Annotated in this window: 50 protein-coding genes, 7 tRNA genes and 1 riboswitch (1 of these 58 running past the window's edge); of the genes, 27 read left to right on the forward strand and 30 right to left on the reverse strand. The window is 62.4% G+C overall.

Annotation, left to right across the window (positions count from 1 at the left end):
* Positions 1-115: 115 nt before the first annotated feature.
* From napA to moaA, 4 genes are all read right to left on the reverse strand, one after another.
* A complete protein-coding gene (gene napA, locus CGX12_RS04080) occupies positions 116-2,605 on the reverse strand; it encodes a nitrate reductase catalytic subunit NapA (protein WP_094038628.1) in 2,490 nt (829 codons plus the stop codon).
* Entirely contained in the window at positions 2,602-2,874 is a 273-nt protein-coding gene (locus tag CGX12_RS04085; protein WP_094038629.1) for a chaperone NapD, read from the reverse strand. The genes napA and CGX12_RS04085 overlap by 4 nt, the downstream gene beginning before the upstream one ends.
* Complete coding sequence (gene napF / locus CGX12_RS04090) at positions 2,871-3,371, reverse strand: ferredoxin-type protein NapF (protein WP_094038630.1); 501 nt, start codon at positions 3,369-3,371, stop codon at positions 2,871-2,873. Before napF ends, CGX12_RS04085 begins: the two co-directional genes overlap by 4 nt.
* Before the next feature lie 224 nt (positions 3,372-3,595).
* The gene (gene moaA, locus CGX12_RS04095; protein ID WP_094038631.1) at positions 3,596-4,576 is read right to left on the reverse strand and encodes a GTP 3',8-cyclase MoaA; all 981 of its coding nucleotides are present in this window, start codon (positions 4,574-4,576) and stop codon (positions 3,596-3,598) included.
* A riboswitch (molybdenum cofactor riboswitch) is annotated at positions 4,564-4,704 on the reverse strand. (Overlaps the previous gene by 13 nt.)
* Positions 4,705-4,877: 173 nt before the next feature.
* Between moaA and CGX12_RS04100 the strand changes: the two genes are divergently transcribed.
* Positions 4,878-5,531, forward strand: a complete 654-nt coding sequence (locus CGX12_RS04100) for a response regulator (protein WP_094038632.1) — start codon at positions 4,878-4,880, stop codon at positions 5,529-5,531.
* 193 nt (positions 5,532-5,724) lie between these two features.
* On the opposite strand, the gene CGX12_RS04105 is transcribed toward CGX12_RS04100, so the two are convergent.
* From CGX12_RS04105 to CGX12_RS04115, 3 genes are all read right to left on the reverse strand, one after another.
* Positions 5,725-6,096 carry an Hpt domain-containing protein gene (locus CGX12_RS04105; RefSeq protein ID WP_094038633.1) on the reverse strand — a complete coding sequence of 124 codons (372 nt, stop codon included), beginning with the start codon at positions 6,094-6,096 and terminating at the stop codon, positions 5,725-5,727.
* Positions 6,093-7,469: a sigma-54-dependent transcriptional regulator gene (locus CGX12_RS04110; RefSeq protein ID WP_094038634.1), complete on the reverse strand. Its 1,377-nt coding sequence runs from the start codon at positions 7,467-7,469 to the stop codon at positions 6,093-6,095. Before CGX12_RS04110 ends, CGX12_RS04105 begins: the two co-directional genes overlap by 4 nt.
* Before the next feature lie 226 nt (positions 7,470-7,695).
* Positions 7,696-8,454 carry a Nif3-like dinuclear metal center hexameric protein gene (locus tag CGX12_RS04115; protein WP_094038635.1) on the reverse strand — a complete coding sequence of 253 codons (759 nt, stop codon included), beginning with the start codon at positions 8,452-8,454 and terminating at the stop codon, positions 7,696-7,698.
* Positions 8,455-8,505: 51 nt separating this feature from the next.
* Here CGX12_RS04115 and CGX12_RS04120 point away from each other — a divergent pair, with 51 nt between their 5' ends.
* Positions 8,506-9,309, forward strand: a complete 804-nt coding sequence (locus CGX12_RS04120; RefSeq protein ID WP_094038636.1) for a DUF1853 family protein — start codon at positions 8,506-8,508, stop codon at positions 9,307-9,309.
* A 37-nt stretch (positions 9,310-9,346) separates the two neighbouring features.
* Here CGX12_RS04120 and CGX12_RS04125 read toward each other — a convergent pair.
* A tRNA-Cys gene (locus tag CGX12_RS04125) sits at positions 9,347-9,420 on the reverse strand.
* Positions 9,421-9,431: 11 nt separating this feature from the next.
* A tRNA-Gly gene (locus CGX12_RS04130) sits at positions 9,432-9,507 on the reverse strand.
* A gap of 210 nt (positions 9,508-9,717) precedes the next feature.
* Between CGX12_RS04130 and ggt the strand changes: the two genes are divergently transcribed.
* The 3 genes from ggt (at position 9,718) to CGX12_RS04145 (ending at position 13,655) form a co-directional block, all read left to right on the forward strand.
* Positions 9,718-11,439, forward strand: coding sequence for a gamma-glutamyltransferase (ggt, locus tag CGX12_RS04135; protein ID WP_094038637.1), 1,722 nt, complete (start codon positions 9,718-9,720; stop codon positions 11,437-11,439).
* Positions 11,440-11,763: 324 nt separating this feature from the next.
* Positions 11,764-13,317: a methyl-accepting chemotaxis protein gene (locus CGX12_RS04140; protein WP_094038638.1), complete on the forward strand. Its 1,554-nt coding sequence runs from the start codon at positions 11,764-11,766 to the stop codon at positions 13,315-13,317.
* Between the two features lie 2 nt (positions 13,318-13,319).
* Positions 13,320-13,655 carry an MGMT family protein gene (locus CGX12_RS04145; RefSeq protein ID WP_094038639.1) on the forward strand — a complete coding sequence of 112 codons (336 nt, stop codon included), beginning with the start codon at positions 13,320-13,322 and terminating at the stop codon, positions 13,653-13,655.
* Positions 13,656-13,667: 12 nt separating this feature from the next.
* On the opposite strand, the gene CGX12_RS19830 is transcribed toward CGX12_RS04145, so the two are convergent.
* Both CGX12_RS19830 and topA read right to left on the reverse strand, forming a co-directional pair.
* A complete protein-coding gene (locus CGX12_RS19830; RefSeq protein WP_176441995.1) occupies positions 13,668-13,832 on the reverse strand; it encodes a hypothetical protein in 165 nt (54 codons plus the stop codon).
* A gap of 221 nt (positions 13,833-14,053) precedes the next feature.
* Positions 14,054-16,678, reverse strand: coding sequence for a type I DNA topoisomerase (gene topA, locus CGX12_RS04150; protein ID WP_094038640.1), 2,625 nt, complete (start codon positions 16,676-16,678; stop codon positions 14,054-14,056).
* A 334-nt stretch (positions 16,679-17,012) separates the two neighbouring features.
* Between topA and astB the strand changes: the two genes are divergently transcribed.
* Positions 17,013-18,350 carry an N-succinylarginine dihydrolase gene (gene astB, locus CGX12_RS04155; RefSeq protein ID WP_094038641.1) on the forward strand — a complete coding sequence of 446 codons (1,338 nt, stop codon included), beginning with the start codon at positions 17,013-17,015 and terminating at the stop codon, positions 18,348-18,350.
* A gap of 59 nt (positions 18,351-18,409) precedes the next feature.
* Here the strand turns inward: astB and sohB are convergent, their stop codons facing one another.
* Complete coding sequence (sohB, locus tag CGX12_RS04160; RefSeq protein ID WP_176441997.1) at positions 18,410-19,429, reverse strand: protease SohB; 1,020 nt, start codon at positions 19,427-19,429, stop codon at positions 18,410-18,412.
* A 151-nt stretch (positions 19,430-19,580) separates the two neighbouring features.
* Between sohB and CGX12_RS04165 the strand changes: the two genes are divergently transcribed.
* From CGX12_RS04165 to CGX12_RS04185, 5 genes are all read left to right on the forward strand, one after another.
* Positions 19,581-20,348, forward strand: a complete 768-nt coding sequence (locus CGX12_RS04165) for a YciK family oxidoreductase (protein WP_094038643.1) — start codon at positions 19,581-19,583, stop codon at positions 20,346-20,348.
* Positions 20,349-20,446: 98 nt separating this feature from the next.
* Positions 20,447-21,346: a LysR family transcriptional regulator gene (locus tag CGX12_RS04170; RefSeq protein ID WP_094038644.1), complete on the forward strand. Its 900-nt coding sequence runs from the start codon at positions 20,447-20,449 to the stop codon at positions 21,344-21,346.
* A 61-nt stretch (positions 21,347-21,407) separates the two neighbouring features.
* Positions 21,408-22,544 carry a MalY/PatB family protein gene (locus CGX12_RS04175; protein WP_094038645.1) on the forward strand — a complete coding sequence of 379 codons (1,137 nt, stop codon included), beginning with the start codon at positions 21,408-21,410 and terminating at the stop codon, positions 22,542-22,544.
* Between the two features lie 195 nt (positions 22,545-22,739).
* Complete coding sequence (locus CGX12_RS04180) at positions 22,740-23,717, forward strand: TAXI family TRAP transporter solute-binding subunit (RefSeq protein WP_094038646.1); 978 nt, start codon at positions 22,740-22,742, stop codon at positions 23,715-23,717.
* Between the two features lie 129 nt (positions 23,718-23,846).
* Positions 23,847-26,429, forward strand: coding sequence for a TRAP transporter permease (locus CGX12_RS04185; protein ID WP_094038647.1), 2,583 nt, complete (start codon positions 23,847-23,849; stop codon positions 26,427-26,429).
* Between the two features lie 53 nt (positions 26,430-26,482).
* Here the strand turns inward: CGX12_RS04185 and CGX12_RS04190 are convergent.
* A tRNA-Ser gene (locus CGX12_RS04190) sits at positions 26,483-26,573 on the reverse strand.
* A gap of 51 nt (positions 26,574-26,624) precedes the next feature.
* Positions 26,625-26,831 carry a hypothetical protein gene (locus tag CGX12_RS04195; protein WP_094038648.1) on the reverse strand — a complete coding sequence of 69 codons (207 nt, stop codon included), beginning with the start codon at positions 26,829-26,831 and terminating at the stop codon, positions 26,625-26,627.
* A gap of 139 nt (positions 26,832-26,970) precedes the next feature.
* Between CGX12_RS04195 and CGX12_RS04200 the strand changes: the two genes are divergently transcribed.
* Together CGX12_RS04200 and CGX12_RS04205 are read left to right on the forward strand one after the other, a co-directional pair.
* The gene (locus CGX12_RS04200; protein ID WP_094038649.1) at positions 26,971-27,522 is read left to right on the forward strand and encodes an HPP family protein; all 552 of its coding nucleotides are present in this window, start codon (positions 26,971-26,973) and stop codon (positions 27,520-27,522) included.
* Positions 27,523-27,685: 163 nt separating this feature from the next.
* On the forward strand, positions 27,686-28,468 hold the full coding sequence (locus tag CGX12_RS04205; protein ID WP_094038650.1) for a nucleoside-binding protein: 783 nt from the start codon (positions 27,686-27,688) through the stop codon (positions 28,466-28,468).
* Positions 28,469-28,533: 65 nt separating this feature from the next.
* Here CGX12_RS04205 and CGX12_RS04210 read toward each other — a convergent pair whose 3' ends face one another.
* From CGX12_RS04210 to CGX12_RS04225, 4 genes are all read right to left on the reverse strand, one after another.
* Entirely contained in the window at positions 28,534-29,409 is an 876-nt protein-coding gene (locus tag CGX12_RS04210; protein WP_094038651.1) for a hypothetical protein, read from the reverse strand.
* A gap of 212 nt (positions 29,410-29,621) precedes the next feature.
* Positions 29,622-30,647, reverse strand: a complete 1,026-nt coding sequence (gene astE / locus CGX12_RS04215; protein WP_254918204.1) for a succinylglutamate desuccinylase — start codon at positions 30,645-30,647, stop codon at positions 29,622-29,624.
* A gap of 274 nt (positions 30,648-30,921) precedes the next feature.
* Positions 30,922-32,565, reverse strand: coding sequence for a phosphoglucomutase (alpha-D-glucose-1,6-bisphosphate-dependent) (gene pgm, locus CGX12_RS04220; protein ID WP_094038652.1), 1,644 nt, complete (start codon positions 32,563-32,565; stop codon positions 30,922-30,924).
* Between the two features lie 22 nt (positions 32,566-32,587).
* On the reverse strand, positions 32,588-33,079 hold the full coding sequence (locus CGX12_RS04225; RefSeq protein WP_094038653.1) for a replication initiation regulator SeqA: 492 nt from the start codon (positions 33,077-33,079) through the stop codon (positions 32,588-32,590).
* A 131-nt stretch (positions 33,080-33,210) separates the two neighbouring features.
* On the opposite strand from CGX12_RS04225, the gene CGX12_RS04230 reads away from it, so the two are divergent.
* The 5 genes from CGX12_RS04230 (at position 33,211) to CGX12_RS04250 (ending at position 36,131) form a co-directional block, all read left to right on the forward strand.
* On the forward strand, positions 33,211-33,978 hold the full coding sequence (locus CGX12_RS04230; RefSeq protein WP_094038654.1) for an alpha/beta fold hydrolase: 768 nt from the start codon (positions 33,211-33,213) through the stop codon (positions 33,976-33,978).
* Positions 33,979-34,034: 56 nt separating this feature from the next.
* Positions 34,035-34,256, forward strand: coding sequence for a DUF2788 domain-containing protein (locus CGX12_RS04235; protein ID WP_094038679.1), 222 nt, complete (start codon positions 34,035-34,037; stop codon positions 34,254-34,256).
* Between the two features lie 3 nt (positions 34,257-34,259).
* Positions 34,260-34,544 (forward strand): LexA regulated protein, encoded by a 285-nt coding sequence (ybfE, locus tag CGX12_RS04240; protein ID WP_094038655.1) that lies wholly within the window; start codon positions 34,260-34,262, stop codon positions 34,542-34,544.
* A gap of 44 nt (positions 34,545-34,588) precedes the next feature.
* Positions 34,589-35,116, forward strand: a complete 528-nt coding sequence (gene fldA / locus CGX12_RS04245; RefSeq protein WP_094038656.1) for a flavodoxin FldA — start codon at positions 34,589-34,591, stop codon at positions 35,114-35,116.
* A 115-nt stretch (positions 35,117-35,231) separates the two neighbouring features.
* Positions 35,232-36,131 (forward strand): L,D-transpeptidase family protein, encoded by a 900-nt coding sequence (locus CGX12_RS04250; protein ID WP_254918205.1) that lies wholly within the window; start codon positions 35,232-35,234, stop codon positions 36,129-36,131.
* A gap of 404 nt (positions 36,132-36,535) precedes the next feature.
* On the opposite strand, the gene CGX12_RS04255 is transcribed toward CGX12_RS04250, so the two are convergent.
* The gene (locus CGX12_RS04255; RefSeq protein WP_094038658.1) at positions 36,536-36,778 is read right to left on the reverse strand and encodes an LPP leucine zipper domain-containing protein; all 243 of its coding nucleotides are present in this window, start codon (positions 36,776-36,778) and stop codon (positions 36,536-36,538) included.
* A 130-nt stretch (positions 36,779-36,908) separates the two neighbouring features.
* On the reverse strand, positions 36,909-37,379 hold the full coding sequence (locus tag CGX12_RS04260) for a DUF4442 domain-containing protein (protein WP_094038659.1): 471 nt from the start codon (positions 37,377-37,379) through the stop codon (positions 36,909-36,911).
* Positions 37,380-37,553: 174 nt separating this feature from the next.
* Between CGX12_RS04260 and fur the strand changes: the two genes are divergently transcribed.
* A complete protein-coding gene (gene fur, locus CGX12_RS04265) occupies positions 37,554-37,985 on the forward strand; it encodes a ferric iron uptake transcriptional regulator (RefSeq protein ID WP_094038680.1) in 432 nt (143 codons plus the stop codon).
* Positions 37,986-38,081: 96 nt separating this feature from the next.
* Here fur and glnS read toward each other — a convergent pair whose 3' ends face one another.
* From glnS to phbB, 5 genes are all read right to left on the reverse strand, one after another.
* On the reverse strand, positions 38,082-39,743 hold the full coding sequence (gene glnS, locus CGX12_RS04270; protein ID WP_094038660.1) for a glutamine--tRNA ligase: 1,662 nt from the start codon (positions 39,741-39,743) through the stop codon (positions 38,082-38,084).
* Between the two features lie 132 nt (positions 39,744-39,875).
* On the reverse strand, positions 39,876-41,660 hold the full coding sequence (gene phaC / locus CGX12_RS04275; protein ID WP_094038661.1) for a class I poly(R)-hydroxyalkanoic acid synthase: 1,785 nt from the start codon (positions 41,658-41,660) through the stop codon (positions 39,876-39,878).
* 127 nt (positions 41,661-41,787) lie between these two features.
* On the reverse strand, positions 41,788-42,123 hold the full coding sequence (locus tag CGX12_RS04280) for a phasin family protein (protein ID WP_094038662.1): 336 nt from the start codon (positions 42,121-42,123) through the stop codon (positions 41,788-41,790).
* Positions 42,124-42,176: 53 nt separating this feature from the next.
* The gene (locus tag CGX12_RS04285) at positions 42,177-43,385 is read right to left on the reverse strand and encodes an acetyl-CoA C-acetyltransferase (protein WP_094038663.1); all 1,209 of its coding nucleotides are present in this window, start codon (positions 43,383-43,385) and stop codon (positions 42,177-42,179) included.
* Positions 43,386-43,423: 38 nt separating this feature from the next.
* The gene (gene phbB, locus CGX12_RS04290) at positions 43,424-44,170 is read right to left on the reverse strand and encodes an acetoacetyl-CoA reductase (protein ID WP_094038664.1); all 747 of its coding nucleotides are present in this window, start codon (positions 44,168-44,170) and stop codon (positions 43,424-43,426) included.
* A 794-nt stretch (positions 44,171-44,964) separates the two neighbouring features.
* Between phbB and CGX12_RS04295 the strand changes: the two genes are divergently transcribed.
* The 5 genes from CGX12_RS04295 (at position 44,965) to CGX12_RS04315 (ending at position 47,246) form a co-directional block, all read left to right on the forward strand.
* Positions 44,965-45,040, forward strand: a tRNA-Asn gene (locus CGX12_RS04295).
* A gap of 16 nt (positions 45,041-45,056) precedes the next feature.
* Positions 45,057-45,132 (forward strand) — tRNA-Asn (locus CGX12_RS04300).
* A 16-nt stretch (positions 45,133-45,148) separates the two neighbouring features.
* Positions 45,149-45,224 (forward strand) — tRNA-Asn (locus CGX12_RS04305).
* A gap of 17 nt (positions 45,225-45,241) precedes the next feature.
* Positions 45,242-45,317 (forward strand) — tRNA-Asn (locus CGX12_RS04310).
* Positions 45,318-45,428: 111 nt separating this feature from the next.
* A complete protein-coding gene (locus CGX12_RS04315) occupies positions 45,429-47,246 on the forward strand; it encodes an EAL domain-containing protein (RefSeq protein WP_094038665.1) in 1,818 nt (605 codons plus the stop codon).
* Here the strand turns inward: CGX12_RS04315 and CGX12_RS04320 are convergent.
* On the reverse strand, positions 47,227-47,721 hold the full coding sequence (locus CGX12_RS04320; protein ID WP_094038666.1) for a radical SAM protein: 495 nt from the start codon (positions 47,719-47,721) through the stop codon (positions 47,227-47,229). The genes CGX12_RS04315 and CGX12_RS04320 overlap by 20 nt on opposite strands.
* A gap of 140 nt (positions 47,722-47,861) precedes the next feature.
* Here CGX12_RS04320 and CGX12_RS04325 point away from each other — a divergent pair, with 140 nt between their 5' ends.
* On the forward strand, positions 47,862-48,257 hold the full coding sequence (locus CGX12_RS04325; RefSeq protein ID WP_094038667.1) for a MerR family transcriptional regulator: 396 nt from the start codon (positions 47,862-47,864) through the stop codon (positions 48,255-48,257).
* 76 nt (positions 48,258-48,333) lie between these two features.
* Here the strand turns inward: CGX12_RS04325 and aroA are convergent, their stop codons facing one another.
* The 4 genes from aroA to gyrA all read right to left on the reverse strand — a co-directional run bounded on the left by aroA (position 48,334) and on the right by gyrA (position 54,881).
* Positions 48,334-49,620, reverse strand: a complete 1,287-nt coding sequence (gene aroA / locus CGX12_RS04330) for a 3-phosphoshikimate 1-carboxyvinyltransferase (protein WP_094038668.1) — start codon at positions 49,618-49,620, stop codon at positions 48,334-48,336.
* A 108-nt stretch (positions 49,621-49,728) separates the two neighbouring features.
* Positions 49,729-50,829, reverse strand: coding sequence for a histidinol-phosphate transaminase (gene hisC / locus CGX12_RS04335; protein ID WP_198401729.1), 1,101 nt, complete (start codon positions 50,827-50,829; stop codon positions 49,729-49,731).
* Between the two features lie 132 nt (positions 50,830-50,961).
* On the reverse strand, positions 50,962-52,050 hold the full coding sequence (gene serC / locus CGX12_RS04340) for a 3-phosphoserine/phosphohydroxythreonine transaminase (RefSeq protein ID WP_094038669.1): 1,089 nt from the start codon (positions 52,048-52,050) through the stop codon (positions 50,962-50,964).
* A gap of 182 nt (positions 52,051-52,232) precedes the next feature.
* Positions 52,233-54,881 (reverse strand): DNA topoisomerase (ATP-hydrolyzing) subunit A, encoded by a 2,649-nt coding sequence (gyrA, locus tag CGX12_RS04345; protein WP_094038670.1) that lies wholly within the window; start codon positions 54,879-54,881, stop codon positions 52,233-52,235.
* A 153-nt stretch (positions 54,882-55,034) separates the two neighbouring features.
* Between gyrA and ubiG the strand changes: the two genes are divergently transcribed.
* Both ubiG and CGX12_RS04355 read left to right on the forward strand, forming a co-directional pair.
* Positions 55,035-55,733, forward strand: a complete 699-nt coding sequence (gene ubiG / locus CGX12_RS04350; RefSeq protein WP_094038671.1) for a bifunctional 2-polyprenyl-6-hydroxyphenol methylase/3-demethylubiquinol 3-O-methyltransferase UbiG — start codon at positions 55,035-55,037, stop codon at positions 55,731-55,733.
* Positions 55,734-55,736: 3 nt separating this feature from the next.
* Positions 55,737-55,862 carry the beginning of an HAD-IA family hydrolase gene (locus CGX12_RS04355; protein WP_094038672.1) on the forward strand. 552 nt of this gene lie beyond the right edge of the window, so only the first 126 of its 678 coding nucleotides appear in the window; the start codon lies at positions 55,737-55,739; its stop codon lies off the right edge, out of view.

Raw genomic sequence — 55,862 nt, forward strand, 5'->3', positions numbered from 1 at the left:
GCTGTAAGCCCCCAGCCCCAGCCCGACCAGCCCCATGGCACAACCGCCACCCGCCAGTTGCAGCAGAAACTGCCGCCGTGAAGCCCCGCTCATCGCCATCTCCCCCCTTGAGCCCTTACGCCTTCATCACCTTGACCGCGCACTTCTTGAAGTCGGTCTCTTTCGAGAGCGGGCAGGTGGCGTCCAGGGTCAGGCGGTTGATCAGCTGGTTCTCGTCGAACCAGGGCACGAACACCAGCCCCTTGGGCGGACGGTTGCGGCCCCGGGTCTCGACCCGGGTCTTCATTTCGCCCCGGCGCGAGGCCACCACCACCTCGTCGCCCCGGCGCAGACCGCGCTCGCGGGCATCGTCCGGGTGCATGAACACCTGGGCGTCCGGATAGGAGCGGTGCAACTCGGGCACCCGGCGGGTCATGGAGCCCGAATGCCAGTGCTCCAGCACCCGGCCGGTGGACAGCCAGAGGTCGAATTCCTCGTCCGGCACTTCGGGGGCCGGCTCGAACGGCAGGGCGAAGATCACCGCCTTGTTGTCCTTGTGGCCGTAGAACTGCACCCCTGTCCCCTTCTCCACGTAAGGGTCGTAGCCTTCCCGGTAACGCCACAGGGTTTCCTGGCCATCCACCACCGGCCAGCGCAGGCCCCGGGCCTGGTGGTAGACATCATAAGGCGCCAGATCGTGGGCCTTGCCCCGGCCGAATTTGGCATACTCCTCGAACAGGCCCTTCTGCACGTAGAAGCCGAAGTGATCCCGCTCGTCGTTAAGCTCGTTCTTGCAGTCCTCGGCCGGATACTGGTCCACCTGGCCATTGCGGTAGAGCACCTCATACAGGGTCTTGCCCCGGTATTCGGGCGCCTTGGCCAGCAGTTCCTCGGGCCAGACCTCTTCCATGGTGAAGCGCTTGGAGAACTCCATCAACTGCCACAGATCCGATTTGGCTCCCTCGGGAGACTTCACCTGCTGGTACCACACCTGGGTGCGGCGCTCGGCATTGCCGTAGCCGCCCTCCTTCTCCACCCACATGGCGGTGGGCAGCACCAGATCCGCCGCCTGGGCGGTGACCGTGGGGTAAGGGTCGGACACCACGATGAAGTTGGCCGGGTTGCGGTAGCCGGGCAGCCCCTCCTCGTTCATGTTGGGGGCGGCCTGCATGTTGTTGTTGCACATCACCCAGTAGGCGTTGAGCTTGCCGTCCTTGAGCATGCGGTTCTGCAACACGGCGTGGTAGCCCACCTGGGGGTTGATGGTGCCGTCGGGCAGCTTCCAGATCTTCTCGGAGTAGGCGCGGTGCTCGGCGTTGGTCACCACCATGTCCGCCGGCAGCCGGTGGGCGAAGGTGCCCACTTCCCGGGCGGTGCCACAGGCCGAGGGCTGGCCGGTCAGCGAGAAGGGGCTGTTGCCCGGCTCGGAGATCTTGCCGGTCAGCAGGTGGATGTTGTAGACCATGTTGTTGGCCCAGGTACCCCGGGTATGCTGGTTGAAACCCATGGTCCAGAAGGACACCACCTTGATGTAGGGGTCGGCATAGGCCTGGGCCAGCGCTTCCAGCTTGTCGGCGGGCACGCCGGAGATCTTGGAAACGGTCTCCACGTCGTAGTCGGCCACAAAGCTGGCGAATTCCTCGAAGCTGATGGGGGTGGAGGCGCCGGAGTCCGGGTTCGCCGCCGCCTGTTGCAGCGGGTGGGTCGGCCGCAGGCCATAGCCGATGTCGGTTTCGCCCTTGACGAAATTGACGTGCTTCTCGATAAAGTCCTGGTTTACATAGCCGTTTTCGATGATGTAGTGGGCGATGTAGTTGAGGATGGCCAGATCGGTCTGGGGATGGAACACCATGCCGTTGTCCGCCAGTTCGAAGCTGCGGTGCTCGAAGGTGGACAGTACATGCACCTGCACATGGGGTGCACTCAGGCGGCGGTCGGTCAGCCGGGACCAGAGAATGGGGTGCATCTCCGCCATGTTGGAGCCCCACAGCACGAAGGCGTCGGTGGCTTCGATGTCGTCATAGCACCCCATGGGCTCGTCCATGCCGAAGGTGCGCATGAAACCGACCACGGCCGAGGCCATGCAGTGGCGAGCGTTGGGATCCAGGTTGTTGGAGCGGAAACCGGCCTTGTACAGCTTGGCGGCGGCGTAGCCTTCCATGATGGTCCACTGGCCGGAGCCGAACATGCCGATGCCGTCGGGCCCCTTCTCCTTGAGGGTGGCCTTCCACTTCTCGGCCATGATGTCGAACGCCTGATCCCAGCTGATCGGCGTAAAATCCCCGTTCTTGTCGTACTTGCCGTTCTTCATGCGCAGCAGCGGCGTGGTCAGCCGGTCCTTGCCATACATGATTTTCGACAGGAAATAACCCTTGATGCAGTTCAGGCCCTTGTTGACCGGCGCATCCGGATCCCCCTGGGTGGCCACCACACGGCCATCCTGGGAGCCCACCAGCACCGAGCAGCCGGTACCGCAGAAGCGGCAGGGGGCCTTGTCCCACTTGATGGCGGTTTGATCCCGGCTGGTGATCAGATTGGTGGCACCGGCCGGCACGGCCAGTCCGGCGGCGGCGGCGGCGGCGGCGACCGCATTGGCCTTCATAAAGGCGCGACGACTCAGCTTCATTGTTGCTCCTCACCTGCTTCCAGTTCAGCAAATTCATGATAAATAAGGGTGGTGGACAAGATGCCCTCCAACAGCGCTATCTGATCGATACGGCTGACCACCGATTTCTGGGTGGGGCCTTCGATCGCCACCACCAGTTTTCCCTGCTCTCCCGACACCGGCACTTCCACCCCGTCCATGGCGCTGATGGCTTCCTGTGCCGGTCCCATCAATTCGGGCCGGCAATAAACCACCAGGCTGGCGACGTGCCATTCACTCGCTTTGCTCATGCTTGCTCCTGACTCAAGATCTTGATGGCGCCCGCCGGGCAGCCGGCGACACAGGCGCCACAGCCGGTGCAACGCTCGGCATCCAGCTCCGGACGGGCGACGGCGCCCAATTGCGGCCGGAAACGGATGGCCTGTGGCTCGCAGCTGTCTTCGCAGCTGCGGCAGTGCACTCCCCCAATGGCCAGGCAGGCGGGACCGAACTCGGCCAACTGGTGCCAGGGCGCTTCCTGACGGGGAGCAAAGAGCGGCTCGGGGCAAGCATCGGCGCAGCGGCCGCAGAAGGTGCATTCGCCCCGGCCGAAGTCCAGCACCGGAAAGCCGCCGTCGCCCGCGATGATGATCCGCTCCGGGCAGGCCCGCTGGCAGTCGCCGCAGCGGGTGCAGCCGTCGGTAAAGCTCGGCCAGTCCTTCGCCCAGGGCAAGGTGTTTTCCGGCCTGGTCGGGGCCAGGCCGCCCTTGAGCCAGCGTCGGCGCGATAAGTCCGGTTCGGATGTCATGGTTCCCTGCTCTGCCATTGGTTTTTTGTATAGCATAGACGTTAAAAACGGGGATGATCCCAAGATTATCCCTTAATGGTTACATGGTATTGGTCGGGGCACGGGGGGAGGAATACCACCTAGTGGGTACAAAGGAGGGTACGTTGATCCAGATCAAGCGGGCACGGGGCTTTACGCCCCGGATCACTCCGGACGCGTAAAGCCGGGAACAAAAAAGAGGCGTCTCAGCCGCCGATGGAGGCCAGATGAGGGGTCATGCCGGTCTGCCCCTGATGCAGGAAATGGGTGGCCTTCTTGTCGGCCAGGGCCTGGCGCAGACGCAGTTGCAGCGCCGCCTGGTGGCCGTCCTCGGCCAGCAGATCCCTAAGCTCCACCCCCTGTTCACCGAACAGGCACAGGTGCAGCTTGCCGACCGAAGACACCCGCAGCCGGTTGCAGCTGGCACAGAAGTCCTTGGCGTAGGGCATGATGAGGCCGATTTCGCCCACATAGTCCGGGTGCCAGAACACCTCGGCCGGGCCGTCGTTGTGGGCCCGCACCTTCTGCTGCCAGCCGGCATGCAGCAACTGCTCCTTGATCAGGGCGCCGCGTACATGGTGGCGGCTGAACAGCTCGTCCATCTCGCCGGTCTGCATCAGCTCGATAAAGCGCAACTGGATGGGATTGTCCTTGATCCAGGCCAGGAAACGCCCCAGCTCGCCGTCATTCAGGCCGCGCATCAGCACCGTATTGACCTTGACCTGCTCGAAGCCGGCGGCAAAGGCGGCATCGATGCCGGCCATTACCTCCTGGAAGCGATTCTCGCCGGTGATCTGGTGGAACATGCGCGAGTCCAGGCTGTCGACGCTGACATTGATGGCGGACAGGCCGGCACGGCGCCAGTCGGCCACCTGGCGTGCCATACGGTAGCCGTTGGTGGTGGTGGCCACCTTGCGGATCCCCGGCGTGGCGGCCACGGTCTCGATGATGGCGGTGAAATCCTTGCGCAGGGAAGGCTCGCCCCCGGTGATGCGCACCTTGTTGGTGCCCATGGCGGCGAAGGCCCGGGTCAGGCGGCGGATTTCGTCGAGGGTCAGGAAGGACTTGCGGCCATCGGGCTTATAGCCGTCGGGCAGGCAGTACTGACACCTGAAGTTGCAGACGTCGGTGACCGACAGCCGCAAATAATGGAACTTGCGTGCGAACGCATCCTGTAATTCAAACATAAACACCTTTCCAATACGGGAGGCAGGGACATTTCTCTCCCTACCCTTACAGCCGGTGGCTGAACGGTCTGGCAACCCTATTGGCCTTGGCCAACTTAGGTCCACCCGACTCGGAGTTTGTCAACGTCACTGTATTCTCACCTATCACCATAGGGAAAAACATAGCTTCAGATCAAGAAAAATCTGTGATCGAGGTAAAATGACTTATGAAATACCACTATTATTGCCCTCTCACCGGGCTTTGCATATGCTGGTGATCGATTACCATACCGATACTCCCATTAATAGAAGTAACTGACCCATGACTCAAGCTCACACCGCCACCCTGTTACTGGTCGATGACCATCCGCTGATGCGCAAGGGGATCAAGACCTGGATCACCGCCGCCGGCCCCTTCGAGGTGGTGGCCGAGGCCGACAACGGGGCCGAGGCCCGGCGCCTGGCCGCCCAAATCAATCCTGATCTGATCCTGCTCGACCTGAACCTGGGCGAGGAGCAGGGATCGGAAGTGCTGCTGGCGCTGAGGCAACAGGGCTACCAGGGCAAGGTGGTGATCCTGACCGTATCCGACAGCCAGGAAGACGCCCGCCGCCTGCTCGATCTCGGCGCCGACGGCTATCTGCTGAAGGACATCGAGCCCGAGTCGCTGATCCCGGCCCTGCAACAGGCCCTGCTGGGCGAGCGGCCGGTCAGCGAGAAACTGCTGGAGAACACCCGCCAGGGGGCGGCGGAGCAACTGGCCAACCTGACCTACCGGGAGCGGCAGATCCTGGCCCTGCTGGCGGAAGGCTTCAGCAACAAGCAGATCGCCGACAGCCTCAATATCGCCGAGGGCACGGTCAAGGTGCACATGAAGGCGCTGATGCGCAAGCTGGATGTGCAGTCGCGGCTGGAGGCGGCGCTTATCTACCTGAATGGCAGGGAACCCAACAGTAGCAAATTGCAAAAACAATAAGCTTCACATTGCAATTATTTGCATTATGCATCGCCTGAAAAACACTCAATTGAGTCGGGAAGCCTGATGGGACGGGGATCTTAAAAGTTGGCACGATAATTTCATATATATTATCAGTCGTTTTTATCCCGTGCTCTCTTCAGCTCCCGCTGAAGTTCGGTCAACCCTTTGGGTTGACCATTTTTTTTGCCTGTCAATCACCGAGCCGGGCTGCCAGTTCATCCAGGGTCGCTTCCAGCGCCTGTCGCCAGGCCCCCATCTGCTCGGCCACCCGGGCTTCATTCCGCTCCCGGCAGGACAGCTCCAGCTTCTCGCCCAGAAACTGGCAACGCAGGGCCCCATAACTGCCACAGGCCGACTTCAGGCTGTGGCAATGGCGGGCCATGGCGCCATGGTCCCGGGCCTCGAAGGCCTGCTCCAGCGCCCGCCCCTGCTCCCGGGCATCCTCCACGAACAGCGCCAGCAGCCGGAGCAGGGTCTCCGCACCCAGCTCCCGCTCCAGCCGTCCTAGCTGATGCTCGTCGAGCAACGGCAACCTGGCCTGTAGCCGCAACCAGTCGCTCATTCGCCTTTCCCCCAGCTTTGCAGCTTGCGGTAGATGGTCGAGGGACTGACCTCCAGCAAGGCCGCGGCCCGGGACACATTGCCCTGGCAGTGACGGATGGCGCGCTCGATGGCCTGTCGTTCCAGGGTGGCCAGGGGAATGACCGGGGCCGCAGCCGGGTCGGAGTTCCGGTGGGTGGGAAGCTCCTGGTGCAGCGGCTTGTCGAGGGGGGCTGGCAGCATGTCCAGCTCTATCCATTCCCCCTGATGCAGCACCACGGCGTTGCGGATGACGTTCTGCAACTGGCGCACGTTGCCCGGCCAGTGGTAGCCCTGCAGTCTGTCCTTGGTTTCCTCGGACAGGCCCACGAAGGACTTGCCCTCTTCCCGCGAGGCCTGGCGCACCAGGGCGGTGGCGATGCTGATCACGTCCGCCCCCCGCTCCCGCAATGGCGGCAGGTGCACCGGGATCACGTGCAGGCGGTAATAAAGATCCTCCCGGAAGCGCCCTTGCTCCACCTCGACCAGGGGATCCCGGTTGGTGGCGCAGACGATACGCACGTCCACCTTGATCTGGCGGGAGCTGCCCACCGGCTGGATAAGCCCGGTCTGCAGAAAGCGCAGCAGCTTGCTCTGCAGTTCCAGATCCATCTCGCAGATCTCGTCCATGAAGAGGGTGCCGCCGTCGGCCCGGATCACGGCGCCGTCCCTGTCCTGCAGGGCGCCGGTGAAGGCGCCCTTGATGTGACCGAACAACTCGCTCTCCATCAGATCCTTGGGGATGGCGGCACAGTTGAGGGCAATGAAGGGGCCTTCGGCCCGGCCGCTCAGCTGGTGGATGGCCTCGGCGCAAACTTCCTTGCCGGTGCCGCTTTCGCCGGTGATAAAGACGGTGGCGCTGCTGGGGGCGGCGTTCTCGATCAGCCGGTATACCTTCTGCATGGGCAGGCTTTCACCGATAAAACCCTGGAAGCGCTTCTGCTCCATCTCGTGCCGGAACCGGTCCACCAACTGGTTGAGGTGACGGAACTTCATGGTGTTGTGCAGCGTCACCTTGAGCCGCTCCGCTTCCACCGGCTTGTTGATAAAATCGTGAGCACCCAGGCGCATGGCATCCACCGCCACATCGACCGAGCCATGGGCGGTCATCACTATGGTGGTGACTTCCGGGTGCTCCCGGTGCAGCCACTGCAGGATTTCCATGCCGGGCATGTCCGGCAGGATCAGATCGAGCAACAGAATGTCCGGTGGCTGCTGCCGGATATGTTCCAGTGCCTGCCGGCCAGTGGTGACGACCGTCAGCGACAGGGGCTCATCCTGCAAATAGGCCTGGTACAGCGCCGCCAGCGAGGGCGTATCCTCTACCAACAAGACATTCAGTCTTTCATCTACCATCTTTGTTCTCTCACCTCGATACCGTCCGGTTGGTCTTTTTTATGCCGAACCCGAAAAAATACTTGCAGCAAATTAACTTCATGTTAACATGAACTCAACATCCAGTGTGACTCATTTGTCACCTCACCCACTGCTCATTTTGTTGTTAGGAACGACGACAGTTTATGCCTGTGTGGCTGCTGCGAAACCAGGGTATTCATGTACCCTGGTCTTTTTTTTTATGGGCTCAGGCAGGGTTGTCGATGTCCACAAAACTGACCTCGAGCCCGTGCTCCGCCGCCAGCCACTCCCCCAGCGCCTTGATGCCGTAACGCTCGGTGGCATGATGACCGGCCGCGAAGAAGTGCAGCCCCAGTTCCCGCGCCACGTGCACCGTCTGCTCCGATACCTCGCCGCTGATAAAGGCGTCCATGCCCTGCTCCGCCGCCAGCTCGATAAAACCCTGGCCGCCGCCGGTACAGTAGCCGACCCGGCGGATAAGCGCCGGCCCCGCCTCGCCCACATGCAGCACAGGGCGGCCCAGCCGCTGTCGCAGCCGTTCGGCCAGTTGATCCCCGCTGAGCGGTGCGTCCAGTTCGCCTCGCATCGATACCGAGAGGGCATTATCCGGCTCCAGGGGGCCGGTTTGCCGGATACCCAGCAGGGCCGCCAGTTGGGCGTTGTTGCCAAGACCGGGCGCGATGTCGAGGGGAAGGTGGTAGGCATAGAGGTTGATGTCATGGCCGAGCAGCGCCTTGAGCCGCCGCCGCTTCATGCCCCTGATCTGTTCGTTTTCACCCTTCCAGAAATAGCCGTGATGCACCAGCAGTGCATCCGCGCCCATCGCCACCGCCCGGTCCACCAGCGCCTGGCTGGCGGTCACTCCGGTCACCACACGACGCACCTCGCTTTTGCCTTCCACTTGCAGGCCGTTCGGGCAATAATCCTTGATAGCTTGTGCATTGAGCTGCCGATCCAGCAGCCGTTCGAGTTCCAGGTTGTTCATGCTGGCTCCATGGCGTGAGTTTGGCTCATTGTAAAACAAAAGGTACCCCTTATGGGCGATTCCCTTCCCCGCTTGCTGGCCCGCCTGCGCGACCCCGTGGTGCGGGATCTGGCCTGGGCCCTGGCCAGTCCCAACCTGCTGGCCGCCACTCCCCTGGCCCCCGGCAACGACTGGTATCGGACGCTGCTGGGTCAGTACCAGTCACGGCTGCTCGCGCTGGACGCCGCCCCCGGAATACTGCATGCCCACTGCCGTCCCTACCGGCGCCTGGGCCAGTATTTCGAGGCGCTCTGGCGCTTCTTCCTGCTGGATCACGACCGCTTCCAGCTGCTGGCCTACGACTGGCAGCAGGTGGTGGCCGGCACCACCCTGGGGGCTTTTGATTTTATCGTATGGGACAAGCAGTTGCAGCGCATCGAGCACTGGGAGGTGGCGGTCAAATTCTACCTGATCACCAATCCCGGCACCGCCTGCGGCGATGCCCGGGGGGTCAATCCCCGCGACAGGCTGCGACACAAACTGGAGCATATGCTCCATCACCAGTTGCGGCTCAGCCAGCACCCGCAAGTCGGCGAGCGCCTGCACCGGCTGGGGCTGATGCCGGACAACCACCGCCTGATCCTCAAGGGACGACTGTACTACCCGCGCAGTTGCCGGCTGTTCCTGTGCGAACAGGGCGAGCGGGGGCAGTGGGGAACGGAGCTGCCGGATCCGTCATTCGAGCCCCAGCAGAAACTGGGCTGGCTGACCGGAGGCCGACATTGTGAACGACTGGCCAGCAGGCAGAACTACCGGAGCGGTAACGGAGACTGGTATATCAGGGTAGACAGGGAGTGGCTGGACAGCCAGGGGTAGTGATTCAGGAAAACCGGGGGAGTCAAGGGCGTAAATATGGAGGCGCGTAGCGGAGTCGAACCGCTCTAAACGGATTTGCAATCCGCTGCATAACCGCTTTGCTAACGCGCCATTGCAGAATTTGGAGCGGGAAACGAGACTCGAACTCGCGACCCCAACCTTGGCAAGGTTGTGCTCTACCAACTGAGCTATTCCCGCTTAAAACTTCTAACTTGTGCATGGGGCCGCGCTGCGGCCGATGGATGCGCATTATAGGCAGGCGGACGGACAATACAAGCCATTTTTCTCTCGACCAACTCATTTGCTTTAATTTTCAGCGAGTTGGGTATTTTTTGTCAGCCCCCGCCTTTGGCGACGCACGCCAAAGGCGGCTAAGCTTGCTGGCATCCCCGTTCACGGAGTCCGCCCATGCCCCTGCTGCTTATCCTGTTGCTGCTCGTGCCGCTCGCCTTCGCCGACACCCCGCCCCCGGAAACCGCCACCGGCTGGCGCACCACCCCCCTGGTCCGGGCCGACAAGGCCATGGTGGTCACCGCCAATCCCTATGCCAGCCAGGCCGCCCGGGACATGCTGCGCCGGGGTGGCACCGCGGTGGACGCCATGGTGGCCGCCCAGATGGTGCTGGCCCTGGTCGAGCCCCAGTCCTCGGGACTGGGTGGCGGCGCCTTCCTGGTATACTGGCAGCAGGAGCCGGGCCGCCTGATCACCCTGGACGGACGGGAAACCGCCCCCTTCGCCGCCCCGGCCGATCTCTTCCTGGACGGACAGGGCCAGCCGCTCGACTTTCTCGATGCGGTGGTCGGCGGCCGCTCGGTGGGCACGCCCGGCACCGTGATGCTGATGTGGCAGGCCCACCAGCGTTTTGGCCGCCTGCCCTGGCGGGAGCTGTTCGCCCCGGCCATCACCCTGGCCCTCAACGGCTTCACCGTGTCGCCGCGCCTGGCCCGGCTGGTGGCGGAGGACAAGGCGCAGCTGACACGGGATCCCGACGCCCGCGCCTATTTTTTCGACGACACCGGCCGCCCGCTGCAAGCCGGCAGCACCAAGACCAACCCCCTGCTGGCGGCCCTGCTGACCCGGCTCAGCCTCGAAGGCCCCTCGGCCTTCTACCAGGGAAAAATCGCCGCCGCCATGGTGGACAAGGTTCGCCAGGCCAATCCGCCGGGCCACCTCGGCCTGGAGGATCTCGCCGGCTACCGGGTGAAGGAGCGTCCGGCCCTCTGCGCCCCCTACCGGCAATACCAGGTCTGCGGCATGGGCCCGCCCAGCTCCGGCACCCTGGCCCTGGGGCAGATACTGGGAATCCTTTCCCATCTGGAGTTGTCCTCGCTAGGCCCCAACTCCCCCCAGGGCTGGCGCTGGATAGCCGATGCCTCGCGCCTGGCCTTCGCCGACCGCAACCTCTATGTGGCCGACGCCGATTTCGTGCCGGTGCCGACCGAGGGGCTGCTCGCCCCCGACTACCTGGCCGGACGCGCCGCCCTGATTGGCGAGCGCTCCCAGGCCCTGGAACAGGTCTCGCCCGGCCTACCCCTGGCCCGGCTCGGCCACCTGGCCCCGGACAACTCCCCCGAATTCGCCGCCACCACCCATATCAGCATCGTCGACAAGGAGGGCAACGCCCTGGCGATGACCTCCACCATAGAGCACGGCTTCGGCTCCCGGCTCATGGTGCAGGGCTTTTTGCTCAACAACGAACTGACCGACTTTTCCTTCCGCCCGGAGCTGGACGGGGTGCCGGTGGCCAATCGGCTGGAACCGGGCAAGCGCCCCCGCTCCTCCATGGCCCCCACCCTGGTATTTTACCGGGAGAAACCGCTGCTGGTGATCGGCTCCCCCGGCGGCAGCAGCATTATCGGTTACGTGCTGCATGCCCTGATCAATGTGCTGGACTGGGGCATGGATATCCGGGAGGCACTGCACCAGCCCCACATCCTGCACCGGGGTTCGGTACTGGAGCTGGAGCCGGGTGGGCGCAACCAGGCGCTGCAGCCGGAGCTGGAACGGCTCGGCTTCGGCACCCGGCTGACCGAACTCAACTCCGGCCTGCACGGCATACTGCTGCAGCCGGGGCGCATCACCGCCGGCGCCGATCCCAGGCGGGAGGGCCAGGCCCTGGCGGCGGACTGAGTACCTTGCAACCAATGTTAAATAACTGTTCCAGATGGTAGATCACTACTGGCAGCGACAGGGTTCCGTTAAGCAGCCCCTCCGCGCCAGGAATGGCGCGGCGGAGCCCCCAAGGATGGGTTCACGGCGTGTCTGCGTGCGGGGCCCGGTCGATGTAGCACTATTAGGATCAGTTATTTAAATATCGGTCACATAAGCGGAGGACCCGGGGTGAATTCCGCGTTTGGTCACGTATAGTAGTGCCCCGGGCCTGGCCCCGCTCAAGTTTGCCGGGCGGGTGCCGATAACAAGTACACCAGATAAATAACAGAAACCAATAACCAGATGAACAGCAGAAACCAGCACATTATCGATGAGGAAGTCACCTACAGCGACCAGGAACAACTGGTTTCCACCACCGATCTGCGCGGTGTCATTACCTATGCCAACGATATCTTTTGCCGGGTAGCCGGTTACCACCCCGAGGAGCTGGTCGGCCAGAATCACAACATCGTCCGCCACCCGGACATGCCCAGGGCGGCCTTCCAGGATTTGTGGGAGCATATCAAGGCCGGCCAGGCCTGGCGGGGCGCGGTCAAGAACCGCTGCAAGGACGGCCGCTACTACTGGGTGGACGCCTACGTCACTCCCATCTACCAGCAGGGCAAGATCGTCGGCTACCAGTCGGTGCGCACCAAGCTCGATGACCGGGTTCGCGACCGGGCCAGCCAGGCCTATCGCCAGTTGCTGAAGCAGGAACGGCAAAAGAGCCTTCCGCGTCCGCGGCTGAAGCAGGCCATGCCCTGGCTGTCGGCGGCGGGCTTCCTGGCGTTGCTGACCGGCGCCTTCAGCCAGGGCGGCGCCGGCCTGTTGTTGTGGACCCTGTTGCCGGTCGCCTGGCTGCTACTCTGCCATCACCGGCAACTGTTCGGCACCCGGCATTTCTTTCACAACCTGGGCCGGGACTATGACAGCATCTCCCGGCTGGTCTACTCGGGTGACGCCCCCCATGCCATCGCCGACTATCATCTGAAGATGTGGCAGGCCCGTACCCGCACCATACTGGGCCGGGTCGATGACGCCACCGGCTCGCTCAAGTCCCTGGCCGGCTCCCTGATGCAGGCCATGACCGGCGCCCGGGAAGATCTTAGCCGCCAGGACAGCGATACCCACCAGATCGCCGCCGCCATCGACGAGATGTCGGCCACCGCCACCGAGATCACCCAGAACACTCAAAAAGCAGCGGAAAACGCGGAAGAAGCCCAGCACCAGTGCCACCTGACCCAGCGCCAGCTGGAGCAGACCAAGCAGAAGATCGTCGAGCTGGCCCGGGAAGCCGAACACGCCGCCGAAGCCACCTTCGCCCTGACCCAGGAGTCGGATCGCATCGGCACCCTGATGAGCGAGATCCAGGGCATTGCCGATCAGACCAACCTGCTGGCGCTCAACGCCGCCATCGAAGCGGCCCGGGCCGGCGAGCACGGCCGGGGCTTTGCCGTGGTAGCGGAAGAAGTGCGGGCCCTGTCCACCCGCACCCATGGCGCCACCGAGCAGATCCAGAGCAGCATCGGCCAGATCCAGCAGACCCTGGCCAAATGGCGCTCCATGATGGATGCCAACATGGAGCACAGCCAGGAATGCGTGAACGCGGCCGAAGCCGGCAGCGCCAGCCTGAGCCGGGTGGTCGACGAAATCGACAACATAGTGGGAGTCACGGTGCAGATTTCCGCCGCCGCCGGCCAGCAACAGCAGGTGGCCGAGGAGATCAGCCGCAATGTACACCAGATCTCGCAAGCCTCCTCCGCCAACCTGGACAAGATTGCCCAGGTGGAAGCCTCCGGCCGCCAGTTGCTGGAACGTTCCCAGGGGCTGAACGACATAACCCGCACCTTCTCCTGACCATGGACCCTCGCCAGCAGGCCATACTCACCCTGCTCGCCCTGGTGCCGCCAGGGCGGGTGGTCAGCTACGGCCAGCTGGCGGATCTGGCCGGTCTGCCGGGCCGGGCCCGGCTGGTCGGCCGCGTGCTCAGGACCCAGGACACCAGCGGCCTGCCCTGGCACCGGGTGGTGGCGGCCTCGGGCCGCATCAGCCTGCCCAGGGGCAGCGACGGCTGGTGCGAGCAGCGGCAACGGCTGCTGCAGGAAGGGGTCTTGCTGAAAGGAGACAGGGTGTCGATGAAGGAGCACCAGTGGCGGCCGGATCTGGCCGCCATACTGATGCTGATGGAACAGTGAGATGAGTTGAGCCTAGTCGGTTTCTTCCAGCAACTCGCTGACGTGCACCTGGAAGGGGATGGTTTCGTCTTCCCGCTGCAGCAGCACCAGCTGGTTGTTGACGTCCACCTCCAGCACGTAACCCGAGCCATCCGGGGTATGACAGATCATCCCCGGCCTGATGTCATGAATATCCATATCCACTCCCCCTAAACAGGCCCAGCCTGTGGGCGTTTAACGTCCCTGTGTCATTGGCTCTGTACTTGCTCCGTCACTGCTTGTTATCACCACCCTCTGGTGGCTCCCGCGCGAGCGGCTGCGGTTGCAGCGCTTATCAATCCAATACCAGGGTCGCCCGACGCTGCCGTTACAGCGGATGGTATCGCCGGGCATCATGCCCGGCCCGCCGACGGCCGTCGTTATTTGCCTTTCTGGCTTTGCCGCCACTTACCATCAGTATAATGAGCGCTCCAGCCGGTGGCCTTTTTATTGACCTCGGTCATCACGTATTGTTCCTTGTTCTTGCGGCTGAACCGCACCACGGCCTTGTTGCCGTCCGGATCCTCGGTGGGCGCCTCGGTCAGGTACAGAAACTTGGGCGGCAGCCGATCCTTGAAGCGAATAAGCTCCTCCACCAGGGGCGCCCGGGTCTCCCGGGATCTGGGGAAGTTGCTGGCGGCCAGGAACAGGCCGGCGGCGCCGTCACGCAGCACGAAGTAGGCATCGGACTGGCTGCAGGGCAGCTCCGGCAGGTGCACGGGATCTTCCTTCGGCGGCGCCACTTCGCCGCTTTTCAGGATCTTGCGGGTATTGCCGCAGGCCTCGTTGGTGCAGGCCATGTACTTGCCGAAACGGCCGTTCTTGAGCTGCATCTCGGCACCGCAGCGATCGCAGTCGATCACCGGGCCTTCGTAGCCCTTGAGCTTGAACTGGCCTTGCTCCAGCTCGTAGCCGTCGCAGTCCGGGTTCTGGCCACACACGTGCAGCTTGCGCTTGTCATCGATAAGGTAGGCGTCCATGGCGGTGCCGCACTTGGGGCAGCGGTGCTTGGCGCGCAGGGCATCGGTTTCGGCTTCGTCGTCGTTGGCCAGCACGAAATCGTCACCCGGGATCAGGTTGATGGTCTGCTTGCAGCGCTCCTTGGGCGGCAAGGCATAGCCGGAGCAGCCGAGGAAAACCCCGGTGGTGGCGGTGCGGATGCCCATCTTGCGACCGCAGGCCGGACAGTCGATATCGGTCAGCACCATCTGGTTGGCCCGCATGCCGCCCTCTTCCACCGGCCGCTCGGCCTTTTCCAGCTCGTCGCTGAATTCGGCATAGAAGGCGTCCAGTACCTGGGTCCAGTTCAGGCTGCCGCCGGCGATTTCATCCAGCTTGCTTTCCATCTGGGCGGTAAAATCGTAGTTCATCAGTTCGGCGAAACTTTCCTGCAGCCGATCGGCGACGATTTCGCCCATCTTCTCCGCATAGAAGCGCCGGCTTTCCACCTTGACGTAGCCCCGGTCCTGAATGGTGGAGATGATGGAGGCATAGGTGGAGGGACGGCCGATGCCGCGCTTTTCCAGCTCCCGCACCAGGGCCGCCTCGGTGAAGCGGGCCGGGGGCTTGGTGAAGTGCTGCTTGGGCTCGAGCCCGTCGAGGTTGAGCGCCTCCCCCGCCTGCACCGCCGGCAGTTCGGTATCTTCGCCCTTGCGGCTCTGGGGCGTCAGCACCTTGGTCCAGCCGGCGAAGCGCAGGATGCGCCCGCGGGCCTTGAGTTCGTAGTCGCCGGCCTGCACCGTAATGGTGCTGCTGTCGTACTGGGCCGGTACCATCTGGCAGGCCACGAATTGCCGCCAGATGAGATCGTAAAGCCGCTTGGCGTCCGCCTCCATGCCGTCGAGCTGCTCCGCCTTCAGGGCCACGTCCGAAGGACGAATGGCCTCGTGAGCCTCCTGGGCGTTGGCCTTGGCACCGTAGACGTTGGGACTCTCGGGCAGATAGTCCTTGCCGTAGCTGTCCTGGATAAAGTCGCGTACGCCGTTCACCGCCTCCTGGCTCAGGTTGGTGGAGTCGGTTCGCATATAGGTGATGTAGCCCGCCTCGTACAGCCGCTGGGCCAGCATCATGGTGCGCTTGACCCCGAAGCCGAGCCGGGTACTGGCCGCCTGCTGCAGGGTGGAGGTGATAAAAGGCGCCGGCGGCTTGCTCTGGGTCGGCTTGTCTTCCCGGGCCACCACCTCGAACCGGCTGGCCTTGAGGGTATCCACCGCCGCCATGGTCTGGGCCTCGTTGGTCGGGCGGAACTCCTGCCCCCGGTACTTGGCCACCATCATGGTCAACGCCAGCTGTCGGGCACTGCTCAGAGCCGCCTGGATATCCCAGTATTCTTCCGGTACGAAGGCCTTGATTTCGCGTTCCTTCTCCACGATGAGCCGCACCGCCACCGACTGCACCCGGCCGGCGGACAGGCCCCGTGCCACCTTCTTCCACAGCAGTGGCGACACCATGTAGCCCACCACCCGATCCAGGAAGCGGCGGGCCTGCTGGGCGTTGACCCGGTTCAGGTTGAGATCGGACGGGTGGCTGAAGGCCTCCTGGATGGCGCTTTTGGTGATTTCGTTGAACACCACCCGCTTGAAACGGCTGTCGTCACCGCCGATCAGCTCCTTCAGGTGCCAGGCGATGGCCTCCCCCTCGCGATCCAAGTCCGTTGCCAGGTAAACGGTGTCGGCCTTTTCCGCCAGGCTCTGCAATTCGGCCACCACCTTTTCCTTGCCCGGCAGCACCTGGTAGTCCGCCTTCCAGCCGTGCTCGGGATCCACCCCCATGCGGGCGATCAGCGCCTGATGCTCCTTTTCCTTCTTGAGCCTTTCCTTTTCATCGGCGCTCAGCTGCTTGGTGTCGGTCTTGCGGCCACCGGTCTTTTTCGCGGAAGAGGAGCCGGCGGTCGGCAGGTCGCGCACGTGGCCGACGCTGGATTTGACGATGAAGTCCTTCCCCAGGTACTTGTTGATGGTCTTTGCCTTGGCGGGCGATTCGACGATAACCAGCGATTTGCTCATAAAGCGCGTTTAGATCCTTAAAGTCTGGCCCCCGCGGGGGTTCCGGCGGCAAGGTAATGACGGCTGTATAAGTGAAAAAGCCGTAAAAAGCAAACTTGCCCGGCCTGGGCCGGAAAAAAGTTCAATGAATTTATATTTATTTATTAACACCCTCATGCCCGTCGGAATCAACCGCTTTTTTTACTCTCCTGCCTGTTCGTCCGCTTTTTATGCATTGTTATTACTTAGGTGAAATCTGTTGTTAAAAAGGGGTTACATCTTCCAAATAAATCCACATATAATAGCCAACAACAGGATTTTCTTGGCCCTTTTCACCATTTAAAAGGACAATATAATGGTACAATTTGAAGCCAACTTTGACGGCCTGGTCGGCCCCACCCACAACTATGCCGGCCTGTCTTACGGCAATGTCGCTTCTCAAAGCAACGCCCAGGATGTGTCCAGCCCGAAAGAAGCGGCCAAGCAGGGCCTGCGCAAGATGAAGGCGCTGACCGAACTGGGCCTGGTGCAGGGCGTGCTGGCGCCCCAGGAGCGCCCCGACATCCATACCCTGCGCCGGCTGGGCTTTACCGGCAGCGATGCCCAGGTGCTGGAAAAGGCGTTCCGGGAAGACCCGGTGCTGCTGGCCGCCTGCTGCTCCGCCTCCAGCATGTGGACCGCCAACGCCGCTACCGTCTCGCCCAGCGCCGATACCGCCGACGGCCGTATCCACTTCACTCCGGCCAACCTGACCAACAAGTTCCACCGCTCCATCGAGCACGAGGTGACCGGCCGCATCCTCGGCCAGGTGTTCGCCGACGAGCGCCACTTCAGCCACCACCAGGCCCTGCCCGCCAACGACTACTTCGGTGACGAGGGCGCCGCCAACCACACCCGCCTGTGCGCCGACTACGGCCACGCCGGGGTGGAACTGTTCGTGTACGGCCGCAGCGCCTTCGACCTGAGCGCCCCCGCCCCGCGCCGCTACCCGGCCCGGCAGACCCTGGAAGCGTCCCGGGCCGTGGCCCGGCTGCACGGCCTGGGCGAGGACACCGCCATCTTTATCCAGCAGAACCCGGCGGTGATCGATCAGGGCGTGTTCCACAACGACGTCATCGCCGTGGGCAACCAGAACGTACTGTTCTATCACCAAGAGGCTTTCCTCAACACCGCCGCCGCCCTGGAAGAGATCCGCCGCAAGCTGCCCGGCACCGAGCTGCACTTTATCGAGGTGCCCACCGATGAGGTACCGGTGGCGGACGCGGTGAAGAGCTACCTGTTCAATACCCAGATAGTGACCCTCAAGCCCGGCCAGATGGCGATCATCGCCCCCACCGAATGTGCCGAGACCCCGAGCGTCAAGGCCTACCTGGACAAGCTGGTAACCCTGGGTACGCCGATCCGGGAAGTGCACTTCATGGACGTGAAGCAAAGCATGCGCAACGGCGGCGGCCCCGCCTGCCTGCGGCTGCGGGTGGCCATGACACAAGCGGAGCATGCCGCCACCAACCAGGCCTGCCTGATGAACGAGGCCCTGTTCGCCCGCCTCAACCAGTGGGTGGACAAGCACTACCGCGATACCCTGAGCCTGAGCGACCTGCGCGACCCGGCCCTGTTGCAGGAGTCCCGCGCCGCCCTGGACGAACTGACGCAAATACTGAAGCTGGGCGCCGTTTACCCCTTCCAGCGCTGAAGTAACGGGGATAGGAAATTGAGAGGGCCGGTGTGATACCGGCCCTCTTTAATTTTTCGTCAGCCAAAGGGCCGCTGGCCCGCTTCGTAAAGCTTCATCAGCGCCCGGCTCACTCCCGCCTCCGCCGCCTTGCCCAGCTTGTCCTTCAGGCTCTGCCTGGGCTTGTAGTGCAGGCGGATGATGCGCTTGTCCTCGCTTTGGGCCAGCAGGTAGTCGCTGCTGGTCAACAGCTCGTCCACCAGGCCCAGTTCATGGCCGTCGCTGGCCAACCAGTGCTCTCCGGTGGCCACCCGCGCCACGTCCAGGGTCGGACGGTTGCGGGCGATGAATTCCTTGAACCGGCCATGGATCACTTCCAGCTCTTCCCGGAACTTGGCCCGGCCGTGCTCGTCGTTTTCCCCGAACAGGGTCAGGGTGCGCTTGTATTCGCCCGCGGTGTGCAACTCGATATCGATGTCCTTCTTCTTCAGGTACTTGTTGAAGTTGGGCAACTGGGCCACCACCCCGATGGAGCCGACGATAGCGAAGGGGGCGGCGATGATGCGCTCGGCCACGCAGGCCATCATGTAGCCGCCGCTGGCCGCCACCTTGTCCACCGCCACCGTCAGCCCGATGCCGCGCGCCTTGAGCCGGGCCAGCTCGGCCGCCCCCAGGCCGTAGCCGTGCACCAGGCCGCCGCCGGACTCGAGCCGGAGCAGCACCTCGTCGCCGGACCGGGCCAGTTGCAGCAGGGCGGTGATCTCCCGGCTGAGCCCGTCCACTTCACGGGCATCCATGCTGCCCTTGAAGTCCAGCACATAGAGCCGGGGGCGGTCGTCGCCGGTCTTTTTTTCGTCCTTGGCCTGTTGCCTGAACGCCTGCTTGAGCTGCTTGCGCTCGGCGTCGCCGCCGGCCGTGGCCAACTGCAGCCGCCGCTGTTGCCGACGCAGTCCCTCGCCGAGATCCTCCACCTCCAGTTGCTCACCGGCCTGCTTCTGGCGGACCGCCAGCCCCGCCACCAGGGCCACCAGCAGGCCGATGGCCAGCACCCAGGTCAGGCTCTTGGCGGCGAACAAACCGTATTCGTACATAAATTCCAGCATGGATCCTCCTCAAAGGCGTAGTTCGGCACCCATTGTAAGAGCCGGCGCGGGGAACACCAATGGGCTTTTTTACTCCCAAAGGCTGGCATCCCGGGCCAGAGTCTGGTTTGATCTGGCCACTTTGAACTCCGCTTAGAGAAAGAGACAGATGCTCGACTATCATGCCTCCCCCGAATTGCTCGCCGGCAAGGTGATACTGGTGACCGGTGCCGGTGACGGCATCGGCCGCCAGGCGGCGCTCAGCTACGGCGCCCACGGCGCCACCGTGATCCTGCTCGGCAAGACCGTGAAGAAACTGGAAGCGGTGTACGACGAACTGCTGGCCCAGGGCAGTCCGGAGCCGGCCATCATTCCCCTGGATCTGCAGGGCGCCACCCGCCAGCACTACCTCGACATGGCCGAGACCATCCGCCAGCAGTTCGGCCGGCTCGACGGCGTGCTGTTCAACGCGGGCCAGCTGGGGGTGCTGGGTCCTTTCGAGATGATCGGCGAGGACGAGTGGGACAAGGTGATGCAGGTCAATGTGAAGTCCCAGTTCCTGATGACCCAGGCACTGCTGCCGCTGCTGAAGGACAGCGCCCCGGCCTCCGTCGTCTATACCAGCTCCGGCGTGGGCAAGCAGGGCCGGGCCTACTGGGGCAGCTACGCCATCTCCAAGTTCGCCACCGAGGGCATGATGCAGGTGCTGGCCGACGAGCTGGAAAACACCAGGGTCAGGGTCAACTGCATCAACCCGGGCGCCACCCGCACCGGCATGCGGGCACGGGCCTATCCCGGCGAAGACCCGGCCAGCCTGCGCACCCCGCAGGACATCATGCCGCTCTATCTGTACCTGATGGGTGACGACAGCCAGGGGGTCACCGGCCAGTCGCTCGACGCCCAGCCGGACCGGATCCGCCCCCAGGCCGGCCAATAGGCTGACAGCCGGGGCTCCATCGACTACAACTGATCTTGTCGTTCATCATAGAAGGGCCGCACAGCACGGCCCCTTGACTACAGGGAAGTAACACAGCCATGTATCGTCCCAAGAGCACGGTAGAGCAGTGGCGGATCTTTCAGGCGGTGGTCGACTGCGGCGGCTATGCCCAGGCCGCGGAAAAGCTCAACAAGAGCCAGTCGTCCCTCAACCATGCGGTGGCCAAGCTGCAGCAGAGCCTGGGGCTGTCGCTGCTGGAAGTAAGGGGCCGCAAGGCCTTTCTCACCCCCGAGGGCGAGGTCTTTCTGCGTCGCTCCCGCAAGCTGACCCACGACATGGAGAACCTGGAGCAACTGGCCGACGTGCTGGCCAGTGGCTGGGAGCCGATACTGCGCATCGTGGTGGAGGCCTCCCTGCCCCGCCGGCCGCTGTACCAGGCCCTGGCCGAGTTCGCCCCCCGCTCGCGCGGCTGCCGTATCCACCTGGTGGAGGCGCAACCCGCCGGCTGCCGCGCCGTGGTGGCCAAACAGGCCGCCGACCTCCTGTTTGCCTGCCGTACCTTTCCCGGCGTAACCTGCCTGCCCCTGGCCGCCACCGTCTATGTGCCGGTCTGTGCCCCCGACCACCCCCTGACCCGCTTCCCGGCGATCAGCGCCCATGAGCTGGAACACGAGCTGGAGCTGGTGCTGGCCGACGGCAGCGAGCAGGAGGAAGGCTGGGATCGGGCAGAGCTGCGCTGGATCATCAACCACCTGCACGACGCCCTGTCGTTGCTGCGCCGGGGTATCGGTTACGCCTGGCTGCCGCAGGAGGTGGTCAGCCCCCTGGTCGACAGCGGCCAACTGCAACAGTTGCCCATGGTCGACCTGGCCCTGCGCAAACGCTTCACCCACCTGATCCTGCCGCGGGCCACGCCGCCCGGGCCGGCCGCCAGCCTGCTGCTGACCCTGACCCGGCAGCATTACGGCATCCGCGAGGAGACCACCTCGGCAAGCTGAGCCTTGCCAGCCCGGGCCGGCTTCCTTATGCTGATGGCCCCGCATCTGATAAGGAACCCCCATGTTTGATTTTGATCAGTGGATAGACCGCCGCCCCACCCGTGCCCTCAAGTGGCTCAAGTACGAAGGCACCGACATACTGCCGATGTGGGTGGCGGACACCGAGTTCAAGGCGCCGCCCGCGGTGATAGAAGCGCTGAGCGAGCGGGTGGAACACGGCATCTTCGGTTACAGCCGGCCCAGCCCGGCCCTGACCGAACTGATCATTCATCGCATGCGGGAACGCTACAACTGGCAGATCGAGGCCGACTGGCTGGTGTACATGCCGGGCGTGGTGCCGGCCCTGAACCTGGCCTGCCAGACCTTCAGCGCGCCGGGCGACGCCATCCTGACCCCCAAGCCCATCTATTACCCCTTCCTGCATGCTCCCGGCTTCCATGGCCGCAAGGCCGCCCACGTCGGCATGGTGGAAAAGAACGGCCGCTGGCTGCTGGACCTGGATGAGCTCGAACAACAGGCCGAACACAGCGACCTGCTGCTGTTCTGCAACCCCCACAACCCGGGCGGCACCATCTACAGCCGGGACGAGTTGCTGGCCATCAACGACATCGCCAAACGCCACAACCTGCTGGTCTGTTCCGACGAAATCCACTGTGATCTGCTGCTCGACGAGGGCAAGCCCCATATTCCCTACGCCGCCCTGGACGAGGATGCAGCCCATCGCAGCATCATACTGATGGCACCCAGCAAGACCTTCAACATCGCCGGCCTGTGCTGCTCCTTCGCCATCGTGCCCAACGCCGAGTTGCGCACCCGCTTCGTCCGGGCCGCCCGCGGCATCATGGCCGACGTCAACCTGCTCGGTTTCGTCGCCGCCGAGGCCGCCTACCGGGACGGCGACGACTGGCTGCAGGCCCAGTTGGCCTACCTGCGCCAAAACCGGGATCTGCTGGTGGAGCGACTCAACCGGGTGCCCGGCGTCAAGGTGCTGGCTCCCGAGGCCACCTACCTGGCCTGGATCGACATCGGCGCGCTCGGGCTCGAGGATCCCATCGGCTTCTTCGAACAGGCCGGCGTCGGCCTCTCCCCCGGTGGCCAGTTCGGCGGCAGCAACTTCGTGCGCCTCAACTTCGGCTGTCCCCACGCCATGCTGGACGAAGCCCTGCACCGCATGATTGCCGCCATCGAGAGTCGCTGATCCCCCGCTTGCTGTCCCGTCCGGGCCGCGTCCTGCGGCCCGGCCTCTCTCCGGCTTTTATCCACTTGAATCCATTTTTGTGCCCTCCTGCTCCGGACAAGTCCCACACACCAACATTTTTTTGCTATCTTTGAATGGCTTACAGGTCAAACGCGATTGGCCGACCCTTTACAGCCAAGACAAGGAAAAGGAACTATGTCGATCAAGAAAACCATGGGCAGCGCCGCTGCCATTTTGGGACTGAGCCTGAGTGCGCCGGCGGCCATGGCAGCCGAGCAAACCTTCATCACCATCGGCACCGGCGGCGTGACCGGCGTTTATTATCCCACCGGCGGCGCCATCTGCCGGCTGGTCAACCAGGGCCGGGCCGAGCACGGGGTGCGCTGCTCGGTGGAAAGCACCGGCGGCTCCGCCTATAACCTCAACTCCCTGCGTTCCGGCGAACTGGAAGTGGGCATCGCCCAGTCCGATCTGGAGTATCAGGCCTACCACGGCGAGGCGCCCTTCGCCGATCAGGGCAAGTTCGACGACCTGCGCGCCGTCTTCGCCCTGCATGGCGAGGCCCTGACCATAGTGGCGCGCAAGGATGCCAACATCAAAACCTTTGAAGATCTCAAGGGCAAGCGAGTGAATATCGGCAACCCCGGCTCCGGCCAGCGCGACACCATGGAGATCCTGCTCAAGGCCTATGGCTGGAGCCACGGCGACTTCAGCCTGGTGTCCGAGCTGCGCCCGGCCGAGCACGGTCAGGCCCTGTGCGACAACCGCATCGACGCCTTCGTGTTCGTGGTGGGCCACCCCAACGGTTCCATCAAGGAAGCCACCACCGCCTGCGAAGCCAACCTGGTCAGCGTAACCGGCGAGGTGGTCGACAAGCTGGTGGCCGATAACGCCTACTACCGCTACATCACCATTCCCGGCGGCGAGTACGCCGGCGCCGACGAGGACGTGCAGACCTTCGGGGTGGGCGCCAACCTGGTGACCAGCGCCAAGGTGCCGGAAAACGTCATCTACGAGCTGACCAAGGCGGTGTTCGAAAACTTCGATCAGTTCGTGCGGCTGCACCCGGCCTTTGCCAACCTGCAGAAGGAGCAGATGGTGAAGGACGGCCTGACCGCCCCCCTGCACGATGGTGCTCGCAAGTACTTCAAGGAAGCGGGCCTGGTGGAGTAACAGCCCCCTGCTCAACTAACTGGCAGGGCCCCCGCCCTGCCGTTACGCCATGATGCCCCAGGGGCGGCCACCAGCCGGGCCGCCCTTTTGCCGCCCGGGGCCGTCTGGCGGCTATCGGAGGAGCCGTTGATGTCCCAACCTCAAGATAAGACCCGGCAAGAACTCGAAGACATGCTGGCCGCCGATACCGGAGCCCGGCATCCTTCCGGGTTCGGCCACTGGGTGCTGCTGCTGGTCCCCTTCGCCTGGGCCCTGTTCCAGCTGTGGTACGTGTCGCCGCTGCCCTTTATGCTGAACATCGCCATTCTCAACGACACCGAAGCCCGGGCCATCCACCTGGCCTTTGCCGTCTTCCTGGCCTATACCGCCTATCCGGCGCTCAAGCGCTCGCCGCGGGATCGCATTCCCGTGCAGGACTGGCTGCTGGCCCTGGCCGGCGCCTTTGCCGCCGCCTACCTGTTCCTGTTCTACCGGGAGCTGTCCACCCGCCCCGGACTGCCCACCACCCAGGATCTGGTGGTCGGCTGCGTCGGCATGCTGCTGCTGCTGGAGGCTACCCGCCGGGCCCTGGGCCCGCCGCTGATGGTGGTGGCGGCAGTCTTCCTGTTCTATACCTTCGCCGGCCCCCATATGCCGGACGTCATCGCCCACCGGGGGGCCAGCCTCAACCGCATCGTCACCCACCAGTGGCTGACCACGGAAGGGGTATTCGGGGTGGCGCTCGGGGTCTCGACCTCCTTCGTGTTCATGTTCGTGCTGTTCGGCTCCCTGCTGGAACGGGCCGGCGCCGGCAACTACTTCATCAAGGTCGCCTTCTCCCTGCTCGGCCACATGCGCGGCGGCCCCGCCAAGGCGGCGGTGGTGTCCTCCGGCCTGTCCGGCCTGGTGTCCGGCTCCTCCATCGCCAACGTGGTCACCACCGGCACCTTCACCATTCCGCTGATGAAGCGGGTCGGCTTTCCCGCCAGCAAGGCCGGCGCGGTGGAGGTGGCGGCCTCCACCAACGGCCAGCTCACGCCGCCCATCATGGGGGCCGCCGCCTTCCTGATGGTGGAATACGTGGGCATTTCCTACATAGAGGTGATCAAGGCCGCCATACTGCCGGCGCTGATCTCCTACGCCGCCCTCATCTACATCGTCCATCTGGAGGCGGTCAAGGCCGGTATGAAGCCGCTGCAACAGCGGCGCAAGGCGACGATCCTGCAACGGCTGGCCGGCTTTTTTACCGTGGTCATCGCCTTTATGCTGCTGTCGGCCATCGTCTACTACGGCATCGGCTGGACCAAGACCCTGTTCGGCGCCACCGCCAGCTGGGTGCTGAGCGGCATCGCCCTGGTCGCCTATGTGGCCCTGGTGGCGCTGGCCGCCCGGCTGCCGGAGCTGGCCATCGACGATCCGAACAATCCGGACATTCACATGCCCGAGCCGGGTCCCACCTTCCAGGCCGGTATCTATTACCTGCTGCCGATAGTGGTGCTGGTGTGGTGCCTGACGGTGGAGCGGCTTTCGCCGGGGCTGTCCGCCTTCTGGGCCACCCTGTTCATGATGTTCATCGTGGTGACCCACAAGCCGCTCAAGGCGTTTTTCCGCCATCAGGCCGCCTGTGGCGCCCTGAGCCGGGAAGGGCTCGACGATCTGTTCCAGGGCATGGTCACCGGGGCGCGCAACATGATCGGCATCGGCGTGGCCACCGCCGCCGCCGGCATCGTCGTCGGTACCGTCACCCTGACCGGCATCGGCCTGGTGATGACCGAATTCGTGGAGTTTATCTCCGGCGGCAACCTGCTGCTGATGCTGCTGTTCACAGCCGTGATCAGCCTGCTGCTCGGCATGGGGCTGCCCACCACCGCCAACTACATAGTGGTGTCCACCCTGATGGCGCCGGTCATCGTCAACCTGGGCGCCCAGCACGGCCTTGTCGTGCCCCTGATTGCCGTGCACCTGTTCGTGTTCTACTTCGGCATTCTGGCAGACGACACCCCGCCGGTGGGCCTGGCCGCCTTCGCCGCCGCGGCCATCGCCAAGTCGGATCCCATCAAGACGGGCTTGCAGGGCTTCGCCTACGACATCCGCACCGCCATACTGCCCTTTATGTTCATTTTCAATACCCAGTTGCTGCTGTTGGGGATAGACAGCTGGTGGGGGCTGCTGCTGACCATACTGAGCGCGCTGGCCGCCATGCTGCTGTTTGCCGCCGCCACCCAGGGCTTCTGGCTGGTCAGGAGCCGCTGGTGGGAAACCCTGGCGCTGCTGCTGGTGGCCTTCACCCTGTTCCGTCCCGGTTTCTTCTGGGACCGGCTCTATCCGCCCATGGCGGAATACGACGGCGCCGAGTGGCGGCAGGTGGTGGCGGATCTGGGCCCTACCGAGTCCATCATTATCCAATTGGGCGGCACCAACCTGTTCGGCGAGGAAGTGAACAAGGTGGTCAAGCTGCGTTTCGATGCCAGTCGCAGCGGCGCCGAGGAGCGGCTGGCCAGCACCGGTATCAGCGCGGTGCGGGTGGAGGGAGACAAGGCCGTCATCGAGCGGGTGGACTTCGGCAGCCAGGCCGAGCGGCTGGGGGTGGACTTCGATCTGGAAATCGTGGCGCTGCAGCGCCCGGCGGACCGGCCCTCCAAGGAGTGGATGTTCCTCCCCGCCCTGGCCCTGGCCGGCCTGGTCGCCTGGCGGCAACGCCGGCGGCAGGCCCGCGAACGTCTGGCAGGATAGCTCCCGACAAGCAAAAACGCCGCTGAAGCCATGCTTCAGCGGCGTTTTCAATCTGGCGGAGGAGGTGGGATTTGAACCCACGGTGGGCTATTAACCCACGCCGGTTTTCAAGACCGGTGCATTCAACCACTCTGCCACCCCTCCGGACAGCGCGCATCATACGTGTGCCGACCGGAGCTGTAAATAGGTGGAAATTCAATTGCTTCCTAAATCACCACTCCGGCCATTTTTTGACAGGGATGCCCTCCTCTCCTCGCCACCGAGAAAGTACTGGCTCAAAAATTCTTCATCCAGGGGCGACAGATCGAAGTGGCGGCTCGCCTCGGCAATCACCCTCTGATCCAGTTTCGGTTGCTGCAACAGCCAGGCCAGTGCCTTGCGCAGGGATTCATGTTCGCTCATCTCAACCTCCGGCTATCACTTCAGTCATCAGGGCCAGGCCGACAGTCCGCCCTTTGATTTTTTATATATTTTAAATACAATTTCACGCTCTGCCTGGTTCCGTGAACAAGCATTCTCCTCCATTGCCACCGAGGTCCCCATGCATTTTAAACACCGGCTGCGCGATGCCACCCTGGCCGGCCTGGCCGCCTTCGTCGCCGTCCTCTGCCTGAGCTACCTGAAAAGCTGGGCGCACTTCATGGTGCTGAGCGCACCGCTGGGCGCTACCCTGGTCTTGCTGTTATTGCTGCCTTCGGCTCCCCTGTCCCGGCCCAGGCATGTGATCCTCGGGCATCTGCTGACCACCAGCCTGGCGGTGATCGGGCTCGAACTGCTGCCGGATCCCATACTGGGGCTGGCCACCTGCTTCGGCCTCGGCATTACCCTGATGGTGCTGACCGATACCCTGCATCCGCCGGCCGGCGCCAATCCGATACTGATCTATCTCTCCGGTGCCCACCTTCCCCCCATGGACTTTATCCTGCCCACCCTGGCCGGCACCCTGTTCATGGTGGCCTTCGCCAGCCTCTATCACCGGGCCTTTACCCACCGCCGCTACCCCTTTGCCCCCAAGGCGGCGGCGCCTTCCTCCGCCGGCACTGCCGCATCGGCCTCCCATGGGCAGGGAACAGGCGGAAAGAAACTTCCATAAAAAGAATCTCCATATAAAGATATATTAAGAATTGTGACGCCTCTCACAACTCCCCTGGCAACACTTGAGTAACATTGCCACACCGCCTGATTTGTACAAATCAGGCGTGTTTTTAAACTCAATACAGCCCACATTGTGGATACAAATGTGACAGGGAGTCATGATGAAAAAAACCGCCTTAGCGCTGCTGGTGGCCGTGGCCGCCGCCCCCGCATTCGGTGCCGACTGGAGCACGACCGAGCTTCACTACCAGTTGGGCAGCCTTAAGCAGAATCCTTTCGGGTCCGATCCCGGGCAAAAGTCGACCACCAATATCTATACCCTGCAACATGCCAGCGGCTGGAAATACGGCGACAACTTCTTCTTTATCGACTACTCCGACTGGGACGACGGCCAGCGGCAGCGGGACTGGTACGGGGAAGCCTATTTCAACTTCAGCCTCGGCAAGATAAGCGGAGCCGACCTCAGCCTGGGCCCGATCAAGGACGTCGGCCTGGTGCTGGGGGTCAACGCGGGCGGCGACAGCAAGATCCGCAAATACCTGCCCGGCATCCAGCTGGCCCTGGACGTGCCCGGCGCCGCCTTCTTCAACACCCTGATCACCGCCTATATCGACGACAACCTGGGGGTCGCCAACGGCGGGGCGCCCAAGGAAGGCGACAGCTGGATGCTGGACACCGCCTGGGCCTTTCCCTTCGCCCTGGGCAACCACGACTTCAGCCTGGAAGGCCACGCCGAATACATCGGCAGCCGTACCAATGAATTCGGCGACAAGGTCAAGGCCCATATCCTGGCCCAGCCCCAGCTGCGCTACGATCTGGGCAAGACCCTGTTCAATGATCCCCAGCGGCTGTTCGTGGGCATAGAGTACCAGTACTGGCACAACAAGTTCGGCAGCGATATCAGCGAAAGCGCAGTGCAGGGACTGGCGGTCTGGCGCTTCTGAAATAAAAAAGAAGAGCGCCGCGGCGCTCTTCTGCTTATACACAGGAGTGACAGTAGACAGGCGGCTTAGAAGTGCCATTCCAGCTGGAAGGTCGGCGCCGTGGTGTTCACCCCATCCTTGCCGTGGTTGCCGAACTTGTTGCGCCAGTATTCATAACCGACACCGGCCCAGAGGGTGTTGCTCTTGTTGAAGGCCAGTTGCCCCACATCCACCATCAACGAGGTGCGCGACAGTATTTCCGGCTTGGTGCCGTTGTTGAAATAGTCTTCCCCCTTCTCGGTGTTGTAGTTGGCAAAGCCCTGGAACTTCATCGGCACCGGACCGGCCTGGAACGGCAGACCCCAGGCCAGGCTGACCACATAGTAGGGATCGAAGCTGATGTCGTTGTGGTTGCCGGGGGCACCACAACCGGACAGGCCGCAATGGTTCTGCTCATAGGCATAGAGCAGGCTCAGATCCACAAAGCCCTTGGGCACGTCGAACTTCAGGGTGGGTCCCGCCACCAGCATGCGCTTGCGCGGGGCGAAGGCGGTATTTTTGGTGTTCAGATCGAAACCGGCGGTCAACGCCACTTCCTTGACCGGGCCGAAGCCCAGATCGGTGTCGAACACCTTGCCCAGGTGCAACTGGTGACGATAGGTCAGGTAGGCTTCGGTCGATCCTTTGCCCTCGCCCTTGGCATCACCGCTGGCCGGATCCATGTTGTTGGACTGCAGCAGATCCAGGTTAAAGAAGTTCTGGCCGTAGGCGTAGCCGCTGGCGTGGGTCAGCTGCAGCACATGCTTCTTGACCTTGTCGGGGTTGCTGGGCTCCTGGAACTGGGTGCCGTATCTGTATCCGATATAGGTGTCGGACCAAGTGGCGGCGCTGAGCTGGGGGGCGGCGGATACCGCCAGGGCCAATGCCGAAAGGGTAAAAATACGCTTGCCGATGCGTTTCATATCCGTGATTCCCTCACATTCTTGAAGTGTGACTTCCTGATTTTTATGAATACAAAAACGTTAGTTAATGTGCCTTTATTGCTTATTGTTAAAGCACAAAAATGATTACATAAACCCACACCAAAGATCTACATTTTGCTCACAAAAATTAAAACAAAAAAGACCACGATGGTATTGCCACCGTGGTCCCCGTGAGGCGGGCACTCTGATATTCAGGACAACTGTGCGGGGGGCAGTTCCGTGGCCACCACCATCAGGGCCGCCCGGTGCCCGTTCGCGACCCTGACGTTGGGAAAGATCACCGCCTCTTCCGGCTCCTGCACAAACCAGCGTTGCTCGCCGTCTTCCGCCAGCAGGGTACCGGCGGGAAAGGCGGTAAAATTGGCCACCTCGTCGGCGAAGTGGAAACGGAAGTCGTCGCTCTGCTTGATTATTTCCTGGCATACCCGGAATACCCGGATCTGGTCGAGCGCGACCGCGGCGGCCTGCCAGCCAGGCTCGCTGATCAATGTTTCCAGGCTACGCTCCATGGCGGTGAAACGGCGGGCGTCGTTCTGGCCGAAGGGCATCACCTTGCCCAGCTCGACAGTGAAGGCATGGGCCCCGAAACGGTGGGCGCTGAAATAGCTGAAGGTGGTGGTCGGGCCATGGGCCAGCAGTATGGTGTCGACGCCAGCCCCCGCCAGGAAGGACAGCTGCTGGCGGCTGTAGGGCGCGCCGTGGGGAAAGGGATAGATGGCGAATTTCTCAAAGGCGGAAGGGCGGATGGCCGTGTGCAGATCGTAGTGCAGCCGCTCTACGCCCTGGTGCGCCTCGAAGAAGCGCGCCACATGGCCTTCCAGCCTGGCCGCCCGCTCCCGCTCCCGGCTGTGCCGGCCGCCCCGGGCATGGGCCCCGGAAAACAGCCGGTTGAGGTTTTCTTCCAGCTCCCGCACCCCCAGGTTCATCGCCGCCGGATTGCCGAAGATCAGCAGCAGCCGCTGGCGGCAGGGCAAGCGGCCGGCCACTATCGCCCGCAACAGCCGTTCGCACAGCTCGATGGGGGCGGTTTCATTGCCGTGGATGCCGCAGGAAAGCACTATGTCCTTGTCCGCTGGCGAGGCCGGCTCGATACAGAGGACGCCGGTGTCCCACACCTGGATTTCGCCGCCATCGGGCAAGGTTTCGCTGAAGGGGGCAAGCTCCCAGGGATGCTCCCTGCTGAGGCTCAAAAAATCACCGAGACGGCTTCCGTTCACATTTACCTCCAGTAACATCATTAAAAACAAAATATCACATGGCGATAAAACATGATTTCAGCAGTAAAGTCTAGCGATGGGAAATAGTCCCCGGCGCACCGAACAGGGCCAGGATGAGGATCCAGGCGGCCGGCCTGAACGGTTATGCGGGGATGGCGGGCAGGGGCGCTTTGTTATGCATTCCTGCCCCTGCGAAAAACCGGCGAAAAATGTCGGCAGGGGCGCCGGCAAGAGCGCGCCCCCCGGCACCACGCCGCGGACGAGACTCGCCCCGTTACACCCCGGCCCTGGCGAAGGTGTCACTCACCAGCTGCCGGGCTTCGGCGATCAGCCGCTCGAGGTGGGCCTGATCCCTGAAGCTTTCGGCGTAGATCTTGTATACCTGCTCGGTGCCGCTGGGACGGGCGGCAAACCAGCCCTGTTCGGTGACCACCTTGAGGCCGCCGATCTCGGCGCCGTTGCCCGGCGCCCGGGTCAGGATGGCGACGATGGGATCCCCCGCCAGGGTCTCGGCCTCGACGTCGTCCCGCTTGAGCCCGGCCAGCACCTGCTTCTGGGCCAGGCTGGCGGGTGCATCCAGCCGACGGTAGACGGGACGCCCCAGCTCGGCCACCAGCCGTTCGTAATATTGATGCGGCGTCTGGCCGGTCACCGCCAGGATTTCCGCCGCCAGCAGGGAGGGAATGAAGCCGTCCTTGTCGGTGCTCCAGACCTCGCCGTCCAGGCGCAGGAAGGAAGCGCCGGCGCTTTCCTCCCCGACAAAGCCAAGCCGGCCATCGACCAGGCTCTGCACGTACCACTTGAAGCCGACCGGCACTTCCATCAGCGACCGTCCCAGGTGGGTCGCCACCCGATCGATGAGCGACGAGGACACCAGGGTCTTGCCCACCGCCAGGGTGGCCGGCCAGCGGGGCCTGTGGGTAAAGAGATAATGGATGCACACCGCCAGGTAGTGGTTGGGATCCATCAGCCCGTCCCGGTCCACGATGCCGTGGCGATCGTAGTCGGGATCGTTGCCACAGGCGATGTCGAACTCCTCCTTCAGCGCCAGCAGGTTGGCCATGCAGTAGGGGCTGGAGCAGTCCATGCGGATCTGGCCGTCGTGGTCCAGGGTCATAAAGGAGAAGGTCGGATCCTGGCGCGGGTTGACCACGGTAATATCCAGACCGTAGCGCTCGGCGATGCGCGGCCAGTAGGCCAGGCCGGCTCCCCCCAGGGGATCGATGCCGATGCGGATGCCGGCCTCGCGGATGGCGGCCATGTCGACCACCTCGCCCAGCTCCGCCACATAGGCCTCGACATAGTCGAGCTGCACGGCGCGTCCGAGCGCCTCGGCAAAGGGCACCGAGGTGATACCGGCACCGCCGGCGGCGATCAGCGCGTTGGCCCTGTCCTGGATCCAGCGGGTGGCGTCGGCCGCGGCCGGGCCACCGTCCGGCCCGTTGTACTTGATGCCGCCGTCCCGGGGCGGATTGTGGGAAGGAGTGATGACGATGCCGTCCGCCAGGGCCTGCGTCCGCCCGCGGTTATGGTTGAGAATGGCATGGGACACCACGGGCGTCGGCGTATAGCCCCGCCCCTGCTGCACCCTCACCTCCAGCCCGTTGGCCACCAGCACTTCCAGGGCCGTGCCCCAGGCCGCTTCCGACAGGGCGTGGGTATCCATGGCCAGGAACAGCGGGCCGTCCAGCCCCCGGCCGGTCCGGTACTCCGCCACCGCCTGGCAGATGGCCCTGATGTGCAGTTCGTTGAAACTGCCGTCCAGGGCGCAGCCCCGGTGCCCGGAGGTGCCGAAGACCACCTGCTGCTCCGTCCGGGCCGGATCCGGCCGCAGTTGGAAATAGGCACTCATCAGCCGCGGAATATTGACGAGATCGGCGGCGTCGGCCGGGGTACCGGCCCTGGGGTGCATGGTCATGGGTTCAATCCTTCCAAGTCAGTTAAATGCTTTGGCACACCCGCTCGATAAGCCCATGGGGATAGCCCATGGCCGCCATCAGTTGCGCCACTATATTGCGCTTGCGGCCGGTATTGGTATTGGTGATCACCCAGTAGGGGCTGCCTTCGATGGCCTTGGGCTTGGTGGTGTTGCCGGCGGCCAGCAGGGCCGCCTCGGAGTCGGCGAAGTAGATGCGCTTGCGGCCCTTGATGTCGGTCGCCAGGGCGAAAGAGGCGGGATTTTCCCGGTAGAGCACCGACAGTATGCGCATAAAACGATCGATGGCCGACTCTTCCGCCGCCAGTTGGTTGCTGCCCAGCATCTGGGCGATGCCCTGGCCCGGCGCGGGGCTCGATGCCGCCACCGGCGCCGCCACGGCGGCCGGCTCAAGCTTCAGCAGCCGGCGCAGTATGTCCGAGGCGCTCTCGCCGATATGGCGGGTGTTGCTGGCGATATAACGGTAAAGGTCTTCATCTACCTCTATGGTTTTCATCATCTTTTCTGGCATGTCCACTCCCAATGAGGAGCCCGATTATACATGGAGGCGACACCAGGCCCAAGCGGGTTGCGCCGCTGGCCGCCGCAGGCAACAATAACGCCCTTGGTCCAGTTCGGGAAACTCGCATGCAACTCAATTTTCGCCGCCAGGGGCAGGGCCGCCCGGTCGTGCTGATCCATGGCCTGTTCGGCAACCTGGATAACCTCAATGGCCTCAGCCGCTCCTTGAGCGAACACTTCGAGATCATCGCCGTCGATGTCCGCAACCATGGGCTCTCCCCCCGCAGCGAGCGGATGGATTATGAAGAGATGGCCGGCGACATCCTGGCCCTGGCCGACCGGCTCGAGCTGGAGCGACCGGCCCTGGTGGGGCATTCCATGGGCGGCAAGATCGCCATGATGACCGCCGGCCTGGCCCCCGAACGGATCCGCTCCCTGGCGGTGGCCGACATCGCCCCCGTCGCCTACCACCAGGCCCGCCACGACGCCGTGTTCCGGGGGCTGCTGGCGGTGACCGAGGCCGGTTGCCGGAGCAGAAAGGAGGCGGACGAGGTGCTCGGCCGTTACGTCGAGTCGGCCGGGGTGCGCCAGTTTCTGCTGAAATCCTTCGTGCCCGAGGGCGAGCAACCCTGGCGGTTCAACGTGCCGGTGCTGTTCGCCCATTACCAGGCCATCATGGGCTGGCCCGGCCTGCCCCTGCCCTACCAGGGCCCCACCCTGTTTATCAAGGGAGCCGAGTCCGACTACCTGCTGCCCGAACACCAGCCCCGGGTGCTGCAACAGTTTCCGCAGGCCCGTGCCCGCGTCATCCAGGGCGCGGGGCACTGGCTGCACGCGGAGAAACCCCAGGCCTTCAACCGCTTAGTCCTGGATTTCCTGACCGAGGCCGGTTAACAGGCTCAAATCCTTTATGGTATAGTTGCGCTCAATTTCAACGGTCGGGCAACATGATGTCATTGGAGCAAATCGAGCTGCTGGAAAGCCTGGGTCTCAAGCTGTTTTTCGTGGCCATTTTCCTGCTGATCGGGCTGGCTATCCAGGATGTGCTCAAGCGGGGCAAGGTGCCCAGGTTTGGCCGCTTCATCGTGTGGCTGGTATTGTTTCTGGGCTGTGCCGGCTTTGTCGCCAAGGGGATCATCGAAGTCGCCTGGGAAGGAGGCGGTCTCGGTTAACCCATGGCCAAGCAAGATGCGGACAGAACCACGCTGGACTTGTTTGCCGACGAGCGTCGGCCCGGCAGGCCGAAGACCAATCCCCTGCCCCGGCAAGCCCAGCTCAAGCTCAACAAGCGCAATCAGCTCAGGCGGGATCGCGAACGCGGCCTCAGGCGCATCGAGCTGAAGGTGGATCAGGCCTTGTTGAGCAAATTGAACCTGCTTGCCGCCGAGCGCCAGCTCAGCCGGGCAGAACTGATTCAGGCGTTACTGTTGCAACAGCTGGAGCAACAGGATTTCGATTAGGCCGGGCGGCCTGACAATCACATTTTCTAAGGTACAGCATTATTATGGCAAGCGTAGGTCTGTTTTTTGGAAGTGACACCGGCAATACCGAAGCCGTGGCCAAGATGATCCAGAAAGAGCTGGGCAAGCATCTGATCGAGGTGCACGATATCGCCAAGAGCACCAAGGAGGACATCGCCGGCTTCGACCTGCTGATCCTCGGCATTCCCACCTGGTACTACGGCGAATCCCAGGCCGACTGGGACGACTTCTTCCCGGAGCTGGAGCACATCGACTTCAACGACAAGCTGGTGGCCATTTTCGGCTGCGGTGATCAGGAAGACTACGCCGAGTACTTTCTCGACGCCATGGGTACCCTGCGTGATATCATCGAGCCCAAGGGCGCCATCATCATCGGTCACTGGCCGACCGAGGGCTACGACTTCGAGGCATCCCGCGCCCTGGTGGACGACGGCCACTTTATCGGCCTGGGGATAGACGAAGACCGGCAACCCGAGCTGACCCAGGACAGGGTCAAGGCCTGGTGCAAGCAGATCTATGAAGAGATGTGCCTGAAAGAGCTGGAATCTTAAGCTTATTGTTCGGGTCTAATTTAGGGATGCGGACCGCGCGTCCCTTTTTTGTATGCCTGACGATAACGCCGAACAACCCGAACCAGAATCGAGACAAGAGAAACAGAGCATGAAAATGTTAAGATCCTTACTGTTGGTCCTGCTGCTGCCGGCGGCGCTGGCCCAGGCCAACATCAATCCCCTCCCCCTGCCGGAAGACAAGGGGCAGCCGGTGGGCCAGATACTGATCCACACCGCCCAGGAGGGTGACAACCTGGCGGCCCTGGCCCGTTACTACGGCGTCAGTCCCATCCTGATGATGGCGGCCAACCCGGATCAGGATCTGCTGCTGCTGCAGCCGGGCCAGCGGGTCATCATCCCGCACCAGTTGCTGCTGCCCAGGGCCGAAACCCAGGGCATCGTCATCAACCTGGCGGAACTGCGGCTTTACTACTACCCGGAGCAGGGCAACGAAGTCTATGTGTTTCCCATCGGTATCGGCCGGGTCGGCCGGGCCACCCCGGAGATGATCACCCGCATCTCCGAGATGCGCAAGAATCCGACCTGGACGCCCACCGCCAACACCCGCCGGGAATACGCCGCCAAGGGCATCTCCCTGCCGGCGGTGGTGCCGCCGGGGCCGGACAACCCCCTGGGTGACTACGCCATGCGCCTGGCCTACGGCAGCGGCGAATACCTGATCCACGGCACCAACGATCCCCTGGACGTGGGCCTGCGCTCCAGCGCCGGCTGCATCCGCATGTACCCCGAGCACGTGGAATGGCTGTTCGCCCAGGTGGGCAACGGCACCCGGGTACAGGTCGTGAACCAGGCGCTCAAGGTCAGTACCGATCAGTACGGCCAGACCTTTGTCGAAGCCCACGAACCGCTGACCCCCGAAGGGCTGGCCGACAACCGTCCGCTGGACCTGAGTGCCCTGATGCCGCTGCTGGAGCAGGGCGCGGACCGCAGCCTGATCGAGGAAGTGATCCAGCGCCAGCAGGGCGTGCCACAACTGGTGGGCCAACAGTACTGAGTCAACAAACAAGGGTGCCGCTGGCACCCTTGTTCATTCAGCCCTACTCGATCCGCCCCCACCCATGACATCCAGGCTGTCCACCCTGAGATAGGCATTGCCCGGGGAAAGCCCCAGGGCACCTAAGTAACCGATCATAATAGAGCTACATCAACCGTGTCCCGCACGCAGACACACCGTGAACCCATTCCTGAGGGCTCCGCCGCACCGATATCGCGGAAACAGCTATGGGTAATGCGACTAACACCGCCGGCAGTGTGTTGCCTGGCGGCTGCGGGAGGCGCCTCATCCTTCAACCTGAGAAAAGCGGGTAAATGGTCAGGCCAATCTTCCGGCTCGGCAGGCCCGGCGCCAGAAACAAAAAAGCCTGACCAGTGGCCAGGCTTTTTTCCGTGCAACCAATGTTACTTGGTGTAACGGCCCATCTGATCCAGACGAGAGTTGGCGCGGTCGGCAGAAGCGCGAGCTTCGGCAACGTCGGCGGCCAGACGGTCGATCTTGGCAGAGTTCATTTGCTGGCCTTGTTGTACGGCCTGTACGTCCTGGGCCAGGCTATCCAGCTTGCTTTCCAGAGCGGTAGTAGAGCTACAGCCAGCCAGCAACAGAGCACTAACAACACCACCTACTAACATCATTTTATTACGCATTACCTGCTCCTTGTTTTTTTTGGGAGTCAAAAAGACCACATTAGGCGCCATAAGTATGGACGAAGTTCCCTGCTTATCGCAAATTATTTTATAGACCATGACATTAGGAATTTTTGCTTAACGTCATGATTTAACGTTTGTTTGCTCGTTTTTTGCGCACATAGAGGGTCCGCTCCACCTCGGCGATGAGTTCTCCCCGTTCGTCCAGGATATTGATCCGGAAATGGGGGAAGTATTTTTCACCCTGCTCGGTGGCACGAAGGATCTCGTCCACTCGTTCGCGACTCAGATGGACATCGGCGTAGACCCGCCCCCGACCCGGTTTGAGGAAAGTGATCTTGGCCGCCCTGTCCCATACATGGTAGTCCTGCCCCAGCACCGCCATCAGCATCATGGCATAGACCGGATCCGTCATCGAGAACAGGCTACCCCCATACTGGGTACGGTTGGCGTTTTTGTTCCACCAGCGCAGCACCAGCCCCACCCGGCAGTAGCTGTAGTCGGAGCTGAGCCGCTCGATGCGGATCCCCGCCCCCCAGAAGGGGGGCCAGCCGTTCAACAGGCGGCGCAATAGCCAGGGGCGAGAAAATATCAGCCTCATAAACTCATCAGACCAGTTAACATTGAAGCCGATACTAACAAAGACGCATCATCCTTGTCAGCCCTCTCGCCGGGATCCTGGCCATTCGCCCGCAGGCCAGATTGAGGTTGCCATCAGGGGCGGGAAGAAGCACAATAAAAGCAATACCCAAACGAAATGCGAACCTTTATTTTTATGGCTGACAACAATCAAGCACTGAAAAAAGCAGGGCTCAAGGTGACGCTACCGCGAGTGAAGATACTCGAGCTGCTGCAACAACCGGAAACCCAGCATGTCAGTGCGGAAGATCTGTATAAGCTGCTGATCGACCAAGGGGAAGAAATCGGCCTGGCGACCGTCTACCGGGTTCTGAACCAATTCGACGATGCCGGTATCGTTACCCGTCATCATTTCGAGGGCGGCAAGTCGGTGTTCGAGCTGGCTACCCAGGAGCACCATGACCATCTGGTATGCCTGGACTGTGGCAAGGTCATCGAGTTCCACGACGAGATCATCGAGCAGCGCCAGCGCGACATCGCCAGCCAGTACAATATCAAGCTCACCAACCACAGCCTGTACTTATACGGCCATTGCACCAACGAGCAGTGCAACCACAACGACGACTGACGCCCCACTGGTCGTCCGCCAGACACCAAAAAGCCGCGACCGGGTCGCGGCTTTTTATTGGATGACAAGGGGCCGCCGGTGACGGCCCCTGCGGGCTCAACCCTCTTCCTTGCCCCAGGAATCACGCAGGGCGACGGTCAGGTTGAACACCAACCCCTCGGCCTTGTTGTCCCGGCAGAAGTAGCCTTCCCGCTCGAACTGGAACGCCTTTTCCGGCTCCGCACGGGTCAGGGAGGGTTCCACCACGGCGTCCTTCAGCACCAGCAGGGAACGCGGGTTCAGCGCCTGCTCGAAGGACTCCGCCGCCCCCGGGTTGGGCACGCTGAACAGCCGATCGTAGATCCGCACCTCGGCGGGTACGCCATGACTGGCGGAGACCCAGTGGATCACGCCCTTGACCTTGCGGCCATCGGCCGGATCCTTGCCCAGGGTATCGGGGTCGTAGCTGCAGTAGAGGGTGGTGATGCGGCCATCGGCATCCTTCTCCACCCGCTCGGCCTTGATCACATAGGCGTTGCGCAGTCGCACTTCCTTGCCCAGCACCAGCCGCTTGTACTTCTTGTTGGCCTCCTCCCGGAAATCCGCCTCGTCGATGTACAGCTCGCGGGTGAAGGGCAGCTCCCGGTTGCCCATCTCGGGCTTGTTCGGGTGATTGGGCGCACTCAGGGTTTCCAGGTGATCCTCGGCCAGGTTTTCGATCACCAGCCGTAGCGGACGCAGCACCGCCATGGCCCGCGGCGCGTTCTCGTTGAGATCGTCGCGGATGCAGGCTTCCAGCATGCTCATCTCGACGGTGTTGTCCTGTTTGGTCACACCGATGCGCTGGCAGAATTCACGGATGGAGGCCGGGGTATAACCGCGGCGGCGCAGACCGGAGATGGTGGGCATGCGCGGATCATCCCAGCCTTCCACGTGACCGTCGGTCACCAGCTGGTTCAGCTTGCGCTTGGACATCACGGTGTATTCCAGGTTGAGCCGGGAAAACTCGTACTGGCGCGGATGGCAGTCGATGCTGATGTTGTCGAGCACCCAGTCGTACAGGCGGCGGTTGTCCTGGAACTCCAGGGTACAGAGGGAATGGGTGATGCCTTCGATGGCATCGGAGATGCAATGGGTAAAGTCGTACATGGGATAGATGCACCACTTGTCCCCGGTCTGGTGATGGTGGGCAAAGCGTACCCGGTACAAGACGGGATCGCGCATCACCATAAAAGGCGAGGCCATGTCTATCTTGGCGCGCAGGCAGGCTTCACCTTCCTTGAACTCGCCGTTGCGCATGCGGGCGAACAGGGCCAGGTTTTCGTCCACCGGCCTGTCCCGGTAAGGACTGTTGCGTCCCGGCGTGGTCAGGGTGCCACGGTATTCGCGGATCTGCTCCGGCGCCAGCTCGTCCACATAGGCCAGGCCCTTCTCGATAAGCTCCACCGCGTAGCCGTGCAGCCGGTCGAAATAGTCGGAGGAATAACGGACATCGCCACTCCATTCGAAGCCGAGCCAGTGCACATCGCGCTTGATGGACTCGACGTATTCGACGCTTTCCTTCTCCGGGTTGGTGTCGTCGAAACGCAGGTTGCACTGTCCCTGGTAGTCCTGGGCGATCCCGAAGTTGAGACAAATGGACTTGGCATGGCCGATGTGCAAATAGCCATTCGGCTCTGGCGGGAAACGGGTCTGTACCGACTGATGTTTGCCGCTGGCCAAATCTTCATCGATGATTTGGCGAATAAAATTGCTGGGACGATGGTCCGCCTGACTCATTCATGCACCTCGAGTGTGGGGATAGCATAATCAAACGCTCATGATCCATGATCTCCGCCCGGGGCTCAATAGGCAGAGCCGGAATAACCGGCTTTACCATCAATAAAGCCGCCCGCAGGCGGCTTGAGAGGCTCAGTCTTCTATCGGCAGCGCCTGCTGCACATAGCGGCCCGGCGCCGGCATCAGGCCCGGGCACTCGGCACTGCCCACCGCCCGCGCCGGCACCGGCTGCTCACCCAGGTAGGGCGTCACCCACTGCTGCCAGTGCGGCCACCAGGAGCCGCCTTCCCGCCTGGCGGACGCCAGCCATTGCTCTGCACTCTTGAAAGGGGCATCGCTCAGCCAGTAGCCGTACTTGTTCTTGTTCGGCGGGTTGACCACACCGGCCACATGCCCTGACTCGCCAAGCACCAGGGTGGTCTCACTGCCGAGCAGTCTGGACCCCATGAAAGTCGCATCCCACAGGGCGATATGATCTTCCTTGGTGGAGAGGAAATAGCTGGGCGTCTTCACCTTGGACAGGTCGATGCCGAAGTTGCCCACCTTCACCTCGCCGGCCCGGCTCAGCCGGTTGTTCAGGTACAGCTCCCGCAGCAGGAAACTGGCGCAGGTGGCGCTCAGGTTGGTGCTGTCGCTGTTCCAGTACAGGATATCGAAATCCGCCGGCTCTTCGCCTTTCAGGTAGTTGTCGATGTAATAGTTCCAGTACAGGCTGTTTTCCCGCAGCAGGCTGAAGGTCACCGCCATCTGCCGGCCATCGAAGAAACCCTGGGCATCGTTCATCTGCTCCATGGCGCCGACCACGGGCTCGTTGATGAAGACCCCCACCTCTCCCGGCTGGGTGAAGTCCAGCAGGGTGGTCAGGAAGGTCGCGCTCTTGACCCTGGGCTTCATCCGCCGGGCCGCGTACAGGGCCATGGTGGAAGCCAGCAGGGTACCACCGATGCAGTAGCCGATGGCGTTCACTTCCTTCTCGCCGGTGATCTGCTCGATCACCCGGATCGCTTCCATGGTGCCGGAGTGGATCAGATCCTGGAAGCCGATGCTGGCCTGCTCCTTGCCCGGATTGCGCCAGGACATGATAAAGACCGTATGGCCCTGATCCCTGAGCCAGCGCACCAGGGAGTTCTGCTCCTTGAGATCCAGGATGTAGAACTTGTTGATAAAGGGCGGCACCACCAGCAACGGAGTCTGGTGCACCGTCTCGGTGCTGGCCTGGTACTGGATCAGCTCGAAGATGTCGTTCCTGAACACCACCTCGCCGGGGGTGGTGGCCAGATCCTGGCCCAGGGTAAAGGCGGACTGCCGGGTCATGCGGATCTTGAGCAGGTTGGCGCTGGCGGCCAGGTCTTCCTGGAACAACTCGATGCCCTTGACCAGGTTGGCTCCCTTTTCCTCCAGGGTCCGGTGCAACAGTTCGGGGTTGCTCCAGATAAAGTTGGTGGGCGACAGGGCGTTGATGGTCTGGCGAAAGAAAAAGTGCAGCCGCTGGCGCACCGGCTCGGGCAGACCTTCCACCACGTCCAGCATATTGGCCAAGGACTTGGCGAAATGCAGGTAGGACTGGCGCATAAAGTCGAAGTGGGGATCCTCCCGCCAGGATTTATGCTGAAAGCGCCGCTCGCCGGGCGGATCCTGGATCAGGCTGACGGCATCCTTGTCCAGCGTCTTGACCATGCTGTTCTGGCAGATGGCCAGCTGGCCCTGCCACCACTGCATCTGCAGGTCGAGCAGCCGCATCGGGTTGGTCGAGACCGCGTCATAAAAGGTCTTCAGATCCTGGGCATTGACTTCCGATAACGCCTGGGTCACCGGGTTGTCTCCCAGGCTGGCACGTTGCATGTCCGACCACATGGTCTCATTCCACTGAAAGAACTGACGTATGGGATCGGTACCGTTATACATATCTTGCTGCATTGTCCCTCCCTGATTGAGATAGCGCCCGCAAGAGCAGGGAAATACGGCAACGACAACGGGAAGGAGCCCTGAGAGCCCCTTCCCTGGCTGTATCTATATCCCCGACGGGCTAGGCCATCCCAGACGGTTATTTTTTCTGGGCGTCTGCGGCCAGGGCATCGAGGCCGGCCTTGAACTCCTGGGCCAGGTCGGCCAGCTTCTTGCCGTCTTCGATCATCTGCTGGCTGATGCGGGTCATGGTTTCCAGTTGCTTGGCGCCACAGCTGACCAGGCTCTGCACGTCCTTGACCTGGCTGTTGGCCTGCAGCTGGGCCAGGCCGATATCGGCATACTGGCGGGCGGCTTCAAGCTGGAGGTTGGTCAGATCGGTGAAGTTCTTGGCCACCAGCTGGTTGTATTTCATCAGGGGGCCGAAGGCCTTTTCGGTTTGATCGTTAAAGCTTTTGAAAATATCGGTGTACATAACCAGTTCCTTAAAGGGAAAGTAAATCGTTGTTATTCGGGCGGCGTCTTGCCTCAGACCCGTTTCAGTACTACTGCGGTGCCCATGCCACCGCCCACGCACAGGGACGCCAGCCCCAGGGTGGAACCGCTGCGCTGCAGCTCATACAGCAGGGTAACCAGGATGCGGTTGCCCGAAGCACCCAGCGGATGACCCAGGGCGATGGCGCCGCCGTTCATGTTGGTCTTCTCCAGCAGCGCCTGCTCGGCGATGTCGTATTTGCCGGAAAGCTGTCTGACCACGCCCAGCGCCTGGCCGGCGAAGGCTTCGTTGAGCTCCAGGCGCTCCATCTGCTCGAGCTTGAGGCCGCCGCGGGACAGCGCCTGGTCGATAGCCGGCACCGGGCCCAGCCCCATGATCTCGGGGTCGATACCGCCCTGGCCATAGCTGACCACTTCCGCCAAGGGAGTCAGGCCGTATTTCTCCACGGCCGACTTGCTGGCCACGATAATGGCGCTGCCGCCGTCGTTGATGCCGGAGGCGTTGCCCGCCGTGACCGAGCCATCAGGCTTGAAAGCCGGGCGCAGCTTGGCCAGGGTCTCGAGGGTGGTGCCGGCCTTGGGATACTCGTCGGTGTCGACGGTGAGGGTTTCCTTGCGGCTTTTCACTTCCACCGGCACTATCTCGGCCTTGAAGTGACCGGCTTCAATCGCCGCCACCGCCTTGGCCTGGCTGGCCACGGCCAGGGCATCCTGCTCGTCGCGGCTGATCTTTTCCTGGGCCACCACGTTTTCGGCGGTCACGCCCATGTGGTACTTGTTGAACACATCGGTCAGGCCGTCGCTGATCAGCAGGTCGGACAGGGCCATGTCGCCCATCTTGTTGCCGCCCCGCAGATCGCCTTTCACCACGAAGGGGATCTGGGACATGTTTTCACAGCCGGCGGCCACCACCACTTCGGCATCGCCCGCCTTGATATGGGCACAGGCGTCCATCAGGGTCTTCATGCCGCTGCCACACACCATGTTCAGGGTGTAAGCCGGCACTCCGGCCGGAATGCCCGCGGCCAGTGCCGCCTGGCGACCCACGCCCATGCCCTGGCCGGCACTCACCACGTTGCCGACGATCACTTCGTTGACCTTGTCCGGCGACAGGCCGGCCTGCGCCAGTGCGCCTTTGATGGCAATGCCGGCCAGCTCTGCGGCAGGAACGGTTTTCAGGGCACCGCAGAAACTGCCGATGGGGGTGCGTTTGGCCGCAACAATATATACAGATTCAGACATAAATAATGCTCACTCCGTTGATAACAGGCCAGCGGGCCTTACTTCATATAGAGACCGCCGTTGACCGACAGGGTTTCACCGGTAATGTAACCGCCGTATTCACCGGCCAGGTACAATACCGCTCCGGCCACTTCTTCGGTGGTAGCCAACCGCTTGAGGGGAATGGTGGCCTTGATGGAATCCAGCACGTCTTCACGAATGGCGGTCACCATGGGGGTCGCGGTATAACCGGGCGCCACGGCATTGACGCAGACACCAAAGCGCGCACCTTCCGCGGCCAGGGCCTTGGTAAAACCGATCATGCCCGCCTTGGCGGCGGAATAGTTCACCTGACCGTATTGCCCCTTGAGGCCATTGACGGAAGAGATATTGATGATGCGACCGCTGCCCTGCTCACACATTTGATTGAATATGGGTTGGGTAACGCTGAACAGGCTGTTGAGGTTGGTGTCCATCACTTCCTGCCACTGCTGGAAGGTCATTTTCTTGAAGGTGGCATCGCGGGTGATGCCGGCGTTGTTGACCAGGACATCGATATGTCCCAGCTTACGCAGGGTTTCGGCCAGTACTTCGCTGACCCCGTTGTGATCGCTCACATCCAGTGCCAGCAACTGGATGTCCTTGTCGGCCAGGTTTTCTTCCTGCAACCAGTTGGTGGCCTGTTGTTCTTTTCCTGGACGGTGTGTCGCCACAACCTTGTATCCATTTTCCAAAAACAAACGGCACACTTCTGTTCCTATTCCACCGGCGGCTCCGGTCACCAGCGCAACTTTTTTATCAGTCATCAAATCCATTCCTTTGTTTACAGCCATATCAAATTCGGCGATACACCGATATCACAGGTAAGGCTCCTCTTGTTCAAGCCAGAAGCAATACCAAAATCCTCGTACTCTCTTTAACTTTTTTATTTAAGCTTGAGCGTCTTGACCAAACCACTATAAGCCTATTTTTATGACAAATAAATTAACTTTAGTCGTTTTTTTCATTAAACAGCCTCACTTAAAAGCCAATACTATTCAATAGATAAATATCAGAATAAAAAACCAAGGAAGACATAAACTGCAATCTAAAAAACCAAAAATAACGTACCGCTGGCGTTTTACTCCAGCAATGTAAACCCTCTCGTCGCATTCGCAGCCCGCTCGCAAGCTCCCAGGTTCATATCTGAAATATCATCAACGACATCCGGGTGTGCATTTTCAAATAAAACCAGAACCGTAAAATGAAACAGACACTTTACACCGCTAGTGTTATTACTCTGCGCCTGTCTTGTTCTGGTGCATTATTCTTCAACCGGTATTTACTTTTACACCATATCGGGGCATCGAAGCACCACAAGGCAGCAAGGTAATCATCCACGCCCCGGCTACGTCCATCGCCTGCCATTGGCGGCGGGATAGGCCTCGCTCGCAGGCCTTCGCGCCTGCGCGGCCCCTTCCCCGCCACAGGGTTGCCGCATAAATCGACGGCCATTGCACATTCTTAGAGCAAACAGCCTGATTTCGTTGGTAACGCGGCTTTGAGTGTTGACAGCCTTGGGGGCAGACATTAACATGCGCCTCGCATTGAAAGAGGCACTTCCCCCTTAGTTCAGTCGGTAGAACGGCGGACTGTTAATCCGTATGTCGCTGGTTCGAGTCCAGCAGGGGGAGCCAGTTGCACCAGTTTTGTTCCTCCTTAGTTCAGTCGGTAGAACGGCGGACTGTTAATCCGTATGTCGCTGGTTCGAGTCCAGCAGGAGGAGCCAGTTTAACCAGTTTTGTTCCTCCTTAGTTCAGTCGGTAGAACGGCGGACTGTTAATCCGTATGTCGCTGGTTCGAGTCCAGCAGGAGGAGCCAGTTTAACCAGTTTTTGTTCCTCCTTAGTTCAGTCGGTAGAACGGCGGACTGTTAATCCGTATGTCGCTGGTTCGAGTCCAGCAGGAGGAGCCAATTTCCTTGTTATTTCCCCTCCCTTGGCCCATGATGAGCCGATGTCCATCAGTTCCTAATGATGCCCTCTGTTACTAACTCTGTTGTCCCGTTTTTACAAGGATAATGGTTATGCGGGAAACTCGCCCCTTCGGCCAGGTGCTGCTCTTGGCAGGCGCCATCTTAATCCTTCTGAGCCTCCTGCTTCCCTGGTGGGCCAGCTATCGCGCCCTCGCCCACCAGGAGCGGCAAATCGATGAACGCCTCGCGCAGCTACTGGCCGAGGATCACCACCCCGGCCTGTTGCCGGGCCTGGCCGAGCTGTCGATAGGACAACCGCTCGCCAGCGACAGCCAGGCCTGGTGGTTTGGCCAGGCCGCGGGCAACCATCGCCGTGTCGTGGCTCAGACCCCGGTGTTTTACCGTCTCGATACCCGGCCTGCCAGCCAGCAATGGCTGCTGATCTCACTTCCCCTGGGCCTGACCACCTTGCTGGTGTTTGGCGGTCTTTACCTGCGCTGGAGCCGGGAAAGCCGTGAAAAAGAGCAACATCTACGCGCCCTCCTGCTCGACCCGGAGCTGAATCAGCTCGGCGGTCGGGATCCGGTGGAGCAGGGTATCGTCGGCCTGCACCAGAGCTACAGGGAGCAGATAGAGAGCCTGCAGCAACAACTCGGCGAAGCCCATCAGCAGAGCCACCAGGACAGCCTGACCGCGCTCGGCAACCGCTATGCCTTCCGGCGCGACCTGACCCTGATGCTAAGCGATGACAACAAGCTCGCCACCGCCACCCTGATGATCGTCAGGGCCAGCGCGCTGCAGGATACCAATAGCCGCCTGGGTTTCCAGGCAGGTGATCAGTACCTGCAGGATATTGCCCGCCTGATCCGCAAGACCATACAGCCGGTGCTGGGTGCCCGGGCCTATCGCATCAATGGCAGCGACATCGCCGTGCTGGCCAAGGGGCAGTGCGAGCACCTGGCCGACAGCCTGGGCACCCAGCTGCACCAGGATCTGAACCATTACCAGCGGTTGCACGAGCTGGATTGCGCCGCCTACATGGGCTTTACCCAGCTGTTGCCGGGGCAGTCGCCGGAGCAGGTGCTGATCCGCGCCGATGCCGCCCTGGCCAAGGCCCAGGGAGGCGAGCCCAACGGCTGGCGCATCGTATTGCAAAACCAGGAGGACGAGGATCTGGGTGAAAGCCAGTGGCGCCAGCGCTTGCAGGCCATGCTGGAAGAAGACCGGATCCAGTTGCTGGTACAGCCGGTGCAGATCCGCAAGCCCGGCATGCCCGGCTACAACGAGATTTATTCTCACTTTCCCAACGGCAGCGGCGGCTATTATCCCACCACCACGGTGTTCGCCATGGTGCAGCGGCTGGATATGTCGATGCAGTTCGAGCAGAAGATCATCGAGATGAGCCTGCGCCAGATCATACAAAAGGACATACCGGCCCAGCGTTGGGCACTCAACCTGACCCCCGCCAGCCTGCAGCAGAACTCCTTCCTGATCTGGCTGGAGCGGGTCTTGCTACGCGACATGAACATCACCTCCAACCTGGTGTTCGAGCTGGACGAGCACGTGCTGGAACACCAGCTGGTAGCCGGCAAGCGGCTGCTGGAGATGATCCGTCGTTGCGGGGCCCGCTCGGCAGTGAGCAAGTTCGGCCACGGTTACGGCTCCTTCCGCCTGCTGAAAGAGGTCAAGCCCGATTACATCAAGCTCGATGCCCAGTTGGTGAAACACCTGGAAGAGGACAGCACCAACCAGCAGTTCGTGCGCATGATAGTGGATCTGGCCCAGCGCCTGGGTTGCCATGTGATCGCCGAGGGGGTGGAAACCGCCGAGCAAAAACGGGTGCTGGAGAGCATGTACATCGACGGCGTCCAGGGCTACCTGGTCGCCAAACCCGGCGACCTCGCCACCTTCAAGGGGCTGACGATTTAAGCCGGAGCAGGTAGTTGATCAGCTCCCCCAGGTGACGGTAGCGCGTGATCTCCTCCGGGCTGTAGCGGGTCGACATGGTGGACGGATTATGCCGATGCTTGAGGTAGCGCATGATCTGCAACCGGTTGAAGCCGCCGACCCGGTAAACCAGCTCGAGCAGGGTCTTTATCTGCTCCGAGTCCAGGCCGCAAAGCTCACCGTAACCGGGATCCAGGGGAGTTTTGATCTCCACCTCGACCTGCCCGAGCTTCCCTTCTTCCTGCAGGTACTCCAGCCACTGCTCCACGTACATCGGCTTGGTACCCGGCAGCAGTGAAAAGAACCCCTTGCCGGAGCGACAGCCGGACAGGAGCAGTATGGCCAGGGCATCGCTGTTGCAGGAAAAAACCACCTCGCCCTGCTCGCTCCAGTCCAGCGCCTGGATGCGGATCTCGGCCCGCCCCCCCTGCCCGTCTTGCACCTTGAAGATAAACACAGCCTCTCCGAAATAGCGGCAAAGCCTTCATCTTGGCCCAATCTCGGGGGCGAGTCAAAGCCGGACTTCACAGCCCGGGCGTATGGGTGTAAGGTCTGGCTTCGTCCGCAGCCCTTACCGACATTGCGCAGGAGTGATCGATGATGCCCAATAAGGAAGTCACCTACACCATTTCTGAGTTGGCCGATGAATTCGACATTACCCCGCGCACCCTGCGCCATTACGAAGAGCTGGGCCTGCTCAATCCCAGGAGAAAGGGCAACACCCGCATCTACAGCCACAAAGACAGGATCCGCCTGGCGCTTACCCTGCGCGGCAGGCGCCTGGGCTTCAGCCTGGCGGAAATGCGTGAGCTGTTCGAGCTGTACGATGCCGAGCACAGCTCACGCCCCCAGCTGCACTCCATGATAGCGATGATCGCAGAAAAGCGCGCCAGCCTGCAGCAACAGCAGGAAGACATCGAAAAGGTGCTGGCGGAGCTGGACGCCGCCGACATCAAGGCACGGGAAGCGCTGGAAAAGATGAAGCATCACTAAAGCGGGAAGCGGGAAGCGGGAAGCGGGAAGCGGGAAGCAATGATAAAGCCCCACCGCAGCGGGGCAAGAAACCGGCTTACTCGGCCTGGCTGATGCTGGCCAGCTTGTCGAAATAGTCCGGGAAGGTCTTGGAGGTGCACTTGGGATCCAGGATCACCACGGGGGTGTCGCTCAGGGCCACCAGCGAGAAGCACATGGCGATGCGGTGATCGTTGTAGGTGGCGATCTCCGCTTCCTGCAGCTTGGTGGCCGGCGTCACCACCAGGTAATCCTCCCCTTCCTCCACCTCGACCCCGAGTTTGCGCAGCTCGGTGGCCATGGCGAACAGCCGGTCGGTTTCCTTCACCCGCCAGTTGTAGATATTGCGGATACGGGTGGTGCCCTCGGCAAACAGGGCGGTGGTGGCGATGGTCATGGCGGCGTCGGGAATATGGTTCATGTCCATGTCCACCGCCTTGAGCGGTGCCACGTGCTCGGCCTCGATAAAGTCATCGCCCCAGGTGATGCGTGCCCCCATGGCCTCCAGCACATCGGCGAAACGGATATCGCCCTGGATGCTGTGGCGGCCGATGCCGGTCACCCGAACCTTGCCCTTGATGGCGCCCGCCGCCAGGAAGTAGGAAGCGGAAGAGGCGTCCCCTTCCACCAGGAAGGTCCCCGGCGACACATAGCCCTGGTTGCCCTGGATATAGAACACCTGGTAGTTATCGTGCTCCACCCTCACCCCGAACTGTTTCATGATGTGCAGGGTGATGTCGATATAGGGCTTGGACACCAGCTCGCCCTTGATATGGATGCGGGTATCGCCGGAGGCCATGGGGGCCGCCATCAGCAGGGCGGTCAGGAACTGGCTGGAAACGGAGCCGTCGATGTGCACATCGCCGCCCCACAGGCCCTTGCCGTTGATAAACACCGGCGGATAGCCGTCGGTCTTGAGGTAGCTGATGTCGGCGCCCGCTTCGCGCAGGGCATCCACCAGGTGGCCGATGGGCCGCTCCCACATGCGCGGCTCGCCGGTCAGGGTGAACTCGCCGGTACCCAGGCACAGGGCGGCGCACAGGGGGCGCATGGCGGTGCCGGCATTGCCGAGGAACAGGGAAACCGGCTCCTTCACGCTGAACGCCCGGCCCAGACCATGCACCACGCATTCGGTCTTGTCGTCCGACAGCTCGTACTGCACCCCCAGGATCTTGAGGGCATCCAGCATGTGACGGATGTCATCGCTGTCGAGCAGGTTGGTCAGGCGGGTGGTGCCCTGGGCCAGTGCCGCGAGCAGCAAGGCCCGGTTGGACACGGACTTGGAGCCGGGCAGGTTGACGGTGCCCTCCACCCGGGCGATAGGGGATAGTTTGAGGCTTTCCATATGATTCCTGGAGATTCGGGGTAAACAACAACTGAAGCTTTCTAGACGTTAACAGGGCTGGTGCATCAGGGCAAGATAAACAAAAGGCCGGTTTGCACCGGCCTTCCCTCAGCCCAGCACCTTGGCCAGGGCTTCCAGGCAACGCTGGTTCTCGTGCTCGAGACCGATGCTGATGCGCAGGCAGGTCGGCAGGCCGTAGCCGGCGATGGGCCGTACGATGACGCCTTCGCGCAGCAGCGCCTCATACACAGGCCCGGCTTCCCGCTGCAGATCCAGGGTGATGAAGTTGGCCCGGGAAGGAATGTATTTCAGGCCCTGCTCCTGGAAGAACGCCTCGTAGCGCGCCATCTCCCGCCGGTTCAGTTCCACCGCCTGGTTGAGGTAGTCCTCGTCGTCCAGCGCCGCTTCCGCCGCCGCCAGGGCAAGGCTGTTGCAATTGAAGGGTTCGCGCACCCGGTTGAGCACCGCCACCAGCTCCGGATGGCAGACCATGTAGCCCACCCGCAGCCCCGCCAGGCCATAGGCCTTGGAGAAGGTGCGCGACACGATCAGGTTGGGATAACGGGCCAGCCAGTCGATGGACGGGATCCGCTCGTCTTCCGCCACATACTCGGTATAGGCCTCGTCCAGCACCACCAGCACCTGGGCCGGCACCTTGTCCATAAAGGCCTGGATCTCGGCCGCGCCGACGAAGGTGCCGGTCGGGTTGTTGGGGTTGGTGATGCACACCAGCCGGGTCGCCGGGGTGATGGCCGCCGCCATGGCCTCGAGATCGTGCCCGAAGTCCCTGGCCGGCACCACCACCGCCTCGGCACCATGGGCCTGGGTGGCCAGGGCGTAGACGATAAAGGTGTACTGGGAATACACCACCTGCTGCCCGGGCGACACGAAGGTGTGGAACACCAGGTCGATCAGCTCGTTGGAGCCGTTGCCGAGGATCAGCTGCTCGCGGTGGACGCCGAGCTTGTCTGCCAGCTTGGCCTTCAGCGCAAAACCGTTGGCGTCCGGGTAACGGGCCAGCTCCGGCAGGGCGCGTTCAATGGCGGCCCGGGCCTTGGGCCCCAGCCCCAGAGGGTTTTCGTTGGAGGCCAGTTTCACGCTGTTGCTGATACCGAGCTCGCGCTCCAGCTCTTCCACCGGCTTGCCCGGCTGGTAAGGGTGCAGCCCCTCCACCCCGGGGTTGGCCAGGGCCAGAAAATCAATACTCACGGTGACTCCTTGTATCTGTTCCAATGGCCTTGCACAACAAGGCCCGCCAACTGAAGTGGCGGCTACAGCGCGGTGCCGCCTTTTCACATGACGCTGTTTTTTCTTCCAGCTTACCGCTTACGGCTTCAAGCTTTAGCTTCCGTGCTGCTTGGCAAACTTGTCCATATAGGCGACCAGCGCCTGCACCCCTTCGATGGGCATGGCGTTGTACAGGCTGGCGCGCATGCCGCCCACGATGCGGTGCCCCTTGAGCGCCAGCAGACCCTCGGCCTTGGCCCCCTTCAGGAAGGCGTCGTTCAGGCTGTCGTCCTTCAGCTGGAAGGGGATGTTCATCCAGGAGCGAGCGCTGGGATGCACCTCGTTGCGGTAGAAGTCGCTGGCATCCACGTAGTTGTACAGCAGCTCGGCCTTGGCCTTGTTGCGCTCGCCCATGGCCTCCAGCCCGCCCTGCGCCTTCAGCCACTTGAACACCAGGCCGGCCAGATACCAGGCATAGGTGGGCGGGGTGTTGAGCATGGAGTCGGCCTTGGCCATGGCGGCGTAGTCCAGAATGCCCGGCACCTGGGGGCAGGCCTGGCTAAGCAGGTCCTCGCGCACGATGACCACCGCCAGACCGGAAGGGCCGATGTTCTTCTGGGCGCCGGCATAGATGATGCCGAACCTGGTCACGTCGATGGGACGGGAGAGGATGGTGGAGGACATGTCCGCCACCAGGGGCACGTCGCCGGTATCGGGAATAAAGTTGTACTCGATGCCTTCGATGGTTTCATTCGGGCAGTAGTGCACATAGGCGGCGGTGGAGTCCAGCGCCCAGCTGGTGGCCAGGCCCTGGCGGCCGTCTTCGGCGGTCTTGAGCCCTTCCAGTACCCGCACGTCCCCCACCTTCTCGGCTTCGGCCACGGCGGATTTGGACCACTGGCCGGTGACGATGTAGTCGGCCTTGGCGTTGATGCCCATCAGGTTGAGCGGCACGGCGGCAAACTGGCCCCGGCCGCCGCCCTGCAGGAACAGCACCTTGTAGTTGTCGGGGATCTGCATCAGATCCCGCAGGTCCTGCTCGGCCTCGGCCGCCACCGCCATATAGTCGGCCCCACGATGGCTCAGCTCCATCACCGACACGCCCAGGCCGTGAAAGTCACGGAACTCGGCCTGGGCCTGTTTCATTACCTCTACCGGCAGCATGGCCGGGCCTGCGCTGAAGTTATAAACCATCTTCTCCATTTTCCCTGGGTTACCCTCATTTGAACCAAAGTGGCGACAGCGCCCGGCGGAAAGGGGGCATCCCCTCCCCGACCTGCGCTGCTTTATTACTAGCTTTTACACGGCGGCGAGCCACCGAGTCAAAATGATTTTCGGGTCAGGTTTTTACCCGAACAAAAGGGGGCCAAAGGCCCCCTGTGCATTTACTCCTCGGCCGCGCCGTCCTGGCCTTCGGCCAGCTCGTCGTCCTCGGTTTCCTCAATGCGCTGCAGGCCCACCACCTGTTCATCCTCGCCGGTGCGGATCAGGCGAACACCGGCGGTGTTGCGGCTGATCAGGCTGACTTCGGACACCCGGGTGCGCACCAGGGTGCCACCGTTGGTGATCAGCATGATTTCATTGCTTTCATCCACCTGGATGGCACCCACCACCTCGCCGTTGCGCTCGCTCACCTTGATGGAGACCACGCCCTGGGTAGCCCGGCTCTTGGTGGGGTACTCGTCGAGGCCGGTACGCTTGCCATAGCCATTGGCGGTGGCGGTAAGGATGGCACCGTCGCCGCGGGGCACGATGAGGGAGACCACCCGATCCCCCTCGGCCAGGCGGATGCCGCGTACCCCGGAGGCGGTGCGTCCCATGGGACGCACGCCCTTGGAGCCACCGGCGGCGGCCTCGTCGGCCTGCTCCTCGCCCTCATCGGCCCCCTCGGCCTCGGCGCGACCGCCGCCCTCGGCGAAACGCACCACCTTGCCGGCGGCGGAGAACAGCATGATCTCGTTGCTGCCGTCGGTGATGTCGACCCCGATCAGCTCATCCCCGTCCTTCAGGTTGATGGCGCGGATGCCGGAGGCCAGCGGCCGGCTGAAGGCGGACAGGCTGGTCTTCTTGACGGTGCCGTCGGCGGTGGCGAAGAACACGTACTTGTCGTCGGCGTATTCCTTGACCGGCAGTATGGCGGTGATGCGCTCACCCTGATCCAGCGGCAGCAGGTTGACGATGGGCCGGCCGCGGGCGGCGCGGCTGGCTTCGGGCAACTGATAGACCTTGAGCCAGTACACCTTGCCGGCGGTAGAGAAGCACAAAATGGTGTCGTGGGTGTTGGCCACCAGCAGGCGCTCGACGAAATCCTCTTCCTTGATGCTGGTCGCCGACTTGCCGCGCCCACCCCGGCGCTGGGCCTCGTAGTCGGACAACGGCTGGTACTTCACATAGCCCTGGTGGGACAGGGTGACCACCACGTCTTCCTGGGTGATCAGGTCTTCGATATTGATCTCGGCGCTGGAGGTGGTGATCTCGGTGCGGCGGGCATCGCCGAATTGTTCCTTGAGCGCTTCCAGCTCCTCGCGGATCACCTCCATCAGGCGGACGGTGCTGTTGAGGATATGCAGCAGCTCGGCGATCTGCTCCAGCAGCGCCTTGTATTCTTCCAGGATCTTCTCGTGCTCGAGGCCGGTCAGGCGGTGCAGGCGCAGATCCAGGATGGCCTGGGCCTGCTGCTCGGTCAGGTAATAGTGACCGTCGCGGATGCCGTATTCGGGCTCCAGCCATTCCGGACGGGCGGCGTCGTCACCGGCCCGCTCCAGCATACTGGCCACGTTGCCGAGCGCCCAGCCCTGGGCCAGCAGCCCGGCCTTGGCCTCCGCCGGGGTCGGCGAGCGGCGGATAAGCTCGATCACCGGGTCGATGTTGGCCAGGGCGATGGCCAGGCCTTCCAGGATGTGGGCCCGATCCCGCGCCTTGCGCAGTTCGAAGATGGTGCGGCGGGTGACCACTTCGCGCCGGTGCTGGATAAAGCACTCCAGCATTTCCTTCAGGTTGAAGGTGCGCGGCTGGTTGTTGTCCAGCGCCACCATGTTGATGCCGAACACCGTCTGCATCTGGGTCTGGGCGTAGAGGTTGTTGAGGATCACCTCCCCCACTTCGCCCCGGCGGATTTCGATCACGATGCGCATGCCGTCCTTGTCGGACTCGTCACGCAGGGCGGAGATGCCCTCGATGCGCTTTTCCTTGACCAGCTCGGCGATTTTTTCAATCAGCCGTGCCTTGTTCACCTGGTAGGGCAGCTCGGAGACGATGATGGTCTCGCGCCCGCTCTTCTCGTCGGTCTCGATCTCGGCCAGGGCGCGCACATAGATCTTGCCACGGCCGGTGCGGTAGGCGTCGATAATGCCGGACTTGCCGTTGATGATGCCGCCGGTGGGGAAATCCGGACCCGGGATCAGCTCGATCAGCTGGTCGACCGTGATGTGCTCGTCGTCGATCAGCGCCAGGCAGCCGTCCACCACCTCGTTGAGGTTGTGGGGCGGGATATTGGTGGCCATGCCCACGGCGATGCCGGAAGAGCCGTTGACCAGCAGGTTCGGCACCTTGGTCGGCATCACCGCCGGTATCATCTCGGTGCCGTCGTAGTTGGGCACCCAGTCGACGGTTTCCTTGTCCAGATCCGCCAGCAGCTCGTGGGCAATCTTGTCCATGCGCACTTCGGTGTAACGCATGGCGGCGGCGGAATCGCCGTCCACCGAGCCGAAGTTGCCCTGGCCGTCGACCAGGGTGTAGCGCATGGAAAAGTCCTGCGCCATCCGCACTATGGTGTCGTATACCGCGCTGTCGCCGTGGGGGTGGTATTTACCTATTACGTCACCCACCACGCGGGCGGATTTCTTGTAGGGCTTGTTCCAGTCGTTGCCGAGCTCGTTCATGGCGAACAGCACACGGCGATGCACCGGCTTCAAACCATCTCGCACATCGGGAAGGGCCCGTCCCACGATCACGCTCATGGCGTAATCCAGGTAGGAGCGCTTGAGCTCTTCCTCGATGTTTATCGGCATGATTTCTCGGGCCAGATCGGTCATAGCAAGCCTTGTCCCCAATTTTATTGATTATATGGCTTTGAAAAACGCGCCATTCTAGCACAGTTCCGGCCCGACGGGAGCAGGGAAGCTGGCGGCGACAGGCCGCTTGGTTATAATGGCCTCCTCAGTGTGCCCGGCTTTAAGGCTTTGACCATGAACGTAGATCAACAGGAAATCGACAAATTCGAGGCCATGGCCTCCCGCTGGTGGGATCCGGAGGGCGACTTCAAGCCCCTGCACCGGCTCAACCCCCTGCGCCTGGACTGGATAGCCGACAAGGCCGGCGGCCTGTTCGGCAAGCAGGTGATCGACATCGGCTGCGGCGGCGGCATCCTGAGCGAGAGCATGGCCCGGGAAGGCGCCGAGGTCACCGGGGTGGACATGGGCCGCGAGCCGCTGGCGGTGGCCCGCCTGCATGCCCTGGAAGCCGGGGTGAGCGTCAATTATCGTCAGGGCACCGCCGAGCAGCTGGCCGCAGAGCAGCCCGGACAGTTCGACCTGGTCACCTGCATGGAAATGCTGGAGCACGTACCCGAGCCCGCCTCGGTGGTGCAGGCCTGCGCCGAGCTGGCCAAACCCGGCGCCACCCTGGTGTTTTCCACCATCAACCGCAACCCCAAGGCCTGGCTGCTGATGATAGGGGTGGCCGAGCACCTGCTGAAAATGGTGCCGAAGGGCACCCACGATCATCGCAAGTTCATCACCCCCGCCGAGCTGTGCACTTATATCGAACGGGCCGGCCTGGTGGTGAAGGACATCAGCGGCGTGGTCTACCGGCCCCTGACCGGCGATTTCAAGCTGAGCCGGGACGCGGACGTCAACTACATGGTCCACGCCATCAAGCCGGAGTAAGCCATGCAGGTTAAGGCGGTGTTGTTCGATCTCGACGGTACCCTGCTGGACACGGCGGGCGACATGGGCGCGGCCGCCAACCATGTCATCACCGCCCTGGGACTGCCGCCGCTTTCCGCCGAGGTGCTG

Origin of the sequence: Zobellella denitrificans (assembly GCF_002237365.1) — a bacterium.
GTDB classification, from domain to species: domain Bacteria; phylum Pseudomonadota; class Gammaproteobacteria; order Enterobacterales; family Aeromonadaceae; genus Oceanimonas; species Oceanimonas denitrificans.

Excerpts from the sequence above, each read along its gene's own strand:
- napA (WP_094038628.1), bottom strand. The coding sequence starts at position 2,605 with ATGAAGCTGAGTCGTCGCGCCTTTATGAAGGCCAATGCGGTCGCCGCC.
- CGX12_RS04085 (WP_094038629.1), bottom strand. The coding sequence starts at position 2,874 with ATGAGCAAAGCGAGTGAATGGCACGTCGCCAGCCTGGTGGTTTATTGC.
- napF (WP_094038630.1), bottom strand. The coding sequence starts at position 3,371 with ATGACATCCGAACCGGACTTATCGCGCCGACGCTGGCTCAAGGGCGGC.
- moaA (WP_094038631.1), bottom strand. The coding sequence starts at position 4,576 with ATGTTTGAATTACAGGATGCGTTCGCACGCAAGTTCCATTATTTGCGG.
- CGX12_RS04100 (WP_094038632.1), top strand. The coding sequence starts at position 4,878 with ATGACTCAAGCTCACACCGCCACCCTGTTACTGGTCGATGACCATCCG.
- CGX12_RS04105 (WP_094038633.1), bottom strand. The coding sequence starts at position 6,096 with ATGAGCGACTGGTTGCGGCTACAGGCCAGGTTGCCGTTGCTCGACGAG.
- CGX12_RS04110 (WP_094038634.1), bottom strand. The coding sequence starts at position 7,469 with ATGGTAGATGAAAGACTGAATGTCTTGTTGGTAGAGGATACGCCCTCG.
- CGX12_RS04115 (WP_094038635.1), bottom strand. The coding sequence starts at position 8,454 with ATGAACAACCTGGAACTCGAACGGCTGCTGGATCGGCAGCTCAATGCA.
- CGX12_RS04120 (WP_094038636.1), top strand. The coding sequence starts at position 8,506 with ATGGGCGATTCCCTTCCCCGCTTGCTGGCCCGCCTGCGCGACCCCGTG.
- ggt (WP_094038637.1), top strand. The coding sequence starts at position 9,718 with ATGCCCCTGCTGCTTATCCTGTTGCTGCTCGTGCCGCTCGCCTTCGCC.
- CGX12_RS04140 (WP_094038638.1), top strand. The coding sequence starts at position 11,764 with ATGAACAGCAGAAACCAGCACATTATCGATGAGGAAGTCACCTACAGC.
- CGX12_RS04145 (WP_094038639.1), top strand. The coding sequence starts at position 13,320 with ATGGACCCTCGCCAGCAGGCCATACTCACCCTGCTCGCCCTGGTGCCG.
- CGX12_RS19830 (WP_176441995.1), bottom strand. The coding sequence starts at position 13,832 with ATGGATATTCATGACATCAGGCCGGGGATGATCTGTCATACCCCGGAT.
- topA (WP_094038640.1), bottom strand. The coding sequence starts at position 16,678 with ATGAGCAAATCGCTGGTTATCGTCGAATCGCCCGCCAAGGCAAAGACC.
- astB (WP_094038641.1), top strand. The coding sequence starts at position 17,013 with ATGGTACAATTTGAAGCCAACTTTGACGGCCTGGTCGGCCCCACCCAC.
- CGX12_RS04165 (WP_094038643.1), top strand. The coding sequence starts at position 19,581 with ATGCTCGACTATCATGCCTCCCCCGAATTGCTCGCCGGCAAGGTGATA.
- CGX12_RS04170 (WP_094038644.1), top strand. The coding sequence starts at position 20,447 with ATGTATCGTCCCAAGAGCACGGTAGAGCAGTGGCGGATCTTTCAGGCG.
- CGX12_RS04175 (WP_094038645.1), top strand. The coding sequence starts at position 21,408 with ATGTTTGATTTTGATCAGTGGATAGACCGCCGCCCCACCCGTGCCCTC.
- CGX12_RS04180 (WP_094038646.1), top strand. The coding sequence starts at position 22,740 with ATGTCGATCAAGAAAACCATGGGCAGCGCCGCTGCCATTTTGGGACTG.
- CGX12_RS04185 (WP_094038647.1), top strand. The coding sequence starts at position 23,847 with ATGTCCCAACCTCAAGATAAGACCCGGCAAGAACTCGAAGACATGCTG.
- CGX12_RS04195 (WP_094038648.1), bottom strand. The coding sequence starts at position 26,831 with ATGAGCGAACATGAATCCCTGCGCAAGGCACTGGCCTGGCTGTTGCAG.
- CGX12_RS04200 (WP_094038649.1), top strand. The coding sequence starts at position 26,971 with ATGCATTTTAAACACCGGCTGCGCGATGCCACCCTGGCCGGCCTGGCC.
- CGX12_RS04205 (WP_094038650.1), top strand. The coding sequence starts at position 27,686 with ATGAAAAAAACCGCCTTAGCGCTGCTGGTGGCCGTGGCCGCCGCCCCC.
- CGX12_RS04210 (WP_094038651.1), bottom strand. The coding sequence starts at position 29,409 with ATGAAACGCATCGGCAAGCGTATTTTTACCCTTTCGGCATTGGCCCTG.
- pgm (WP_094038652.1), bottom strand. The coding sequence starts at position 32,565 with ATGACCATGCACCCCAGGGCCGGTACCCCGGCCGACGCCGCCGATCTC.
- CGX12_RS04225 (WP_094038653.1), bottom strand. The coding sequence starts at position 33,079 with ATGAAAACCATAGAGGTAGATGAAGACCTTTACCGTTATATCGCCAGC.
- CGX12_RS04230 (WP_094038654.1), top strand. The coding sequence starts at position 33,211 with ATGCAACTCAATTTTCGCCGCCAGGGGCAGGGCCGCCCGGTCGTGCTG.
- CGX12_RS04235 (WP_094038679.1), top strand. The coding sequence starts at position 34,035 with ATGTCATTGGAGCAAATCGAGCTGCTGGAAAGCCTGGGTCTCAAGCTG.
- ybfE (WP_094038655.1), top strand. The coding sequence starts at position 34,260 with ATGGCCAAGCAAGATGCGGACAGAACCACGCTGGACTTGTTTGCCGAC.
- fldA (WP_094038656.1), top strand. The coding sequence starts at position 34,589 with ATGGCAAGCGTAGGTCTGTTTTTTGGAAGTGACACCGGCAATACCGAA.
- CGX12_RS04250 (WP_254918205.1), top strand. The coding sequence starts at position 35,232 with ATGTTAAGATCCTTACTGTTGGTCCTGCTGCTGCCGGCGGCGCTGGCC.
- CGX12_RS04255 (WP_094038658.1), bottom strand. The coding sequence starts at position 36,778 with ATGCGTAATAAAATGATGTTAGTAGGTGGTGTTGTTAGTGCTCTGTTG.
- CGX12_RS04260 (WP_094038659.1), bottom strand. The coding sequence starts at position 37,379 with ATGAGGCTGATATTTTCTCGCCCCTGGCTATTGCGCCGCCTGTTGAAC.
- fur (WP_094038680.1), top strand. The coding sequence starts at position 37,554 with ATGGCTGACAACAATCAAGCACTGAAAAAAGCAGGGCTCAAGGTGACG.
- glnS (WP_094038660.1), bottom strand. The coding sequence starts at position 39,743 with ATGAGTCAGGCGGACCATCGTCCCAGCAATTTTATTCGCCAAATCATC.
- phaC (WP_094038661.1), bottom strand. The coding sequence starts at position 41,660 with ATGCAGCAAGATATGTATAACGGTACCGATCCCATACGTCAGTTCTTT.
- CGX12_RS04280 (WP_094038662.1), bottom strand. The coding sequence starts at position 42,123 with ATGTACACCGATATTTTCAAAAGCTTTAACGATCAAACCGAAAAGGCC.
- CGX12_RS04285 (WP_094038663.1), bottom strand. The coding sequence starts at position 43,385 with ATGTCTGAATCTGTATATATTGTTGCGGCCAAACGCACCCCCATCGGC.
- phbB (WP_094038664.1), bottom strand. The coding sequence starts at position 44,170 with ATGACTGATAAAAAAGTTGCGCTGGTGACCGGAGCCGCCGGTGGAATA.
- CGX12_RS04315 (WP_094038665.1), top strand. The coding sequence starts at position 45,429 with ATGCGGGAAACTCGCCCCTTCGGCCAGGTGCTGCTCTTGGCAGGCGCC.
- CGX12_RS04325 (WP_094038667.1), top strand. The coding sequence starts at position 47,862 with ATGATGCCCAATAAGGAAGTCACCTACACCATTTCTGAGTTGGCCGAT.
- aroA (WP_094038668.1), bottom strand. The coding sequence starts at position 49,620 with ATGGAAAGCCTCAAACTATCCCCTATCGCCCGGGTGGAGGGCACCGTC.
- serC (WP_094038669.1), bottom strand. The coding sequence starts at position 52,050 with ATGGAGAAGATGGTTTATAACTTCAGCGCAGGCCCGGCCATGCTGCCG.
- gyrA (WP_094038670.1), bottom strand. The coding sequence starts at position 54,881 with ATGACCGATCTGGCCCGAGAAATCATGCCGATAAACATCGAGGAAGAG.
- ubiG (WP_094038671.1), top strand. The coding sequence starts at position 55,035 with ATGAACGTAGATCAACAGGAAATCGACAAATTCGAGGCCATGGCCTCC.